The following is a 57,671-nucleotide window of genomic DNA, read 5'->3' on the forward strand; positions in this document are numbered from 1 at the left end:
GTCCGGGGGTGGCGGGTGCTGGGTTTTGGCCAGGGGTTTCCGGGAGGGTGGCGGCGCGTACGGACAGGCGTGCGGCCGCCGCGTCTATGGCTGCCTGGGTGTAGGGCGGGCGGTGCAGACGGGCCCGGGCGAGCAGGTCGTCAATGGGCGATGTCATCGGCTTTCCCTTCCTCGGCCTTTCCTTCCTCGGCGTGCCCTTCCTCGGCCGTACGGGGTTTTGTGAGGTTCTTCTTCACGCCGTACGCGTGCTGGAGGCGCCGTTTGGCGTGGCGGACGGTGGAGCGCACGCCGGCCGGGGTGATGCCGAGGGCGGCCGCTATCTCGACCGCGCTGTAGCCGAGCCCGAAGTGCAGGAAGGCGACATCCATCTGACGCGGCGGCAGTTGTCCGATCTCCGCGTAGAGGTTGAGGCTTTCCTCGAGCTGGCTGATGGGGTCCACGGCCTGGGTCAGCGCCAGGGTCTCGAAGGCCTCGCCTATGAGTGCCGGGAGGCGGTCGCGGGTCCGGGAGTGGTCGATGGTGCTGTTTCTGATGACCCGCCAGGCGTACGCGGTGGGGTTCTCCTTGGTCAGGACGGTGCTCCATGCCTTCAGCAGGTGCTCGAAGGCGGCGTCCACCGCTTCCTCGGCGTCGTGCCAGTTGCCCAGGCGGGACTTGGCCCAGTTGACGTACAACGGCCGGTACATCTGGTGGAAGGCCTCGAAGTCCGGCGGCAGCTTCTTCATGCGCGGGGCGCGGGAGGCTTGGCTCGGCAGGTCCTGACTCACGCCTGCCCCTCGTGGTGTGCGTCCTTGGCGCCCTCGCCGAGGTCGCGCCGCATCTCGCTGATGCCCGCCCGTACGCCGGCCGCGGCGAGCCGGCGCAGCAGTACGACCGCGTCGCGGCCGAACACCCGTAGGGCGAGCGCCGCCAGGATCACCTCACCGGCAATGTCCATCGTCACTGTGCTGTTGTGCCTTCCTGATGTCAGGCGAGGCCTGTCAGCACCCCCGGTGGCCTCGGGACGGCGTGTGTTTACGCCCTCCGCCCACGATGACGTTTGCAACGGCCTGTGCGTGCAAGTCCCGCACAGACTTTCTTAACGGAACGCATCCTTCTGATTACCCGGCTGCGTTCACGCCAGCTCACACAAGGCCTCAGTACCGGAGCGCGCCACCCTGGCGCCACGTCGGCCACCTGCGTAACCGCTCCGCGGGCCGCACCCGCCTCACTGGTTTGCGCAAACTTCCGCAACGACACCACCACCCGTCACGTGATGCACGTCACTCGGGAAGGGGTCTGTCGGAGCACGCGGAAATGCAAAACCGGCCAGCGCCACGAGGGCGTCTGACCGGTCCGAGGTGTGGAGCCTAGGGGAGTCGAACCCCTGACATCTGCCATGCAAAGACAGCGCTCTACCAACTGAGCTAAGGCCCCGGAAGGGGAGCGTCCAGCCGGAAGAACCACGTACCGGCGGGCGCCGCAGACCAGAGTACCGGGTCGCCCCCCGTATCTCGCAAAAAGATTGGGGGTCCCGATGAACGACCACTCTCCGTAAGATGCTCGGCGTGGTTCGCTACAGCGAACCACGGTTTTTGGGGAAGCGATGGGGAGACGCAATGGACGCCGCACAGCAGGAAGCGACCGCGAGAGCGCGGGAACTGCAGCGGAACTGGTACGGGGAGCCGCTGGGGGCGCTCTTCCGTAAGCTCATCGACGATCTTGGTCTCAACCAGGCTCGTCTCGCGGGGGTGCTGGGACTGTCCGCACCGATGCTGTCGCAGCTGATGAGCGGCCAGCGGGCGAAGATCGGCAATCCGGCCGTGGTCCAGCGGGTGCAGCTGCTGCAGGACCTGGCGGGGCAGGTCGCTGACGGCAGCGTGAGCGCGGCCGAGGCCACCGACCGCATGGAGGAGATCAAGAAGTCGCAGGGGGGCTCGGTGCTCAGCAACACGACGCAGACGACGAGCAGTTCGGGGGCGCCCACGGTCAAGCGGGTGGTCCGCGAGATCCAGTCGCTGCTGCGCTCGGTGGCCGCCGCGGGAGACATCATCGAAGCCGCGGACACCCTCGCCCCCACCCACCCGGAACTGGCAGAGTTCCTCCGGGTGTACGGCGCCGGCCGCACCTCCGACGCGGTCACGCACTACCAGTCCCACCAGAACTGACCTAGGGGCCCGGTCGCCGAAGGGGGTTCGGCAGCCGGGCCGACGGCCAGGTCCTGGGCGGCCCTGAGCAGGCCGTGCGGTTCACCGGCGCGGCCACGCGGGGGTCTGGCCGCTCACGGTGGGATCCCGACGGGGGCGTGTCTCTCACCGGGGAAGGGCGCGAGGGGCGAGGGGCAGCCAGCAACCGGGGGGCAGCCCGCGAAGGGTTCACGGAGGGGCGACGGGGAGTCCGCAAAGGGAGGGGAAGGCGAGGGGAGTCGTATCGCTCGTCGAGGGGGAAGCAAGGGGGGTAACCGAAGGGGGAGGAGCGACGCACAACCATGGGTGAGGTCTTCGCCGGCCGGTACGAACTGGTCGACCCGATCGGACGCGGAGGCGTCGGCGCCGTCTGGCGCGCCTGGGACCACCGCCGCCGCCGGTATGTGGCTGCCAAGGTCCTGCAGCAGAGCGACGCGCACTCGCTGCTGCGGTTCGTCCGCGAACAGGCCCTCCGGATCGATCACCCCCATGTGCTCGCGCCCGCCAGCTGGGCTGCCGACGACGACAAGGTTCTGTTCACCATGGACCTGGTGGCCGGCGGTTCGCTGGTCCATCTCGTCGGGGACTACGGCCCCTTGCCGCCTTTCTTCGTCTGCACGCTCCTCGACCAACTCCTCGCGGGGCTGGCCGCCGTGCACGCGGAGGGCGTCGTCCACCGCGACATCAAGCCCGCCAACCTGCTCCTCGAGGCCACCGGCACCGCCCGCCCGCGTCTGCGCCTGTCCGACTTCGGCATCGCCATGCGGCTGGGCGAACCCCGCTTGACCGAGACCAACCTCGTGGTGGGAACGCCCGGTTACCTCGCGCCCGAGCAACTCATGGGCGCGGAGCCGGACTTCCCCGCCGACTTGTTCGCCGTAGGACTGGTCGCCCTGTATCTGCTGGAGGGCGCCAAGCCGGACACCAAGGCGCTCATCCAGTACTTCGCCGCGCACGGAACACCGGGTGCGCCCAAGGGAATTCCCGAACCGCTGTGGCAGGTTGTCGCCTCGCTGGTGCAGCCGGATCCGCAAGCGCGGTTCCGCACGGCCACGGGTGCCCGCAAGGCCCTCGCCTCGGCCGCCGAGCTCCTGCCGGAACCGGGTCCCGATGACGAGCTGATCGAGATCTTCGACCAACTCGGGCCGCTGCCGCCGGGGTTCGAGGCGGGCGGACCGCTCAAACCGGCGCCAGGAGTCGACAGGGGCAGGGGTGGCTCCCGGCAGTTCGGCACGGGCACCGCGGGTGCGGGTGTCACCGGCTCGGTACCGACGGGCACCGGATCCGTGGCGACCGGCACCGGTTCCGCACGACATGGCACCGGGGCCGGGACCGCCGACGGCACCGGCGCGGGCTCCGTACCGAGCGATCCACGCCAGGGCGTGGCCGGGCCGGTCCCGGCCTCGGATGTCCCGGCGTCCCTTTCCGCGCCCGCCCCGCACACGCCCCGGCCCGGCTCCCGGCCGCCCGCCGCCCAGGAGCCGTCCGTCCCTTCGCAGCCCGGCGACCAGGACGGCCCCCGCGCCATGTCGGACACCGGCAGCTTCCACCTGCCACCGCCTCAGGACACGGGCTCCTCCCCTCGGACTCGAACGCCCCCACCACAGCCGTACCCGGCACAGGCACCAGCCCAGGCACGGGCACAGGACCAGGAGCAGGACCAGAGACAGTCGGGACAGGCGCACCAGGGCGCGCAGCATCACTTGGCTCACATCTCCCCCTACGACAACACGCACGTCCTGTCCTCCCCTCACCCGCACACACCTCAGTACCCGGCTCAGCCTCCGACGCCGACGCAGCACCAGCGCGTCGATGCCTCTACTGCTTCGTACACCGCTCAGAGCCCGCAGGTTCCACCCCTGGCGCCCCCAATTCGACAGCCGCACCGCCGTGGCGGCCACCGCGCCACCCGTCGCGCCTCCCGCGGCCTCGCACGACGGCCCGGCCCGCCCGCCAAGGTGACAGTCCCGCTCCTGCTGCTGGCGCTGGCCTGCTACGCCGTGGGTTTCTGGGCCCTGACCCGCATCTGAGCCAGCTGCCGTCGGCCAGGGCCTCGAGCTTGGAAATGGCGCTGCGGGGCTCTGGGCACCCAAGCCCGCGTTCCGAGCCCGGCTCTACCAGGCCCCAAGCCTCCGCCGAGCCACCACGGACCACACCCCCAGCACCACCAGCACCAAGGTCCCCGCACCGATCCCGCTCACCGCGAGCACGGTCATCGCAGCGTCACCGCCGCCCCCGGCCGCCCCGCTGCCCTCAGCCGCCCACCGATCGCCTTCCGTGACCTGGAAGACGTCGCCGGGCTCCGGCTCCCCCGCATAACCGGGCCCGGCCGCCGCCGCACCCCCCACCCGCACGCGCAATGTCAGCTGGAGCGGCCCGTCGCCGTACCTCTCGGCCATGTCGGCCGCGAGGTGCACGACGAGGTAGTAGGAACCGGCGAACCGCATGCCTTTGAACCGTTGGGGAATGGCGTACCGGTTCTCGTACGCGACCGGCGGCAGTGGACCGACTTCGGTGGCCTCCTGTCTGCCGTTGTAGCTGGTGCTCGCGTCGTCGACCAAACCGCGCACAGGGTTGTAGAGCGAGAGGTTCAGGGCGCCGTCGACATAGCCGGCACGGCCGTTCGCGCTGCCCAGTTCGGCGGTGGCGTACAACTGCCGGCCCCAGTCGAGCGGCACCTTGTAGAAGAGCGTCCGGCCGGGCTCGATGTCGGAGTTCCAGACGCCGTGTCCGACGGATGCCGCCGAGGCGAATCCGGAGCCGCCGTCGCGGCGCACTTCCTCGCCGGTGAGGGGCTCTGGGGAGGCGGAGTCCCAGTCCTCGGGGGCGCTCGTCGCACCGGTCTGCTCCAGGGGCGGCTCCGAGGTGGCGAAGAGCTCCAGGTCCCAGGTGTCCGGGGCGGCCTCCGCCGTACCGACGCGCTCGACGATCACGTAGTAGGTGCCCGCGCTCTCGCAGCGAGGTCGGTTGGCAGAGGCCTGGCGTGCGGCCCACGCCGCGATCGGGCGGGGAGTGTGGACGATGCCGAAGGTCTCACTGCCGAAGGAGCAGTTGCTGCCGTCGGCGTCCTGCACGGTCACCTTGATGCCGTCGCTCGCGGAGAGGGTGGTGCCGGGGGCGGGGATGGCCGTCGCGGAGACGTACACGTCGGAGGTGGCGTCGAGGCCGAGGCGGTAGTAGCTCTTTGTGCCACTGGGCAGGGAGCTCTTGTACGTCGTGCCGGGCGTGAGGGGTGCGGCGTCCGCGGTGCCGGGCGCGCCGGCGACGGGCCGGGCGTCCGGGGCGAAGGCGTAAGGGCTCGGCGTTCCGGCGGCGAGCGCGGACCGGCCCGGCAGGGCAGCCGTCGTACACAGCAGCAGTGCGGCTACGACGGCTGCACGCGCGCGTGCCGAGCGATGTCCGCGCCTCTCCCTCGCGTGACGCCACCGCGCCGTACGCCGCCGCCCCATTACGCGCCACCCCTCGTCGTCACCGGACCATCGACCGTCGCCCATCCTGCCCAGCCGTGCCGCTCGTCACCCGCGCAATCCGTACGACCGCCCGAAACGCCCGGTTCTAAGACCTCCGGGCCGCTCCCGCAACTCGAAGCCGCGTCACTCCGCGCCACGACGAGGACACGGCCGGCTCACGGCGAGCACAAAAAACCCCGACCGCGAGGGCGGCCGGGGTCTGCTCAGATTCCGATGTGGTGACTCACGAACCCGTGGGCACGGAGTCAGTCGCCTCCGTCCACAGATCCTGCTCGGCGCGATCCGCCTGGATCTGGCGGTACACGAGGAGCCCGCCGATGGCGGCCAGTGCGACCAGGAGAAGCTTCTTCACCGCGCGACCTCGTCTTTCCTTGACGTAGGGGACCTCTGGCGCCCGACTATACACACCGACCGATATCGATCGGTGACCTGCGTCGGGGCTCAACTGCCCTCCGGTGGACCGCAGTAGAAGCGGACGGCGACGCTCCGATCAGGGAGTGATGACACCTCTACAGATGGTGAGATTGCTCCCTTCCTTCACCTTCCGGCACTTTTCAGGCCTGATGCGCCCATCCGAGTGGTGTTCATCTGAAGATCGAGGCGCCATGGGCGTCGGTACATGACTTCTCGACCCCCATACACATCATGAGGAAAGTACGCAAATCGCCCAACCCGAAAGTGAGGGGCCATGGCCCGGAACAAGGTCATGAACCTGTGGACCACCATCGTCACCGCCTTCCTCGCGCTGTGCACGGCGCTCGGATTCGTCACGACGAACGCTGCCGCGGCCGCATCGCACAACGAGGCGGCGCGCAAGAGCGACAGCGACCGCGACACCAGCACACAGCTGACAGTGCCGGCGATGCCCCAGTGGGCGTGGTCCTACGCCAGAGCACTGCCCCCCACGATGAAGCAGCGCATCCGCGCCGAGGCGCACGGCAAGACTCCCAGCTGCCGCCACCGTCCGCTCACGGACACCGAAGCGGCGTCCACCTCGGCCGTCGGCGCCTGCGACTCCGCCGCGCCCCCGGCCCAGCCCCTGGTCCCGCACCAGCGCTGAACCCCAGGGTTCGCCCCCAGACGTAACTGCTCAAACCCCCAGTTGTCCCAGACAGCACCGTCACAGCGCGCTTGCGTACACAGCAGCACCGCTCCATACACAGCACGGCTCATACACAGCACAGCTCATACAGAGCACCACTCAGGACGCCGACCCCGTACGACGTACCTCATCCCGCTTCGACGATGTGCCGGAGATAGGCCCCAGGGTCGTTGAGGTAACGCCGCCAGTGGTCGACGAGTTCCAGATCCCGCCAGTCGGCGGGACGCATTCCGTGGTCGCCCACCTCGATGATCTCGGCGCCGGGCAGCGCCGTCAGCACGGGTGAGTGCGTGGCGCAGATGATCTGCGCGCCGGAACGCCCCAGTTCATGCAGCAGCCCGACGAGTTGAAGACAGGAAGCGAAGGACAGCGCGGCCTCGGGCTCGTCCATGACGTACAGCCCTGGCTCCTGAAACCGCTCCCGGAAGGCCATCAGAAAGCCTTCTCCGTGGCTCATCTCGTCCGCGGCCCCGGACAGCCGCCCCGTCTCCTGCTCCCGGCCCAGCGCGTCCAGCGCGGTCTCCGCCCGCAGAAAGAACCCTCTGCGGCGCGTCCGAGGCCCGCGCAGCATACGGCGGCCGGCCGCCGTCGCCTCGAACCGTATCCGCCCGCCCAACGCCGACGGCTCACGCCGACTTGCGTACTTGTAGCCGGCGGATCCGCCCCAGGAGTCCAGACCGAACCCCTCCGCCAGCGCCTCGACGAGGGTCGACTTGCCCGAGCCGTTCTCCCCCACCAGGAACGTGACCGGCGCGGTGAACTTCAGGCCGTCTTCCAGCAGCTGCCGCACGCACGGCACCGACCACGGCCACTGGTTCTCCTCGCCCAGCTCGCCCTCGGCAACATGCGCGTAGGCCCGTTCGACGATCATGCCGCCAGGCTCTCATCCGGCACTGACAATCGTGCATGCGAAAGACCCCCGGTCCGTGTGGACTGGGGGTCTTTTCGCTGGTGGGGCTAACAGGATTTGAACCTGTGGCCTCATCCTTATCAGGGATGCGCTCTAACCAACTGAGCTATAGCCCCGCCGCGCTCTGCGGTATGTGTCCCGCGCGCTGACTCCTGAAGATTAGCGCACGACACGGGCAGTCCCAAAATCGGTTGTCGGGGGACCGCCAGGTGAGGTTTGAAACCGTCTCCGGGCGGCAACCGTCATCCGGCCTCGGTCACCCTCACTCGTCCTCCGCGAGGGTCAGCTCGACGCCGCCCACGAAGCCGGCGGAGAGGTTGTAGATGAACGCGCCGAGCGTCGCCAGCGCCGTCGCGAGGACGACGTCGATGACCGCGATGATCGACGTGAACATCAGGACGTGCGGGAGGGACAGGAAGGACTGCAGGTCAAAGCCGTTCGACTCGTTCGAGCCGGTTGCCTCGGAGATCGTGCCGCCGACTGTCGAGAAGACGCCCATCGCGTCCATGACCATCCAGAGCACCGCGGACGCGACGATCGTGCAGATGCCCAGCGCGATGGAGAGCAGGAAGCTGACCTTCATCACCGACCACGGGTCGGCCTTGGCCACGCGCAGGCGCGCCTTGCGGGTGCGGGGCGTCGTACTCGCTCCCGTGCGCGGCCGGCGTACCGTCGTGCTCGCCGGAGCGGGCGTCTGGTAGGCCTGCGGCGGGTGGTAGGGCCCGGAGGGCTGCTGCGCCTGCCGTTCCCCGGGCAGCGGCGAAGTCGGCGGCGCGGAGGCCGCCTGGTGCGCGCCTGTGGGCGCGGGCTGCGGCTGTGGCTGCGGCTGGGCGCCCGGAGCAGCCGAGCCCGCGCCGGCCGCGTACTGCTGGGGCTGCGAGCCTCGGGTGTCCGTCACGGTTCCCCCCTGGGATCCAGGTGCGTCTGGCGAGGGTGAGTCCTTCGCTGGCGACTTGATCGCTTTCAGCTGGGTCGTGTGCGTGTCTGTCGCACGCGCGGCGGAGCCACGGCCGCCGCCGTCCGTGTCCTTACCGGCAGTAGAACCGGTCGAGGTACCGGACGATCCGGCGCCCGTGGCTCCGCTCACGATGACTCTCTCCTCGTGCTACTCGGCCGAGGGTGCCTCACCCTCGTCCGTGCCGATGGTCGCGGCGGCATCCTCGGCGGTCTCGTCGACGGCCACGTCGCCGTCGACTTCCTCCGCCTCGCGTCCCGCCTCGGCGTTACGAGCGATACCGACCACGGCATCGCGCTTGCCCAGGTTGATCAGTTGGACGCCCATGGTGTCACGGCCCGTCTCCCTGACCTCGTTGACTCGCGTACGAATCACACCGCCGCCAAGCGTGATGGCGAGGATCTCGTCGGTCTCCTCGACCACCAGCGCGCCGACGAGCGAGCCACGGTCCTCCACGATCTTGGCGGCCTTGATGCCGAGGCCGCCGCGACCCTGGACGCGGTACTCGTCGACCGGGGTCCGCTTCGCGTACCCGCCGTCGGTGGCAGTGAACACGAACGTACCGGTTCGAACAACATTCATCGAGAGCAGCTCGTCTCCCTCGCGGAAGCTCATGCCCTTGACACCGGAGGTGGCACGGCCCATGGGGCGCAGCGACTCGTCCGTGGCCGTGAACCTGATCGACTGTGCTTTCTTGCTGATCAGAAGCAGATCGTCGTCGGCAGAGACGAGCTCGGCACCGATCAGTTCGTCGTCGGAACCGTCCTCGCGCTCACGCAAGTTGATCGCGATCACGCCGCCGGAGCGGGGCGAATCGTAATCCTTCAGCGGCGTCTTCTTCACAAGTCCGGCCTTCGTGGCGAGCACCAGGTACGGCGCCGCCTCGTAGTCGCGGATCGCGAGGATCTCGGCGATCGCCTCGTCCGGCTGGAAGGCCAGCAGGTTCGCGACGTGCTGGCCGCGCGCCTCACGTCCGGCGTCCGGCAGCTCGTACGCCTTCGCCCGGTAGACGCGGCCCTTGTTGGTGAAGAACAGCAGCCAGTGGTGCGTGGTCGACACGAAGAAGTGGTCGACGATGTCGTCTTCCTTCAGCTTCGTGCCGCGTACGCCCTTACCGCCGCGCTTCTGCGCGCGATAGTCGACGGTCTTGGTGCGCTTGACGTAACCGCCGCGCGAGACCGTGACGACGATGTCCTCCTCGGCGATCAGGTCCTCGATGGACATGTCGCCGTCGTAGGGCACCAGCATGGTCTTGCGGTCGTCGCCGTACTTCTCGACGATCGCGGCGAGTTCCGCGCTGACGATGCCGCGCTGGCGGACCGGCGAGGCGAGGATCTCGTTGTACTCGGTGATCTTCGCCTGGAGTTCGTCGTGCTCCTGGACGATCTTCTGGCGCTCCAGGGCGGCCAGTCGGCGCAGCTGCATCTCGAGGATGGCGTTGGCCTGGATCTCGTCGATCTCCAGGAGGTCCATCAGGCCCGTGCGCGCGATGTCGACGGTGTCGCTGCGCCGGATCAGCGCGATGACCTCGTCGATGGCGTCCAGGGCCTTCAGCAGGCCGCGCAGGATGTGCGCCCGCTCCTCGGCCTTGCGCAGGCGGAACTTCGTACGGCGGACGATGACCTCGATCTGGTGCGTCACCCAGTGGCGGATGAACGCGTCCAGGGAGAGGGTGCGCGGGACGCCGTCGACGAGCGCCAGCATGTTGGCGCCGAAGTTCGTCTGCAGGTCCGTGTGCTTGTAGAGGTTGTTCAGGACGACCTTGGCGACCCCGTCGCGCTTCAGCACGATGACCAGGCGCTGGCCGGTGCGCGACGACGTCTCGTCACGGACGTCCGCGATGCCGCCGATCTTGCCGTCCTTCACCAGGTCGGCGATCTTCTGCGCGAGGTTGTCGGGGTTGACCTGGTAGGGCAGCTCCGTGACCACCAGGCACTGGCGGTTCTGGATCTCCTCGACCTCGACGACCGCGCGCATGGTGATCGAGCCGCGGCCGGTCCGGTACGCCTCTTCGATGCCCTTGCGGCCCACCACCAGGGCACCGGTCGGGAAGTCGGGGCCCTTGATGCGCTCCATGAGCGCGTCCAGCAGCTCCTCGTGCGAGACGTCCGGGTTCTCCAGGTACCACTGGGCGCCGGCCGCGACCTCGCGCAGGTTGTGCGGCGGGATGTTGGTCGCCATGCCGACCGCGATACCGGCCGAGCCGTTGATCAGCAGGTTCGGGAAGCGGGCCGGCAGGACGGTCGGCTCCTGGGAGCGGCCGTCGTAGTTGTCCGTGAAGTCGACGGTCTCCTCGTCGATGTCACGGACCATCTCCATCGACAGCGGCGCCATCTTGCACTCGGTGTAGCGCATCGCCGCCGCCGGGTCGTTGCCCGGAGAGCCGAAGTTGCCGTTGGAGTCCACCAGCGGCATCCGCATCGACCACGGCTGCGCGAGGCGGACCAGCGCGTCGTAGATCGAACTGTCGCCGTGCGGGTGGTAGTTGCCCATGACGTCGCCGACCACGCGCGCGCACTTGTAGAAGCCGCGCTCGGGGCGGTAGCCGCCGTCGTACATGGCGTACAGCACGCGGCGGTGGACGGGCTTGAGGCCGTCCCGGACGTCCGGCAGGGCACGCGAGACGATGACGGACATCGCGTAGTCGAGGTACGAGCGCTGCATCTCCGTCTCGAGCCCGACGGGCTCGACACGCAGGGTCTGTCCCTCGTCAGGAGTGACGGGAGTGTTCTCGTCGGTCATTGCTGGTGAAGGTCCTTCCTGGTGCGGTCAGCTGAGACCGACTCAGATGTCGAGGAAGCGGACGTCCTTGGCGTTGCGCTGGATGAACTGGCGGCGGGCCTCGACGTCCTCGCCCATCAGGACCGAGAACAGGTCGTCGGCCTGGGCGGCGTCGTCGAGGGTGACCTGGCCGAGGACGCGGTGCTCCTGGTCCATGGTGGTCACGCGCAGCTCCTCGGCGTTCATCTCGCCGAGACCCTTGAAGCGCTGGATCGAGTCCTCGCGGACGCGCTTGCCGCGCTGACGCCCCATCTCGAGCAGCGCGTCACGCTCACGGTCCGAGTACGCGTACTCGACGTCGTCCCGGCCCCACTTGATCTTGTACAGCGGGGGGCGGGAGAGGTACACGTGCCCGGCCTCGACCAGCGGCCGCATGAAGCGGAACAGGAAGGTCAGCAGCAGGGTGGAGATGTGCTGGCCGTCGACGTCGGCGTCCGCCATCAGGATGATCTTGTGATAGCGGAGCTTCTCGATGTCGAAGTCCTCGTGCACGCCCGTACCGAAGGCGGAGATCAGCGCCTGGATCTCCTGGTTCTGCAGGATCTTGTCGATCCGCGCCTTCTCGACGTTGAGGATCTTTCCTCGGATCGGGAGGATCGCCTGGTACTCCGGGTTACGGCCGGACTTGGCCGAGCCGCCGGCGGAGTCACCCTCGACGATGAAGATCTCGCACTTGGTGGGGTCGTTCGACTGGCAGTCGGAGAGCTTGCCCGGCAGGGACGCCGTCTCCAGCAGGCCCTTACGACGCGTCAGGTCACGGGCCTTGCGGGCCGCCACGCGCGCGGTGGCCGCCTGGATTCCCTTGCGGACGATGTCCGCGGCCTCGACCGGGTTGCGGTCCAGCCAGTCGTTGAGGTGCTCGTAGACCGCTTTCTGCACGAAGGTCTTGGCCTCCGTGTTGCCCAGCTTGGTCTTCGTCTGTCCCTCGAACTGCGGCTCGCTCAGCTTCACCGAGATGATCGCGGTCAGACCCTCGCGGATGTCGTCACCCGTGAGGTTGTCGTCCTTCTCACGCAGCAGCTTCTTGTCGCGCGCGTACTTGTTGATGAGGTTCGTCAGCGCCGCGCGGAAGCCCTCTTCGTGCGTGCCGCCCTCGTGCGTGTGGATGATGTTGGCGAAGGAGTACACGCCCTCGCTGTAACCGCTGTTCCACTGCATCGCGACTTCGAGGGAGAGGCTCTTCTCCTTGTCCTCCGCCTCGAGGTCGATGACCGTCGGGTGCACCGCGTCGCCCTTGCGGGAGTTGAGGTACTTCACGAAGTCGACGATGCCGCCTTCGTAGTGGTACGTGACGGTCTTGACCTCGGCTGTCTCGTCCGCACCCGCCTCGTCCGCCCCGGAGGTGGCCTTCGCCGACTCGCGCTCGTCAGTGAGTTTGATCGTCAAACCCTTGTTGAGGAACGCCATCTCCTGGAAGCGCCGCGAGAGCGTCTCGAAGGAGTAGTCGGTGGTCTCGAAGATGTCGGCGTCGGCCCAGAAGGTGACCGACGTGCCGGTCTCCTCGATGGCTTCGTGCTTGGCGAGCGGCGCCGTGGGGACGCCCATCTTGTAGTCCTGCGTCCAGCGGTGGCCGTCGGTCTTCACCTCGACGGCGACCTTCGAGGACAGCGCGTTCACCACGGAGACACCGACGCCGTGCAGACCACCGGAGACCGCGTAGCCGCCGCCGCCGAACTTGCCGCCCGCGTGCAGCACGGTCAGCACGACCTCGACGGCCGGCTTGTTCTCGGAGGGGACGATGCCGACCGGGATGCCTCGGCCGTTGTCGATGACACGGACGCCGCCGTCGGCGAGGATCGTCACGTCGATGGTGTCCGCGTGGCCGGCCAGCGCCTCGTCGACGGAGTTGTCGACCACCTCGTACACGAGGTGGTGCAGCCCTCGCTCACCGGTCGAGCCGATGTACATGCCGGGTCGCTTGCGGACCGCGTCCAGACCCTCGAGGACGGTGATGGCGCTGGCGTCGTACGCCGTGGCCACTGTTGAGGCCTCGGCGACTTCGGCCGGGGCCTCGGTGGACGGGATGTTCTCGTTGGGGTTGCCGGAATCGGCCACGAAGCGCCCTTTCTGGCACAGCACGAGCCGGGCTCGTCGGCGGGTTGCCGGAGCGGCTGCGGCATGTTGCGTTGGTAAGCCTTGATCAGCGTTGCTCAGCTTTTCCCGGACGGTCCCCACGATTGGGGCGGGATTGGCTTCCAGTCTACCGGTTGCGCCGACAGTGATGGGGGTTTGCCGGTACCTGAGTCCTCATGTGCCGCCCTGAACCCGGCTCGGCCGACTCCCGATATACGGATGGGGGCTCCAAGAGGCTCAGAGAGGCACTCAGCGCTTCCAGCCGTCAACCCTTTGCTACTTAGGAGTCAGGTCGAGATTCACAACCGCGTGCGGGTGTTCGAAGAGGAGGTCGCCGACCGTGCGTCGCGACCGCCGACGGCAGCTGATGTGATGTCTGTCACCTGTGGACAACGGGGCTGTCGGGACTGCTGTGACGGCACTCCGCAGCTGCGGCTCACGGCGACTCGGACGCCGCTGCTCGCCCCTCGGGGAACGCCGGACACGCGCGGAGCCGGACGATCGGATCAGCCGTACGTGTCGCCGGGCCCCGTGCTGCCGGGCGCGCGCAGAGGGCCGTAACGGCGAGGGGGGCCGCCGGGGCCCTGCACCTTGATCTGCCGCACCGCACCATGCCCGAGGTCCTCGTTGAGGCGGGCGACCAGCGTCGGGGCGAGCAGCCGCAGGTTCGTCGCCCACGCCGTCGAGTCGCAGCGCACGACCAGGACCCGCTCGTCCTCGTCGTACTTCTCCGGCACACAGTGCTTGGCGACGTCCTCGCCGACGATCTGCGGCCAACGGCCCATCACGCCGCCCACCGCAGCCGGAGTCTCCCAGCCCCGCTCGGTGATCAAGCGGTTAATGGCAGCGCCGAGCGCCAGGGGGTCGCGGCCGTCGGCACGCGCGCCGGAGCGCAGCCCCCCGCGCCGCGCCTGCTTCTTCTGCTGCGCCGCATCCCCACGCGCGCGTGCCTGCTCCTTTGCCGCCCGCAGCGCCACGCGGGCGAGGTCGACGCCGGAGGGTTCGGGCGCCTTCTTGGGGGCGTTCTCGGACGGCTTGTCGCTCATACGCGCTCCACCGTCCCCTCGGACACGGCATACCGCGCCCCCGCCAGCACATGCGGTACGTCGTCGTCGACCGCGGCGGTCACCAGGACCTGCTCACCGGGCGCGACCAACTCGGCCAGACGCTCACGGCGTCGGCTGTCCAGCTCGGCGAAGACGTCGTCGAGGACCAGCACCGGTTCGTTTCCTTCGGCCCTGAGCAGGTCGTACGAGGCCAGGCGGAGCGCCAGCGCATAGGACCAGGACTCGCCGTGCGAGGCGTAGCCCTTGGCGGGCAGCTGACCGAGTTTGAGAAGCAGATCGTCCCGATGGGGGCCTACGAGGGTGACGCCGCGCTCGATCTCCTGCTTGCGGGCATCGGCGAGCGCCGCCATCAGCTGCTCGAAGAGGTCCTCACGCGTATGCGCCTCACCGGGAGCCGACGGCTTGTAGTCCAGGGCGACGGGGCCGCCGCCGGGGGCCAGTTGCTCGTACGCCTTGTCGGCCAGCGGGTGGATCGCCGCGATCAGGTCGAGGCGCTGAGCGAGCAACTCGGCGCCCGCGCGCGCGAGGTGCTGGTCCCAGACGTCGAGGGTGGACAGATCCATCGTGCGGCCGCCGTGGCGGCGGGCCAGCGCGGCCGTCTTGAGGAGGGTGTTGCGCTGCTTGAGGACCCGCTCGTAGTCGGAGCGGACACCGGCCATGCGCGGGGAGCGGGCGGTGATCAGCTCGTCGAGGAAACGGCGCCGCTCGCCGGGGTCGCCCTTGACCAGGGCGAGGTCCTCCGGGGCGAACAGGACGGTCCGCACGATGCCGAGCACGTCACGGGGTCTGACCTGCGAGGATCTGTTGATGCGGGCCCGGTTGGCCTTGCCGGGGTTCAGCTCCAGCTCGACCAGCTGCTGCCGGTCGCCCTGCTTGACCTGGGCCCGGATGATCGCCCGGTCGGCGCCCATGCGCACGAGAGGGGCGTCCGAGGCGACGCGATGGCTACCGAGGGTGGCGAGATAACCGACGGCCTCGACGAGGTTGGTCTTCCCCTGGCCGTTGGGTCCGACGAAGGCGGTGACGCCCGGGTCGAGCGGGACTTCGACCCGGGCGTACGAGCGGAAGTCGGCCAGCGACAGATGCGTGACGTGCATGGTCGTTCGCCGACCTCCCCCAACGTGTGGTTCAGCTTTCCCCAGCTGTGGACAACCGGGTCACTCCTGAGGGTGCCAGGGTGCCATCCCCAGGGTGTGGATTACTTGTTCTCGTTTCCGCCGGCGTTCCCGACGGTCGTTCCCGCCGGTTACTTCGTCTCGACCGCGTGGCCGCCGAACTGGTTCCGCAGCGCCGCGATCATCTTCATCTGCGGGGAGTCGTCCTGACGGGACGCGAACCGCGCGAACAGCGACGCGGTGATCGCCGGGAGCGGCACCGCATGGTCGATGGCGGCTTCCACAGTCCAGCGTCCCTCGCCGGAGTCCTGTGCATAACCCCTGAGCTTGTCCAGGTGCTCGTCCTCGTCGAGGGCGTTCACCGCCAGGTCCAGCAGCCAGGACCGGATGACCGTGCCCTCCTGCCAGGAGCGGAAGACCTCCCGGACGTCGGTCACGGAGTCGACCTTCTCCAGCAGCTCCCAGCCCTCGGCGTAGGCCTGCATCATCGCGTACTCGATGCCGTTGTGGACCATCTTCGCGAAGTGCCCCGCGCCCACCTTGCCGGCGTGCACCGAGCCGAAGTCACCCTCGGGCTTGAGGGCGTCGAAGATCGGCTGCACCTTGGCGACGTTCTCCGGGGCGCCGCCGTACATCAGCGCATAGCCGTTCTCCAGGCCCCAGACTCCGCCGGAGACGCCGCAGTCGACGAAGCCGATGCCCTTGGCCGCCAGCTCCTCGGCGTGCCGCTCGTCGTCCGTCCAGCGGGAGTTCCCGCCGTCCACCACGACGTCACCGGGCTCCAGCAGCTCGGCGAGCTCGTCGATGGTCGACTGGGTCGGGGCACCGGCCGGGACCATCACCCAGATCACGCGCGGCCCGAGGAGCTTGCCCACAAGCTCTTCCAGGCTGTGGACATCCGCGAGGTCCGGGTTGCGGTCGTATCCGACAACGGTGTGGCCCGCGCGGCGTATCCGCTCGCGCATGTTGCCGCCCATCTTGCCGAGGCCGACGAGACCGAGCTCCATCAGTTGTTCCTTAGGTTGCTGTGGCGTGTGGGGCACCTGCGTGCCCACGTCCGAGCCTAAACCCGGACGCACGCGCACATCCGTGGGCATACGCGCTCATACGTACGCTCTCACCTGCGGCTTCACCGAACGGGGCCGATCACCCACAGGACCTGCGGGACTGTGGACGGCGGCTGACGCCAAGGCCCAGCGGCTCACGCCGAGGCCCGAGGTCCGAACCGAGGGCCCGGAAATCCACCGGCCCCCCAGCCTCTGTGGACAACGTCAGCCGCTCAGGCGCACCGGCATGATCAGGTACTTGTAGGCCTCGTCCGCCTCGGCGTCCAGCGCCGGCTTGCCGCTGAGCAGCGCGGGCTTCGTGGACGTCGTGAAGGAAAGCTGGGCGACCGGGGAGTCGATGGCGCTCAGGCCGTCCAGCAGGAACGTCGGGTTGAAGGCGATCGAGATGTCGTCGCCCTCCAGCTGGGCGTCGACCCTTTCCACAGCCTGTGCGTCGTCGCTGGAACCGGCCTCCAGGATGAGCACACCCTGCTCGAAGCTCAGCCGCACCGGAGTGTTGCGCTCGGCGACCAGGGCCACACGCTTGACGGCCTCCACGAAGGGGGCGGTCTCGATCACCGCGACGGAGTTGAACTCCGTCGGGAACAGCGTGCGGTACTTCGGGAGGTCGCCCTCCAGGAGACGGGTCGTCGTACGGCGGCCCGCGCCCTCGAAACCGATCAGACCTTCGCCCGCACCCGAGCCGGACAGCGCCAGGGTGACGCTGTCGCCGCTGGTCAGCGCCTTGGCGGTGTCCAGGAGCGTCTTGGCGGGGACCAGGGCGACCGCCGAGGCCTCCGGGTTCTCCGGCTTCCACAGGAACTCGCGGACCGCGAAGCGGTAGCGGTCGGTGGAGGCCAGCGTCACCGTGTCGCCCTCGATCTCGATGCGCACACCGGTGAGGACGGGCAGCGTGTCGTCACGGCCGGCGGCGATCGCGACCTGGGCGGCCGCGGACGCGAAGACCTCGCCGGGGACGGTGCCCGTGGCGTTCGGCATCTGCGGCAGCGCCGGGTACTCCTCCACAGGCAGGGTGTGGAGTGTGAACCGCGAGGAGCCGCAGACCACGGTCGCCCGTACACCGTCTGTGGAAATCTCCACCGGCCGGTTGGGAAGAGCCCGGCAGATGTCGGCGAGCAGCCGGCCGGAGACCAGGACCGTACCCTCCTCCTCGACCTCGGTCTCCACGGACACGCGCGCGGAGACCTCGTAGTCGAAGCTGGACAGGCTCAGCTGGCCGTCCTCGGCCTTGAGGAGGAGGCCGGCGAGGACCGGCGCCGGCGGACGGGCCGGGAGGCTGCGCGCCGCCCAGGCCACTGCCTCCGCGAGTACGTCGCGTTCCACCCGGATCTTCACTGTTGCCGCCTCCTGCTGTTGCCGGCGCTTCTCGGCCTGCCTGGCTTCGTCGTCTGTGTCGGTGTCGTCGGCCCCAGTGAGGGGAAGGACACCGGGAACAGTCTGACGCACCCCACTGACAGTAGGTGCCTCTCGGGGTCAAGTCGTGACGAGGGGCAGCCGGGGGCCGGACAGCGAGTTGTGCACAGGGCCCTCTTCGAAACGGATTCCCAGCTCTCTCTAGTTGGGAGTAGTAGTAGGGCCTGTGGAAACCGTGGATAACCCTGTTTTCGCAGGTCAGGCAGGAAATTTTGTCCACGGGCCCTGTGGGCGGAGGCGGTGGACAACCGGGCGTCTCTGTGGAGAACGGAAAGTTCTGCACACGCCGTGCACAGCCTCGGGCGACTTCTCCCCAGTACCGTCCCCAGCTTTACCCACCTTTCCCACAGCCCAACCCGGCAGCTTCGTGTGACGCCTTTCACTCGACCCGGTGAGGAGGCGCGTCGCGTTGCCGAACAGTGGACAGCCATGTGGAGAAGCTGGGGATCACTGGGGACAACCGTCCTCAGCCTGTGGGTTGCCGGTGGACAACTTCATGCACAGCTTGTGGATCACCGCGCTGTCCACAGTCTGTGGAGATCCTTCGTCCACCAATCCACAAGCAGCTGACCTGGCTTGATCGTCTCTCAACAGAGGAGGCTGTGGACACGATCTGGACAACTTCCCGGTCCCCAGGATGTGGACGGGAAAAAGTCACCGGATCTGTGGAGAGAGGCCGTAACGCGGCACGTAATCGAACAGCGGGTGGCCACGGGACGAAGAAGGGCGCCCCCGGGAACTCGTCCCGGGGGCGCCCTCGGCGTCGTGGCTCTGTCTCTGTCAGCCGTTCTTGATGCGGTTGGTCAGCTCGGTGACCTGGTTGTAGATGGAGCGTCGCTCGGCCATGAGATTGCGGATCTTGCGGTCGGCGTGCATGACCGTGGTGTGGTCGCGGCCGCCGAACAGTGCGCCGATCTTCGGCAGGGACAGGTCCGTCAGCTCGCGGCACAGGTACATGGCGATCTGGCGGGCCGTGACGAGCGCGCGGCCGCGCGAGGTGCCGCACAGGTCCTCGACCGTGAGGCCGAAGTAGTCGGCGGTCGCGCCCATGATGGCCGTCGAGGTGATCTCCGGCGCGGAGTCCTCGCCCCCGGGGATCAGGTCCTTCAGGACGATCTCCGTCAGGCCCAGGTCCACCGGCTGCCGGTTGAGCGACGCGAACGCCGTCACCCGGATCAGCGCCCCCTCCAGCTCGCGGATGTTGCGCGAGATGCGGGAGGCGATGAACTCCAGTACCTCCGGCGGGGCGTTGAGCTGCTCCTGCACCGCCTTCTTGCGGAGGATCGCGATACGCGTCTCCAGCTCCGGCGGCTGGACGTCGGTGATCAGACCCCACTCGAAACGGTTCCGCAGCCGGTCCTCCAGCGTGACCAGCTGCTTCGGCGGCCGGTCGCTGGACAGAACGATCTGCTTGTTCGCGTTGTGGAGCGTGTTGAAGGTGTGGAAGAACTCCTCCTGCGTCGACTCCTTGTCCGCGAGGAACTGGATGTCGTCGACGAGCAGGATGTCCATCTCCCGGTACCGCTTGCGGAAGCTGTCGCCCTTGCCGTCGCGGATGGAGTTGATGAACTCGTTGGTGAACTCCTCCGAGCTCACGTACCGCACGCGCGTGCCCGGGTACAGGCTGCGCGCGTAGTGCCCGATCGCGTGCAGCAGGTGGGTCTTGCCGAGGCCCGACTCCCCGTAGATGAAGAGGGGGTTGTAGGCCTTCGCGGGCGCCTCGGCGACGGCCACCGCGGCCGCGTGCGCAAAGCGGTTGGAGGCGCCGATGACGAACGTGTCGAAGAGGTACTTCGGGTTCAGGCGTGCGGTCGGTTCGCCGGGCCCGGGCGCCGGCGCGGGCTGTGCGGCCAGCGGGCCGGGGGCGCCGGTGGTGGGCAGGTTCGTGCCGACGGGGCCGCCGCGGTGCACATGGCCGGAGCCGGGGGGCGGCTCGGGCATGTCGCGGCGGGTGTCGCGGTCGTAGTCGCCGCGTGGCTGCTCGTAGTCGTTGCGCGGTTGGTCGTACTCGGGCCGCTGCTGCTCGTAGTCGGAGCGGCGTCCGTCGTACGACGGACGGTCCATCGGCTGCGGGCGGTAGTCCTGGGAGGGCGGGCCGTAGGAGTCCTGTGCGTAGGAGCCCTGCGACGGCGATGCGTACGGGTCGCGCTCCGGGAAGCCGAGCCGTTGCTGCTGCCAGCCGTAGTCGTCCTGCGTCGGGCGCGGCCAGCCGCCGGGGCTGGGCTCGGGGCGCTGGTACTCGTTCGGGTAGGCCGGACGGGCGGTGGGCAGCGGGTCGTTGGAGGCGCCGGGCAGGTGGTCGTCGGCGCGGTGGCGGCCGTAGCCCTCGTACGAGGGGATCTCTGGTTCCTCGTAGCGCGGCTGGGGCGGGGCAGGGGGCGCCGGTGGGGCCAGGGGTTCGCCGGCGGAGTCGTCGACGGTGATCGCGATGCGGATGGGGCGGCCGCACTCGCGGCTCAGGGTCTCGCTGACGATCGGGGCCAGTCGGCCCTCCAGTACGCCCTTCGCGAACTCGTTCGGTACGGCCAGCAGGGCGGTGTCGGCGACCAACGCGAGCGGCTGGCAGCGCCGGATCCAGTGCTCGTCCTTCGACTCGACACCCTGTCCGCGGCCCTCACCGAGGAGCTGCTCCAGTACTCGTGGCCACACTGCGGCAAGATCGGCAGGTACGTCAGCCACAGGGCACGCTCTCTCACGGGTCCCACGAACGTGTGATGGTGGGACGGGTCGGGTTTCAAATCGGGTGGAGCCAGAGTCAAGGGGACAAGGAGTTCAGCCACGGTAGTCAGGGCGGCGGGTGCGGTTCAAGTTGTTGTCCCCAGGCTGTGGATAGTGTCTCCCTGCGACCGCCGGTTTGACCGGATGGCGCAGCCGCGCGTACCGTAACCAGGTCGAGTTGTCGATGGCTGCTGCCGCCTGCCTCCGATGGGCACAGATCGCGTAAAGGTGATCGGTAAGCGGTGCACTCGGGCGTTAACGCGAGCTACTCGTGGGCGCACGGTGACAGCCAGGACGGCACCCGCAACCACCGATTTATTTCTGGAGCCCCCGAGTGAGCAAGCGCACCTTCCAGCCGAACAACCGTCGTCGCGCGAAGACCCACGGCTTCCGGCTGCGTATGCGCACCCGTGCCGGCCGCGCGATTCTCGCGTCCCGCCGTAGCAAGGGTCGCGCCCGTCTGTCCGCCTGATCCCGGTCAGGTCATGACGTCGTGCTGCCCACCGAGAACCGGCTGAGGCGGCGCGAGGACTTCGCGACCGCGGTACGACGAGGACGCAGGGCAGGACGCCAGCACCTCGTCGTCCATCTTCGTAGCGGTGCCACGGACCCGCACGCGCCTGGGGAGAGCGCTCCCCCGACGCGTGCGGGTTTCGTCGTGAGCAAGGCAGTGGGCGGCGCGGTCGTGCGGAACAAGGTGAAGCGCAGGCTTCGTCATCTGATGCGCGACCGAGTCGACCAGCTGCCCCCCGGTAGCCTGGTAGTCGTACGAGCGCTGCCCGGTGCGGGCGACGCCGACCATGCACAGCTGGCCCAAGACCTGGATGCCGCTCTGCAGCGGCTGCTGGGAGGGGGCGCGCGATGAAGTACCCACTGCTGGCTCTGATCAAGCTGTACCAGTGGACGATCAGTCCGCTGCTCGGGCCGGTGTGCAAGTACTACCCGTCGTGCTCCCACTACGGCTATACCGCCATCGACCGGCACGGTGCGATCAAGGGCACGGCACTCACCGCCTGGCGCATCCTGCGGTGCAATCCGTGGTCGCTGGGCGGCGTGGACCATGTCCCGCCGCGCAAGCGTCCGCGGTGGCACGAGATGCTGCGGGGCGCTTGGCGCGCACGCAAGGGCGGGCACTCCGCCGCCGAAACGGCCATCGAAGGGAAAGTTCCTCCGAGCCCGGCCGCAGAGACCCCGTCCCATGTCCAAGGAGCATGATTAGTGGACACGATTGCCAGCCTCTTCAGCTTCATCACGACACCCGTTTCCTGGGTCATCGTCCAGTTCCACACGGTGTACGGCGCCCTCTTCGGCGATGACTCCGGGTGGGCCTGGGGCCTGTCCATCGTGTCCCTGGTGATTCTGATCCGTATCTGCCTGATCCCGCTCTTCGTGAAGCAGATCAAGGCGACCCGGGCCATGCAGACGCTCCAGCCCGAGATGAAGAAGATCCAGGAGCGCTACAAGAACGACAAGCAGCGTCAGTCCGAAGAGATGATGAAGCTGTACAAGGAGACGGGCACCAACCCGCTCTCCTCGTGCCTGCCCATCCTGGCGCAGTCGCCGTTCTTCTTCGCGCTGTACCACGTGCTCAACAGCATCGCGAACAACGACACCGTCGGTGTCATCAACGACAGCCTGCTGAAGAGCGCGCAGAAGGCGCACATCTTCGGGGCCCCGCTGGCCGCGAAGTTCACCGACAGCTCCGCGGACGTCGCGGAACTCGACGCTTCGTTGACCACGGTCCGCATCGTCACCGCGGTGATGATCGTCCTGATGTCGGCGTCGCAGTTCTACACGCAGCGCCAGCTGATGACGAAGAACGTCGACACGACGGTGAAGACGCCGTTCATGCAGCAGCAGAAGATGCTGATGTACGTCTTCCCCATCATGTTCGCCGTCTTCGGCATCAACTTCCCCGTCGGTGTTCTCGTCTACTGGCTGACCACCAACGTCTGGACCATGGGCCAGCAGATGTACGTCATCCGCAACAACCCGACCCCGGGTTCGAAGGCCCAGGCCGCGTACCTGGAGCGCCTGACCAAGCACGTCACGAGCCACGGCAAGACCCGCGGCCGTGGCGAGCGCGCCATCGTCAAGGCCATCGTCGCCAAGGGCCGCGACCGCAACGAGCACGAGCGCAAGTTCATCAACGGCCTGAGCAAGGCCGGTCTCGCGGCGCAGGCCGACGGCACCGTGGTGAAGAGCGAGGGCGCCGTCGTCACCGTGGCCGAGGACGGTACGCCGACCACCGCCGGCGCGGCCCCCAGGCGCCAGCAGCCGAAGCGGCAGAGCAAGGCCCAGCGTCAGTCCGGTGCGAAGCAGGCCGGTGAGCCGACGTCGTTGGAGAAGTCCGACGAGCCCGAGGACGCCAAGCCTGGCGCCGCAAAGAAGGCTGAGCCCAAGCCCGGCAGCGGCGCCCGCAGCAAGGCCCAGTCAGGGCAGCGCAAGGGCGGTCCGCAGCGCCCCAAGTCCCCGTCCAAGAAGTAAGAAGGAGCCCATCCCGTGACGGAAGGCACCACCTCCGCTGCTGCCGAGGGTGCAGACACCCTGACCCGCCTGGAGCAGGAGGGTGAGATCGCGGCGGACTACCTCGAGGGTCTGCTCGACATCGCCGATCTCGACGGCGACATCGACATGGACGTCGAGGCCGATCGCGCCGCTGTCTCGATCATCAGCGACGCGGGCGGCCGAGACCTGCAGAAGCTGGTCGGGCGTGACGGCGAGGTGCTGGAGGCGCTGCAGGAGCTCACGCGCCTGGCCGTGCACCGGGAGACCGGGGACCGCAGCCGGCTCATGCTGGACATCGCGGGCTACCGCGCCAAGAAGCGTGCCGAGCTCTCCGAGCTGGGCGCCAAGGCCGCCGCCGAGGTCAAGAGCTCCGGTGAGCCCGTGAAGCTGAAGCCGATGACGCCGTTCGAGCGCAAGGTTGTGCACGACGCGGTCAAGGCCGCTGGTCTGCGCAGCGAGTCCGAGGGCGAGGAACCGCAGCGGTTCGTCGTCGTGCTTCCCGCCTGATCGGCCCGTACGTTCCCCCGGCCCCGTCTGCCCACAGGCGGGGCCGAACTTTGTCAGCCTGATAGTTCTGGTGGTTCTGATGTCGGCGCCACGTCGGCACGGTACGGAAGGACGGTCCCCCGTGACGGAGGCAGCGGAGCTCCCCCCTGCGCCTGAGCAGGCACGTGAGGTGTTCGGCGATCGCTTCGCTGATGCGGTCCGCTACGCCGAACTGCTCGCCGAGGCGGGTGTGCAGCGCGGCCTGATCGGCCCGCGAGAGGTGCCCCGCCTGTGGGAGCGGCATCTGCTGAACTGCGCGGTGCTCTCCGAGGTCGTCCCCGAGGGCGTGACGGTGTGCGATGTCGGCTCAGGCGCCGGACTGCCCGGCATTCCCCTGGCGCTTGTCCGGGAGGACCTGAAGATCACGCTGCTGGAGCCCCTGCTGCGGCGTACGAACTTCCTGACGGAGGTTGTGGAGCTGCTGGGGCTGGACCATGTGACGGTCGTCCGTGGTCGTGCCGAAGAGGTCATGGGGAAGCTGACGCCGGTGCATGTCGTGACCGCGCGCGCGGTGGCACCGCTGGACCGGCTGGCCACCTGGGGCATCCCGCTGCTGCGCCCCTACGGCGAGATGCTCGCCCTCAAGGGCGATACGGCGGAAGAGGAGCTGAAGAGCGCGGCGACGGCCCTCAGCAAGCTGGGCGCGGTTCAGACGTCGATCCTCCATGTCGGGGAGGGTGTGGTGGACCCGACATCCACGGTCGTGCGTGTCGAGGTCGGGGAGAGCCCGGGTGGTGTGCGCTTCGCTGCGAAGAGGGCGAAGGCGGCCAGGACGGGTCGCACTCGTCGCCGTCGCTGATCCGTCCTGACGACGAGACGTACTCCACACAAGCTGGCAAACCGACGCACGCCGGAGTGTCGCGACAGTTCGGCCAGGGCTGCTGTGCATCGTGTTTCACGTGAAACGTCGCTCACTGCTGCACGGCATCATCAGTCGCGGCCGCGCTGCGGCCGAACCCCGCGACCGAAAGCCTCTCGGATCCCTCGGAGAAGGTGCCTCTGATGACGCTCCGTCCCCCTTGGGGGGCACGGAGTTGTCCACAGAGGTGGATTTCTCCACAGAACACCAGGCCTCACTGGTTCACGACCCCGAAGACATGGGAGGCTCTGTTCATTGCGAGCCTGAAGTCGAGGAGAGTGAATCCTTGCGGTCCGACGCCAACATCGCGGGACCGATGACCGATCCGGTCCCCGGTCCCCGTACCGAGTCGATGGGGGAGGATGTTTCACGTGAAACACCGCCCCCGATGGACGACACTCCCATCGGTCGTGCTGCCCAACTGGCGGTGGAGGCTCTAGGCCGCGCCGGCGAGGGCCTGCCACGGCCCGAGCAGACCCGCGTCATGGTGGTCGCCAACCAGAAGGGGGGCGTGGGCAAGACGACGACGACCGTCAATCTTGCCGCGTCGCTGGCTCTGCATGGCAGCCGTGTGCTGGTCATCGACCTCGACCCGCAGGGCAACGCGTCCACGGCCCTGGGAATTGACCATCACGCCGAGGTGCCTTCCATCTACGACGTGTTGGTCGAGAGCAGGCCGCTCTCGGAAGTCGTCCAGCCGGTCCCCGATGTCGAGGGACTCTTCTGTGCCCCTGCCACGATCGATCTCGCCGGTGCGGAGATCGAGCTGGTGTCCCTGGTGGCACGTGAGAGCCGACTGCAGCGGGCGATTCAGGCCTACGAGCAGCCGCTGGACTACATCCTCATCGACTGCCCGCCCTCGCTCGGCCTGTTGACGGTCAATGCGCTGGTGGCCGGTCAGGAGGTCCTGATCCCGATCCAGTGCGAGTACTACGCGCTGGAGGGCCTCGGCCAGCTGCTGCGCAACGTCGACCTGGTGCGGGGGCACCTCAACCCCGCCCTGCATGTCTCGACGATCCTGCTGACCATGTACGACGGCCGGACGCGGCTCGCGTCCCAGGTCGCGGACGAGGTGCGCAATCACTTCGGCGACGAGGTGCTGCGGACGAGCATTCCCCGCTCGGTTCGTATCTCCGAGGCGCCGAGCTATGGACAGACGGTGCTGACCTACGATCCAGGATCGAGTGGTGCCCTGTCCTATCTTGAGGCGGCACGAGAAATCGCGCTGAGGGGTGTCGGGGTCAGTTACGACCCGACGCACGCCCACATCGGCGCCCAGAGCAATCCGAGCATGGTGGAGGGGATCCAGTGAGCGAGCGACGAAGGGGTTTGGGTCGTGGTCTCGGCGCACTGATCCCTGCAGCACCGACGGAGAAGACGGTGGCCCAGGCCGCGATGGGGAGCGCTGCTTCCACATCCCCGGCCGCTGTCCCGGTACTGACCGAACGCGGGGTGGCCGCGGCGAAGGTGGCCACGCTGCCGCCTGTTTCACATGAAACCGAGGAGCCGTCGCCGAACGGCGCCCTTGAGACGCCCGCGTCTCCCATGGGCGCCCACTTCGCGGAGATCCCCCTCGATGCGATCACGCCGAACCCGCGGCAGCCGCGTGAGGTCTTCGACGAGGACGCCCTGCAGGAACTCGTCACCTCCATCCAGGAAGTCGGTCTTCTCCAGCCGATCGTCGTGCGGCAGATCGGCCCCGCACGGTACGAGCTCATCATGGGCGAGCGTCGCTGGCGGGCCTGTCGTGAGGCCGGCCTGGACGCGATCCCGGCGATTGTGCGGGCCACGGACGACGAGAAGCTCCTGCTGGATGCGCTCCTGGAGAACCTGCACCGCGCTCAGCTGAACCCGATCGAGGAGGCGGCTGCCTACGATCAGCTGCTGAAGGACTTCAACTGCACGCACGACCAGCTGGCGGACCGCATCGGCCGTTCCCGCCCGCAGGTCTCCAACACCCTGCGCCTGCTGAAGCTCTCGCCCAAGGTGCAGAACCGGGTCGCCGCCGGGGTGCTCTCCGCCGGGCATGCGAGGGCGCTCCTCTCCGTCGAGGACCCGGAGGAGCAAGAGCGGCTCGCGTACCGGGTGGTGGCCGAAGGGCTGTCGGTCCGGTCCGTCGAGGAGATCGTGACCCTGATGGGCTCCCGCCCGCAGAAGGCCCAGCGCTCCAGGGGGCCGCGAGCCGGCTCTGTTCCGTCCCCTGCTCTGTCCGATCTCGCGACCCGGCTCTCGGATCGCTTCGAGACTCGGGTGAAGGTCGAACTGGGCCAGAAGAAGGGCAAGATCACTGTCGAGTTCGCCTCTCCGGAGGACCTCGAGAGGATCCTCAGCACGTTCGCTCCGGGCGAGAAGCTGGCTCTGCAGAAGAGCCTCCTGGACGATGACGCGGAGGAGACCGAGGCCTGAGGCCGAGAGGCCAGGTTCGCTTCCCGGCCCACCCAGACGGGCCGTGTCCGGTGTGTACCGGAACACGGCCCGCTCTTTGCTTTCTGGCGGTATCGATGGAATCACATCGTGGATACGATGCGTTCGGGTATGGCGCATCCACCTGGCAGACCTCTTAGGGGAGGCGGGGTCCATGCGAATGGTGAGCCGCACCGGACTGGTGAGCGCGGGCCTTGGGCTGGGCGCGGTCGGCGGGTTCGTCGGCAGCCTGCTCAGGGAACGGAGCGCCCTGACAGCCGCTCGCGACGCCGCGGGCGAAGGAAGCGAGGAACAGCCTTCATGGGGCGTCGGCTCGTACCGCTCACGCTGGACAACCTCCAGGACCTTCCCAAGCGCTGCCGCGCGTGTGTCTTCTGGGAGTTGGACCCGGTCAGCGGTGAAGCCGCGGTAAAAGCCGGAACCCCCGCCCTGGAGAAGGAAGCCTGGATCTCCGCCGTCCTGCTGGACTGGGGTTCCTGCGGTCGGGTCGTCTACGTCGACGAGGTACCGGTGGGCTTCGTGCTGTACGCGCCTCCGGCTTACGTCCCCCGCTCGACGGCCTTCCCCACGAGCCCCGTCTCACCGGATGCGGTGCAGCTGATGACCGCGTTCATCATGCCGGGCTACCAGGGCCAGGGACTGGGCCGCGTGATGGTCCAGACGGTCGCCAAGGATCTGCTGCGGCGGGGCTTCAAGGCGATCGAGGCCTTCGGAGACGCGCGCTGGAAAGAGCCTGCGTGTGTTCTGCCCGCGGACCATCTCCTGGCCGTGGGCTTCAAGACGGTTCGCCCTCACCCGACCTCTCCGCGCTTGCGGTTGGAGCTGCGGACGACGCTGTCCTGGAAGGAAGACGTGGAGATGGCGATCGACCGGCTTCTGGGAGCAGTACAGAAGGAACCGGCGCTGAGGCCTCTCTAGAAGCAAGCCGCCTCTCTAAAGCGAATGGGCCAACCCTTCCGGGTTGGCCCATTCGTGTTTCACGTGAAACGTCACTCGGCGATGAAGTCCTCGAGGTCGCGGACGATCGCGGCCTTCGGCTTGGCACCGACGATGGTCTTGGCGACCTCGCCGTTGTGGTAGACGTTCAGCGTCGGGATGGACATGACGCCGTACTTGGCGGCCGTACCCGGGTTCTCGTCGATGTTCAGCTTGACGATCTCGATCTTGTCGCCGTACTCGGCGGCGATCGCCTCGAGGGACGGCGCGATCTGGCGGCACGGTCCGCACCAGGCGGCCCAGAAGTCCACCAGGACGGGCTTGTCGCTTTTGAGGACGTCCTGCTCGAAGGAGTCGTCGGTCACGTTCTTCAGGGTGCCGGCCACGGCGGGCTCCTTAACTTGGTGCGTGGTGGGGTGGGTGGGGGTCAGACAGAGGTCTTTTCGGGCTCGGCCTTCTCCTCGTCCGCGAGGGCGGCGAGGAAGCGCTCGGCGTCGAGGGCGGCGGAGCAGCCGGTGCCGGCCGCGGTGATCGCCTGGCGGTAGGTGTGGTCCACCACGTCGCCTGCGCCGAAGACACCGGTCAGGTTGGTGCGCGTGGAGGGGGCGTCGACCTTGAGGTAGCCCTCCTCGTCCAGCTCCAGCTGGCCCTTGAACAGCTCGGTCCGCGGGTCGTGGCCGATCGCGATGAACAGGCCGGTGACCGCCAGGTCCGAGAGCTCGCCGGTCTTGACGTTGCGCAGCTTCAGGCCGGAGAGCTTCTGGTCGCCCTGGACTTCGGCCACCTCGCTGTCCCAGACGAACTTGATCTTCGGGTCGGCGAACGCGCGGTCCTGCATCGCCTTGGAGGCGCGCAGGGTGTCACGGCGGTGGACGATGGTCACGGACTTGGCGAAGCGGGAGAGGAAGGTGGCCTCCTCCATCGCGGTGTCGCCGCCGCCGATCACGGCGATGTCCTGGTCCTTGAAGAAGAAGCCGTCGCAGGTGGCGCACCAGGAGACACCGCGGCCGGAGAGGGCGTCCTCGTTCGGCAGGCCGAGCTTGCGGTGCTGCGAGCCGGTGGCGACGATGACGGCCTTCGCCCGGTGAACCGTGCCCGCGGTGTCGGTGACGGTCTTGATCTCACCGCTCAGGTCGACGTTGACGATGTCGTCCGGGATGAGCTCGGCCCCGAAGCGCTCGGCCTGGCCGCGCATGTTGTCCATGAGCTCGGGGCCCATGATGCCGTCCTGGAAGCCGGGGAAGTTCTCCACCTCGGTCGTGTTCATGAGCGCACCGCCGGCGGTGACGGCGCCCTCGAACACAAGCGGCTTCAGCGACGCGCGCGCGGTGTAGAGCGCAGCCGTGTAGCCGGCGGGCCCGGAGCCGATGATGATCACGTTACGGACGTCGCTCACGGCAGGATTCCTCGTCTCTGGACTGCGTCGTCGGACCGGGGGGAGCCCCTTTCAGAACTCTCACCCCACCCAACGGATCCTAAGGGGCGCGCATTCCCACTGTGTCCGGGCACACGGTGACGCCACACCGGAGGGATTGTCCCGCCTGAGGGAGACGAAGCGTCAGGCTCTCAGGAGCGCGCGTAGGAGTCCTTGAGGAGAACCTTGGCCGTGGTCAACGACTGCTGCTTCACACACGTCGCGTCCATGACGTAGGCGGTGACCCGGGTGATGTCAGAGGCATCGCGCAGCACGACGAGCAGAGCATCCTTCCCCTCGTAGACGCCTTCCTTAGCGGCGAGTGCCGCGTCATCGCGGCCGATGCCCTTCCTGACGCACTCGGGCACCGTGATCTCGCGCAGGATCTGAGGGCTCTTGGTATCGGGCCCGCCTTCCATGCCCAGGCTGCGTTCCGGCTTGTGTGTGCTGCCTTTGGAGCTCTGGTTCTTGGCGAGGAGATCGGCGACCTGCTTCTCGAGCTTGGCTGCGGAGAAGGTGTCGGCGCCGGTCTGGCCCCCGTCAGCCGACGGTCCCGAACCTGCGCCACCCATGAGTGAGGTCAGCAGTACGGAGCCCAGCCCCAGGGCGGCGGCCGTGAAGGCGGCGCTGAGGACGGCGACCTTGCGTCGCCCCGCCTTCTTGCGGTCCTTGCGGCCGGGGCCGGTCGTCGAGGAGCGGGGGCGGCCTGCCGGACGGTCTGGCGTTGCCGATGTTTCACGTGAAACATGCGCGCCGTCGTCCGCATCGGATACCGAGCTGGCCGCGCTGGCGGATGTGGGCGGCACAGCGTCTTCGGACGCCGTGGCGTTGAGCAGAGCCTCTGCGGCGAGGGCGGCGTCGATGCGTTCCGCGACGTCGGTGGGCATACGCGACGGCCCCGGTAGCGTGCCGAGCAGCCCCCGGATCTCCTCCAGCGAGGCGTGGACGTCCGCGCACAGCTCGCACTGTTCCAGATGCCGCCTTATGTCGGCGCTCCTGGACGGGGGGAGAAGGCCCTCGGTGAGGTCGGAGATCTCGGCGACGTCCGGGTGCCCGGTCGTGTCTGTCGTGGATGTCACGCTCGCCCACCTCCGCCCTTCACTGCAGCTGAATCACTAGGCCCGGGATCGCGCGGATCCTTGTTGTGCCCCGTGGCAGGTGGACCCGCTGCCGGTGGGACGGATGTCCTGTGCGTCCGGTTCCGCCTCTGGTCGGCCTCCTTGCCTTCTCCGGCGCTTTCCGGCCGTAGATGCGTGAGCAGAGGCTGAAGTCTGGCTCTGCCGCGTGCACATCGGCTCTTCACCGTGCCGGTCGGTACATCGAGGACCCGGGCGGCCTCCGCGACCGGGTATCCCTGCATGTCCACCAGGACGAGCGCCGCTCGTTGGTCGGCAGGAAGGGTGCCGAGAGCTTCCAGCAGCTCGCGGTGCAGGTCGTTGCGCTCCGCGGGCGCCGAGGCGGACTCGTGCGGCTCCAGCAACTGCTCAAGGCGTTCGGTGTCGTCGACCGGGGAGGTCTTCCGGGAAGCAGCCTTGCGGGCGCGGTCCAGACAGGCGTTCACCGTGATGCGGTGCAGCCACGTCGTGACGGCCGACTGGCCCCGGAAGGTGTGGGCAGCCCGGTAGGCGGAGACCAGGGCGTCCTGGACAGCGTCAGCGGCCTCCTCGCGGTCCCCCAGCGTCCGCAGAGCCACCGCCCACAGCCGGTCCCGGTGCCGCCGCACGAGCTCACCGAAGGCGTCGGTGTCGCCTTCTACGTGGCGGGCGAGGAGGTCCTGATCGCTCGCGTCGCTGTGTGCGGTGCCATCTGCCATCGGACCCCCTCCCCTCGTCAGCGGTGAGTTGTCAGCCGGTGAACTTCACGTCGGTGATGGCCTGCTTGTAGCCGGTGCCGCTGTAGTTGGCGGAATCCTCTCCGGAATACGGCATCGCGGTCAGCCAGACCAGTACGTAGCGGCTCTTCACCGGCTTGTCGACTGTCACCTTCGCCAAGGTGCCGCTTGTCGTCACCTTGCCCAGCTCTGTCATCGAGCTCAGCGGCGTGGACGAATCCGGTGTGTCGGTCGCGTACAGCTTGACGGTGGTGTGAGGGCCGCCGTACCGCAGTGCGATCGTCGCGGTCGACACCTTCTGGGTGGATCCGAGGTCGTAGACGATGCCGACGCCGGGCTTGATCACTATCTCCGGACCGTCCTTGTAGCTGTTGGTCCGCCATCCCGTCGAGGTGCTGCCGTCGTACGTCAGGTCCACGTCGCCGGGGTGCTGGGCGTCGCCCTCGGCGACATACTCCTGGGCGCCCTGGATTTTGATCGGCTTGACCGGCTTGGTCTTGTCGCCGTTCTTGTCGTTGTCGTCCGTCGTCTGCGTCTGGTTGGTGTCGTCGGACTGCTTGCCCTGGTCCATGAGCGCGTCCGCCAGCTGCCAGCTGCCGAGGCCCAGGGCGGCGATGAGGAGGGCCGAGACCGCCCACTTGAGCGCCCTGCCGGTACGGCTCTGCAGTGGGGACGGCGGGGTCGGCACCGGCTGGGTGGCTCCCGGATGCGGCGCCTGGCGGCCGTAGGTGCCCTGCTGGTACGTAGTGCGCTGGTACTCCGGCGGCGCCGTGAACGCGGGCTCCGGCGGGCGGATGCGGGGCATCTCGCCGATCGCCTTCACCAGCTCCTCCGGCGTCGTGCACGCGGACTCGTGGCGGGAGGCGGTCGCGCCGTCGTTGACCAGTGCGCGCATGGTGAGCTCGGACAGTCCGCGGTGGACGCCGGCACGCACCTGGTCGGGGGCGATCAGGCCGACGTCCTTGGGCAGCCCGGACAGGCCGTAGGCGTCGCTCTCGTACGGCCAGCGCTGGGTGAGCGCGGCGTACAGCAGCGCGCCGATGGCCTCCGTATCCGTGCGCTGCGGCGTGTCGGAGCTGATGCCGCGCAGCGCGGCGTTCACCGCGAGGCCGCGGATGCGCCACTGGCCGGTCGACGAGCGCAGCACGGCGTTCGGGTTGAGGCGGAGGTGGGCCAGGCCCTCGCGATGGGCAGCGGCCATGGCGGCGGACACCTGGGTGACCATCTGGTAGGCGTCGTACACCTCCAGCGGGCCGGAAGCGAGCAGCGTGGTCAGCTCGGTCGCGTCAGGGAGCCACTCGTGGACGACGTAGACGAGGTCATTTTCCTCGACGGCGTCGAGGACCTGGACGAAACGGGGGTCCCCGAGCAGCGCGGAGGAGCGGGCCGCGGCCAGCACGGAACGGGCTCGCGCATGGTCCGCGGGCAGGATGTGGACGCCGACGGCGCGACGAAGTTTCTCGTCGACCGCACGCCAACTGCTGAAACCGTCCAGACGGGTGACGCACTCCTCGAGGCGATAGCGTCTGGCAAGCTTGTGGCCGCTGTGCAGCTCGGGTGGTGAGGCCTTTCCGGGACCCTCGGTCCCGCCACTCCCCTGTGCCTCGTCGGTGTCCGTGTCCCGCTCCCGATTCTTGGCCACCCCGTCGGCCGTGGACTGGTCCGCCTGTGCGGTCAGCGGCTCGTCGCCGCTGTTGTCTGCCACGTCGACGGCAGCCGTGCTCCGTTCCGCCACCGTCGTTCCTGCCTCCCCATCCATTGCGCGCCGTACGACTCCGTGCGCGCCGTCCGACGCCGAACCAATTGTGCCCACAGTCCGCCGCTATGCACGACACACGGTGGCGGACGATGGTTGTGCGCGTACCCCAGGTTCAGCGACCCAGGCGCCCGCGGACCATGCCGACCAGTGAGTTCAGCTCCTCGATGCGCATCCGGCGGGCCGCGACGAAGAAGACCCCGAGCAGCACGGCTCCACCGGCCAGCAGGGCGGCGAAGGAGCCGAGGACCCCCTGACCGAGGGTCTTGGAGACCCCGTAGCAGGCCCCACCGCTCAGCAGTGCCGCGGGCACCGAGGCGATGCCGAGTCTGGCGTACGTCCGCATCACCCGGGTGCCGTCCAGGTCGCCGCCCAGCTTCTTGCGCAGCCGGTTCCAGGCGACGCCGACGCCGATCGCGTAGGCCAGGCCGTACGAGGCGGCCATGCCGACCACGGCCCAGCGGGGCGGAAGGACGACGTAACAGACGGCAGAAGCGATGGCGTTGCCGGCCGCCACGATGACCGTGTTGTAGAAGGGGGTGCGGGTGTCCTCGTAGGCGTAGAAGGCACGCAGGACGACGTACTGCACGGAGTACGGGATCAGGCCGAGCCCGAAGGCCATCAGCATGAAGCCCATGTTTGTGGCCTCGCTGGTGCCCGAGGAGCCGAACATCAACGTGCACATCGGGACGCCGAGCGCGACGAATCCGAAGGCGAGCGGCACGATCGCGACCGCTGTGGTGCGCAGGCCTTGGGAGATGTCGTCGCGTACCGCGCCGGCGTCGTCCTCGGCGGCCGAGCGGGAGATACGCGGCAGCAGGGCGGCCATCAGAGAGACGGTGATGATGGCCTGTGGCAGGCCCCAGATGAGCTGGGCGTTGGCGTAGGCACTGAAACCGGTGCCGGGGACGCCGGAGTCCGTGATCGCAGCGGTGGCCAGCTGGGTGACGACGAGGGCCCCCGCCTGGTTGGCGAGGACGAAGAGGATCGTCCACTTGGCGAGCATCGCGGCTTTACCGAGGCCGTGGCCCTTCCAGTCGAAGCGCAGCCGCGGCTTGAAACCGGTCTCGCGCAGGTACGGGATCATCGCGAGGGCCTGAACGACGAGGCCGAGGAGGACCCCGACGCCGAGGAGCTGGACGCCCTCCGGCGGGATGTTGGTGACCTTCATGCCGGAGTGCTCGGCGGTGCCGTACACCCACAGGAAGGCGCCCAAGGTCACGATGATGACAATGTTGTTCAGGACCGGCGTCCACATCATCGCGCCGAAGCGGCCGCGGGCGTTGAGGATCTGTCCCATCACCACGTGGATGCCCATGAAGAAGATGGAGGGCAGGAAGTACCGGGTGAAGGTCACGGCCGTTTCATTGGCTGCGGGATTGTTGGCCAGGGGCGTCGACAGTGCCCGGACCAGGAGCGGAGCGGCGAACATGGCGAGCGTGGTGAGGACACCGAGGATCACCATGACGAGGGTCAGCAGCCGGTTGGCGTACGCCTCACCGCCGTCTTCGTCTTCCTTCATGGAGCGGACGAGCTGAGGCACGAATACGGAGTTGAGTCCGCCGCCGACGGTCAGGATGTAGATCATCGTCGGCAGCTGGTAGGCCACCTGGAAGGATTCGCCGAGCAGCCCGAGGCCCAGCGCCGAGACGATCATCGCGGACCGGACGAACCCGGTGAGGCGGGACACCATCGTGCCTGCCGCCATCACAGCGCTCGACTTCAACAGCCCGCCGGCTCGGCCGCCCTTCTTCGCGGCAGGCGCCGGGGCAGGAGCGGGCGAGGGCGAGGGCGTGGTCGCCTCGGCCGCGGCAGGCGGCGTGGGACCCTCGTACGGACCTGCGGCCGGTGCCGGGGAGGGTCCCGGGACCGTGGGCGGCTGGTACTGGTACTGCGGATGCCCGCCGCCCTGCTGCTGGTCGCGGAAGAGGTGCGCGAAGGCGTCGTGCCCCTGGCGCTCCTCGGTGGAGTGCGTGACGAGGTCGTCGACGCCCACGTACTGGGTCCTGCGGGGATCGTCGCCGTACGGCAGGTACTGGCTCGGGCCCTCCGGCTCGGGCGCCGGGGTCTGGGCCCACACGTGCGGGTCGGGGGCGTACGGCGACTGGGGCGGCTGGCCGTACAGCGGTTGCTGCGGCTGGTACGTGCCCGGCGGGGGCGGCGGGGGGGCGGCGCGGTCGTACAGCGCCTCGGCGACCGGGTCCTGGGCGGTGGGGTCCTGGGTTCGGTAGGGGTCCTGGTCGTAGGCGTCCTGGAGGTACATGTCCGCGGGGTGCTGCGGCGGTACCTGGCCGTGCTCGGGCGGCGGGCCCTCGGGGTGCCCCGAGCTGCCCGCGGCCTGGCCGCGGTCACCGTCGTACGGCGCGTTCATGGTTACCCCACCTCATCGTCCCGGGCCCACCGGCCACGACATCGCTCAACGGTCCACTCTCTCACCCGTGCCGGACGGGTCGGCGCTTTCCGTTGCGGTGTCCGGTGTCAGGTCACTCGGCTGCTCCGGGGCGTCTGCCCGGCTACCGGTGCCGGATTCCTCCTTGGGGAGGTTCTCGGGCGTGAGACGGTCCTCGGGGTCTTCCTGGTTCTCCGGGCCGCCGTCGGTATCGCTCGTCTCCTCGTGGCCGCTCTCGTCGGCCTCACGGGCGGCCGCGCGCTTGCGCTGCGTGTACATCCGGAATCCAGCAAGGACGAGCAGAAGGAAGCCGCCGCCGATGACCAGCATCACGGTGGCCGTGAACTCGGTGACCTTCACGTCGAAGGTGACCGGTGTGCCGTACGGCTGGCCGTCCTCCGTGTACAGCTGGGCGACCACCGTGGCCTGGCCGTTGGCCTGAGCCGACGTGGTGAACTTCACCGTCTGGCTGTGCCCGCCGGACACCGCGACGTCCTGCTCGTAGTAGCGCTCGCCACCGATCTCAAGGCGCCTCGGGCTCTTAGAGGTGAGCCGGAGCACCAGGTGCTCCACGCCCTGCACCAGGTTGTTCTGCACCGTCACGGGGATCATGGCGCTGCGCCCGGAGAGCTTGGTCTCCGACTTGTCGATCAGCGTGACCTGGCCGGCCAGGGAGTCGATGTACGCCTCCACGCCGTTGCGATAGTCCGCCGCCTCCGCGGAGCGGCCGCGCCACGACGTGGACATCTCGCGGTTCATGGCCCGCCCGAAGGGCGTCACCACGCGGGACTCCTTGCTGAGGATCACCTTGAACTTGTCGAGCTTGTCCTGCGTGGTCGCGATCTGCTCGTAAGCCGATCGCGGAAGCTCCTGCTTGCGCAGTGAGGAGGGGTACTGGGACGCCGCCGGCACCTTCGTGGTGGCGCCGGAGTCGGGCTTGGCCGTGGCCGCTGCGGTGAGCTCCTGGGACTGGGACCACGTGCCGGCCTGGAGCGCCGTCACCGCCTCGGCCAACGCCTGGGCCTGGCTCGCCGTCGGCATCCGCTGCGGGGCGACGACGATGCTGCGCTGCTTGCCCGTCTGGAGGTTGAGGGCCAGGCTCTGGGCCAGGAACCTCTGCACGGCGAGCGTCGAGCTCGACGCCCTCGTGAGGTTGCCCTGGAAGAGGGGCGACATCCGTGCGTCCGCGACGACCGCCGTCGTGCCGCCGCCGATGGGGCGGGCCGCGGAGGGCGTGTAGGGCAGGCCGCGCGTCTCCACCAGGCTGTCGCTGCGGGTGATCACCTTGTCCGCACCGGCGGAGGTGGCGACCTTGACGATGGACGGGTCGACGGCGCCGTTCACGGGCCAGGCGAAGTCGGTGGTCGGCTCCACGTGGAGGATCGAGTCGACCGTGTCGGCGGCGACGTCGGCGGCCTCCTTGAGGTGGTTCAGCGAGCCGGTGACGTTCGTGCCGTTGTGCGCCAGCGAGGCCAGGTCGGGGTCGGCGAAGGGCAGGGCGACGACCTCCTTGTCCTGCACCGCCTCCTGCAGCTCGGCCAGCCACTGGTTGGCGACCGCCTGATGGGTGCCCGCCGTGGTCGTGTCGCCCTCACCCTGCACGCGGTAGTTGTCCGTCATCGCGTCCACGGAGGCCAGCAGTTCGGGGTCGATCACCCAGGTGACGTCGAGCTCCTTGCCCAGCGACACGAGCTGCTGCAGACGGCCGCCGGGGGAGATCTCCTTGGCGAGGTCGTCGTCCCGGAAGACCGGTGTCTGCGACTCGTTCGACCCCGTCTGCGCCGTCATGTGCGAGGTGGAGATGAGCGGCCACAGCACCGTCGTCCGGGTCTTGGTGTCGGCCCCGTCGGGCTGCCACGGCAGGAACGTCCGCTGGATGCCGAGCACCCGGTCCCACGGCTGCGCGGAAGTCTCGCCGGACAGGGAGACGGCGAACGGGTAGACCCCGTCCTGTCCGAGGTCCAGCTTGTCGACCGGCACCGAGATGCTGAAGCGCTGGGAGACCCCGGGGGTGAGCTTGGCGAACTCCTTGACGTACTTCCCGCCCACCGGAGCCCCGTCGAGGTACTCCTGGTAGTCGGCGCGCCCGGCGACCGTGTCGATGTCCGAGCGAGTGTTCAGGGCGGGACCCAGGCGCAGATCCACCTGTGCGTCGGTGACCTCCTGCTTGCCCTCGTTGGTCACCGTGCCGGACACGGTCAGTGTGTCGCCGTCACCGGGGACGGCGGGGGTGAGCGAGTCCACAGCGACGGCCACCGTGCCCGAGCCGGAGGCGGCCTTGAGGGAGTCCTGCCCGGCGGCGTGCGAGGGCACGGCAGCGGGCAGCTGGAGCAGGCCGGCCAGCAGAGGCGCTCCGGCGAGCAGTGCTCCGGTGCGCCGCAGCCACCGGCGGGCAGGTGAGGGACTCATCCCCTGGAAGTCTGCCGCCTCGGCCACGCGCTCGCCCGTCCCTCGTCGTCAGTGGTCGTCGGAATGTGCGTCCACGCATGGTAACGATGCGCGCTGAGGGGAAGTGCCGCGGTGTGCTCCACAAGATCGGGCTGCACGGCCGACCTGTCCCATATATGCAGGAATAAGAGGAGCGCTTCTGTACGTCACAAGGAAGCCTTCGTGCACCTTTTGATGCAGGTATCCGTGCCTGCGGTGTGCACGTTTAATGGAGGCGCCCGTGGTCGCCCGGGCCACGTACCCTCTTTTGTTGTGCCGAACGCCAACGAAGACAAGCCCAATGTCCTGAGCCAGGTGCAGCACCGCGCGGTGAGTGAACTGCTGCGGGTCGCGCCTGTCGCCGACGACCTCGCCCGCCGTTTCCAGGAGGCCGGGTTCTCACTCGCCCTGGTCGGCGGATCGGTCCGGGACGCGCTGCTCGGCCGGCTCGGCAACGACCTGGACTTCACGACCGACGCCCGCCCCGAAGACGTACTGAAGATCGTGCGCCCCTGGGCCGACGCCGTGTGGGAGGTCGGGATCGCCTTCGGCACCGTGGGGGCGCAGAAGAGCGGCTACCAGATCGAGGTGACGACCTACCGGTCGGAGGCTTACGACCGGACCTCGCGCAAGCCCGAGGTGTCGTACGGCGACTCCATCGAGGAGGACCTCGTCCGGCGCGACTTCACGGTGAACGCGATGGCCGTCGCGCTGCCGGAGAAGGAGTTCATCGATCCGCACGGCGGGCTGGAGGACCTCGCGGCGCGGGTGCTGCGGACCCCGGGTACGCCGGAGGCGTCCTTCTCGGACGACCCGCTGCGCATGATGCGGGCGGCGCGCTTCGCGGCCCAGCTCGACTTCGAAGTGGCTCCCGAGGTGGTGACGGCCATGAAGGAGATGGCCGGTCGCATCGAGATCGTCTCCGCGGAGCGGGTGCGGGACGAGCTCAACAAGCTGATCGTGTCTGCGTACCCTCGCAAGGGGCTGACCCTGGTGGTCGACACCGGGCTCGCGGATCATGTGCTGCCCGAGCTTCCGGCGCTCCGGCTGGAGAGTGACGAGCACCATCGGCACAAGGACGTCTACGAGCACACGCTGATCGTCCTGGAGCAGGCGATGGCACTGGAGGAGAACGGCCCCGACCTGACCCTCCGACTGGCCGCACTGCTGCACGACATCGGCAAGCCGCGCACGCGCCGCTTCGAGAAGGACGGTCGGGTCTCGTTCCACCACCATGAGGTGGTCGGCGCGAAGATGACGAAGAAGCGCATGCTGGCGCTCAAGTACTCCAACGAGCTGGTGAAGGACGTCTCACGTCTGGTCGAACTCCACCTGCGCTTTCACGGATACGGCACCGGAGAGTGGACGGACTCCGCTGTCCGTCGCTACGTCCGTGACGCCGGTCCGCTCCTGGACCGCCTCCACAAGCTGACCCGCTCCGACTGCACTACGCGGAACAAGCGCAAGGCGGCTGCGCTGTCCCGCGCGTACGACGGCCTGGAGGAGCGGATCGCTCAGCTGCAGGACCAGGAGGAGCTGGACGCCATCCGACCCGACCTCGACGGCAACCAGATCATGGAGATCCTCGGTGTCGGGCCCGGGCCGGTCATTGGCCGCGCTTACCAGCACATGCTGGAGTTGCGGCTGGAGAACGGGCCCATGGCGCACGACGAGGCGGTGGCGGCGCTCAAGGAATGGTGGGCCCAGCAAGGCTGAAGCTGTGAAACGGGGTCATGTTTCACGTGAAACATGACCCCGAGGATGCCGGAGGGGCGCTGTTTCACGTGAAACACCGTCCCTCTTGGCGTCTGCCCTACTTCTTGTACTCCTTCAGGCAGAGCAGGAAGTCGCTGCTCTTGCTGCTCTGCGAGTACGTGTACTCGAAGTCCTTGGCCTCGCTCTCGCACTTGCTGCTGGCCGCGAGTTCGGTGGTGTACGACCCCTCGATCTTGGCCAGCACCACGTACTGGGCCTCCGAAGAGCTGCAGTCGACGACTTCAAGGTCCGGGCGGGTGGAACTGGTGCTGCCGCGGTGCATGCAGTCACCGACCGCCGCCGTCTCCGCGTCATCCCGGCTGGCCATGTAGCCGCCCGCCGCGAAGAGAAGGCCGACGACGATGAGGCCTATGCGCAGGTACTGCTTGATTCCGCGCTTCGGCTGCTGCGGCGGAACCGGTGCGTAAGGCGCCGCCCCTTGCTGGGGGAACCCGGGCTGACCCGGCTGCTGCGGGTAGCCGCCCTGGGGCGGGTACGGTGCCTGGCCCTGGGGCTGGCCGTAGGGCTGCTGACCCTGGGCGTACGGGTTCTGGCCCTGGGCGAACGGGTTGCCCTGGGGCGGCGGAGTTGTCACTTGGGGGTCCCCCTAGAACTTGGGTGCGTGGCGCGAACTAAGCGCGGAAATAAGACGCACGTAAGCTACCGGGCTCCACTGACACCCGAGTGGCCGGGAGTGGCTCTGTGTCATTGATGTGACACAGGCCGGCGTTCAAAGCGGGCCATAGCCATAGCAACTGCCGCGTAAATAACGGCGACTGCGACCACGAGCGGTGCCGAGCGGCCGTCCGGCGGCAGTATCAGGGCGGCGACGCCGGCGGCGCCGACGAAGGCGACGTTGAACAGCACGTCGTAGACCGAGAAGATCCGGCCGCGGAATCCGTCCTCGACCGAGGCCTGCACGATCGTGTCCGTCGCGATCTTCGCCCCCTGCGTCGTCAGGCCAAGGACGAATGCCGCCACCAGCATAGGAGTTGTGGCGAACGGAAGTCCGAGGGCGGGCACCAGGACCGCGGCGGTTCCCGCGCACACGGCGATCCAGATGCCGGAGCCCAGACGTCCCGCAGCCCAGGGGGTCGCCACGGCCGCTGCGAAGAATCCGGCGGCAGAGATCGCCAACGCCAGCCCCAGCAGGGCGAGTCCGTCATCGGCGTTCGAGGAGAAGGCGTACCGGCAGAGCATCAGCAGCGTGACCAGCAGGGCGCCGTAGCAGAACCGCATCAGGGTCATCGTGAGCAGTGCCCAGACCGCCTCCCTCCGGGGCGGCGTGGCGAGATGGCGTACCCCTGCCGCCAGGTCGCGCGCGGTGCCGGAGATCGCCGCCGTGAGGCGTGGCTGCACCAACTCTCGGTCCGGGCCCAGCAGTTCCCGTGACATGCGCAGTGACGCCAGCCCCGCGCACAGATACAGGGCAGCTGCCAGGAGCACCACGGCGGCATCGGAGTCCCAGGCCACCAGCCGTACGACGAAGGCCAGGCCGGCGCCCACGCTCGCGGCGAGTGTTCCGGCGGTCGGGGAAAGGGAGTTGGCGATCACAAGACGCTCGTGGTCGACCACGCGTGGCAGCGCGGCGGACAGGCCGGACAGGACGAAGCGGTTGACGGCGGTGACGCACAGGGCGGAGACGTAGAAGAGCCAGTCCGGGACTTGGGTCAGGATCAGGACGGCCGTCACCGAGGCCAGTACGGTGCGCAGCAGGCTGCCGTACAGAAGAACCTGGCGGCGGCGCCAACGGTCCAGCAGGGCGCCGGAGAAAGGGCCCACGAGGGAGTACGGCAGGAGCAGTACCGCCATCGCGGAGGCGATCGCGGCGGCCGAGGTCTGTTTCTCCGGGGAGAAGACGACGTACGTGGCGAGCGCGGTCTGGTAGACGCCGTCGGCGCCCTGTGAGAGCAGGCGTACGACGAGCAGGCGCCGGAAGTTCCCAAAGCGCAGCAGGACCCGCAGGTCGCGTACGACGGACATGGCGCACAGCCTCACATATGGGGAGGGCCCCCGGGCGGTGCAACCCGGGGGCCCTCGGCAGCTCTGGCAGGAGCGTATTAGTGCGGCGCCGACTGCTTAGCGCTCGACTTCACCCTTGATGAACTTCTCGACGTTCTCGCGGGCCTCGTCGTCGAAGTACTGGACCGGCGGGGACTTCATGAAGTAGCTCGACGCCGACAGGATCGGGCCGCCGATGCCGCGGTCCTTGGCGATCTTCGCGGCGCGCAGGGCGTCGATGATGACGCCGGCGGAGTTCGGGGAGTCCCAGACCTCGAGCTTGTACTCCAGGTTCAGCGGGACGTCACCGAAGGCGCGGCCCTCGAGGCGGACGTAGGCCCACTTGCGGTCGTCGAGCCAGGCGACGTAGTCCGACGGGCCGATGTGGACGTTCTTCTCGCCGAGCTCCCGGTCGGGGATCTGGGAGGTGACGGCCTGCGTCTTGGAGATCTTCTTGGACTCGAGGCGGTCACGCTCGAGCATGTTCTTGAAGTCCATGTTGCCGCCGACGTTCAGCTGCATCGTGCGGTCCAGGACGACGCCGCGGTCCTCGAACAGCTTCGCCATGACGCGGTGCGTGATGGTGGCGCCGACCTGCGACTTGATGTCGTCGCCGACGATCGGGACGCCCGCCGCGGTGAACTTGTCCGCCCACTCCTTCGTACCGGCAATGAAGACCGGCAGGGCGTTGACGAAGGCGACCTTGGCGTCGATGGCGCACTGGGCGTAGAACTTCGCCGCGTCCTCGGAGCCCACGGGCAGGTAGCAGACGAGGACGTCGACCTGCTTGTCCTTGAGGACCTGGACGACGTCGACCGGGGCCTCGGCGGACTCCTCGATGGTCTCGCGGTAGTACTTGCCGAGGCCGTCGAGGGTGTGGCCGCGCTGCACGGTCACGCCGGTGCGGGGCACGTCGCAGATCTTGATGGTGTTGTTCTCGCTGGCGCCGATGGCGTCCGCGAGGTCCAGGCCGACCTTCTTCGCGTCGACATCGAAGGCGGCGACGAACTCGACGTCACGGACGTGGTACTCACCGAACTGCACGTGCATCAGGCCGGGGACCTTGGACGCCGGGTCGGCGTCCTTGTAGTACTCGACTCCCTGAACCAGCGACGCGGCGCAGTTGCCCACGCCGACGACGGCTACGCGAACCGAACCCATTCCGGTTGCTCCCTGTGTGTACGAGTGAGGCCCTCACTGGGCTCTCACGTGGCGGTGTCGCCGGGCGAATCCGTCCCGGGGGTACTCCCGGGACGGGGCAGATCGCCCGGCTCTCCAGATGTGGTGTCCTGCTGAGCGGACCCCCCGGAAGCGGAACCCTTCAGGTCCCGCCCGGCCCGCTCGCTCTCGATGAGCTCGTTCAGCCAGCGCACTTCGCGCTCCACGGACTCCATCCCGTGGCGCTGGAGCTCAAGCGTGTAGTCGTCGAGGCGCTCCCGGGTGCGTGCCAGGGAGGCGCGCATCTTCTCCAGGCGCTCCTCCAGCCGGCTGCGGCGGCCCTCCAGCACGCGCATGCGCACGTCCTGTGGTGTGCGTCCGAAGAAGGCAAATCGGGCAGCGAAGTGCTCGTCCTCGTACGCGTCGGGGCCGGTCTGTGAGAGCAGTTCCTCGAAGTGCTCCTTACCTTCTGCCGTCAACCGGTAGACGATCTTGGCGCGACGCCCCGTGAGTGGTGCGGTGAGGGCGTCCTCGGGGGTGTTCCCCGGTTCCTCGATCAACCAGCCGTTGGCGACCAGCGTCTTGAGGCAGGGGTAGAGCGTGCCGTAGCTGAACGCACGGAACACGCCCAGTGACGTATTGAGTCGTTTGCGCAGCTCATAGCCGTGCATCGGGGATTCGCGGAGCAGTCCGAGTACGGCGAACTCGAGGATCCCGGAACGTCGGCTCATCCCCTCGCCTCCTCGTCATATCTCGCGCTGATGTATCGACTCGATACATCACGACGATAGAACGGCCTTCCGGGCGCGACAAGTGGGGGAACGGTGAACGGGATCACATCAACGATTCATGTGGAGCGAGTTGCCCGATTTGGGGTGAAGTTCGGGGCTAGGTGGGCTTTGACGGTGCGTAGTCTGTGCGCCATGCACACCACCGGGAACCGAGTGACACCTGAGGGCGTCGTCGTCCTTGGTGCAGTACGGGTGAATGCGGAACCGACCGCATCCGTACTTCGGGGGGACCGGAAAACAGCCGCCGTTGCCAGGCGCCCAGGGGTGCGCCTGCCCGAGGAGTAGTCGTTCGATGAGCGAGCACCGTCGCAAACCGCCGCAGCCGCAGGGAGGCGGACGTGCCGCGGCCCGACGCGGCCAGTCCGGCTCGTCTCCCGGCCGCCGAGCGGCACCGCGAGGCGCCACCGGATCTCCTTCCGACTCGTACGGGTCGGGTTTCAGCGGTTCGGAAGGCGAGGAACGTCCGTACGGCGGTCGTGCCGAAGCACGACGCGCGGCCCAGAGAAGCGGAGGTGGCCGCCGCAGAGCGGCCGACCCGGGCCGGGGTGGCCGCCGTGCCGCCCCCGGCGGGCCGAACGGCCCTGGGCGTGGCCGAGGGCGCGCGGTTCCGCCCGGCCGGAAGCGGTTCATCGACTATCCGCGCGCGGGCAAGTACGGCGTGGCGCGCTGGGTGCCGTCGTGGCGGCTCGTCACCGGCCTGTTCATCGGCTTCTTCGGCAGTCTCGTGGCCATCACGGGCATCGGGTACGCGATGGTCGGTATCCCCAAGGAGGACGCGGCGGCCAAGTCTGAGAACAACGTCTACTACTGGAAAGACGGCTCTCAGATGGTCGCCACGGGCAGTGGCCAGAACCGTCAGAACGTCACGATCGACAAGATCCCGAAGGCCATGCGGTTCGCGGTGATCTCGGCCGAGAACAAGACCTTCTACGAGGACTCGGGCATCGACCCCGCGGGCATCGCCCGAGCGCTGGCCAACATGGCCCGGGGTGGTGACACGCAAGGCGGTTCGACGATCACTCAGCAGTTCGTCAAGAACACCTACCTGAGCCAGGAGCAGACGCTCTCCCGGAAATTCAAGGAGCTGTTCATCTCCATAAAGGTGGGGGGCGAACTCACGAAGGACGAGATTCTCCAGGGGTATCTGAACACCTCGTACTACGGTCGTGGCGCCTACGGCATCCAGGCAGCCGCCCAGACCTACTACGGCAAGGACGCGGTCAAGCTCACGCCCAGCGAGTGCGCCTTCCTCGCTGCCCTGCTGAAGGGCCCGACCTACTACGATCCTGCGGGCAACGAGAACCTCGACAAGTCGGCGACTCCTCAGGCGAACCGCAAGCGTTCCGAGGAGCGCTGGAGCTGGATCCTCGGCGAGATGCGCAAGGACGACCGTCTCACGGAGGCGGAGTACCAGGAGGCCATCAAGGAGTACCCCAAGCCCCAGGGCCTCAAGGCGACCAAGGGCATGACCGGCCAGATCAGCTACCTGGTCGACACGGCCAAGAAGTACGTCCTGAACCACTCGGAGATCTCGCAGACGGAGTTCGACAAGGGCGGCTACCAGATCTACACGACCTTCGAGAAGGACAAGGTCGACGCCCTCGCCAAGGCCGTCAAGAAGATCGAGAAGGAGCGCCTCGACCCGAAGCGCGAGTTGGACAAGTACGTCCAGTTCGGTGCGGCGTCAGTGAAGCCCAATGACGGTGCGATCGTCGCTATCTACGGCGGTGCGGGCTACGAGAACGACCACTTCACGAACAATGCGGACACGTCGGGTGTCCCCGTCGGTTCGACGTGGAAGCCGTTTGTGCTCGCTGCGGCCATGCAGTACGGCAGGTACGACACCGACGGCGTGGGCCTGTCGCCGATGAGCAAGTACAACGGCAACGACAAGCTCAAGGTCAGGAACCAGGACGGCAGCTATGTCCTGGACAAGGATGACAATGTCTTCCTCCAGCGCAACGAGAGCAAGCGTGCCTGGGGTTACATCACCCTGCGCAAGGCGATGGAGCAGTCCATCAACACACCGTTCGTGCAGCTCGGCTGGGATGTCGGAATGTCGAAGGTACGGGACGTCGCGCAGAAGTCGGGCATCCTGGAAGACAGCTTTGCCACGCTCAACCCGTCTTTCGCGCTCGGCACGTCAACCCCCAGCGCGATCCGCATGGCCGACGCCTACGCGACCTTCGCTGCATCCGGCAAGCACACCAATCCGTACTCGGTCGTCGAGGTCAAGAAGGACGGCCAGCCGGAACCCGGTTTCACCAAGCCGAAGGTCACCCAGGCGATGCTCCCGAACGTGGCGAACAACGTCACGGACACCCTCGAGAACGTCATCGAGAACGGTACGGGTCAGAACGCCAAGGCCCTCGGCCGTACGGCGGCCGGTAAGACTGGTACCACCGACGAGAACAAGTCGGCCTGGTTCGTCGGCTACACCCAGCAGCTCTCGACCGCGGTCGCGATGTTCCGGGAGAACCCGAAGGACCACCGCCTGCTCTCCATGAATGGCACGGCCGGCGAGGACTCCATCCACGGTGGTGACGTCCCCACGGAAGTGTGGACCGAGTACATGAAGGTCGCGCTCGAGGGCAAGAGAGACCTCGGCTTCCCGGACGCCGAGGAGATCGGTGAGATCCAGGACGCCGTGGGCGCGCCGTCGCCGACCCCGTCCTTCACGCCGGAGCCGAGCGAGTCGGCGACCCCGACGCCGAGCGCGACGCCCAGTGAGACCGCCGTCTCTCCGACGCCCACGGCGAGTGAGTCCTGCCAGTTCGGCTTCCAGTGCGAGGACAGCAGCGGTGGACAGAACGGTGGCTCGGACGGGGGCGTGACATCGTCGCCTACGCCCACGACGACGGAGACGGACAACTCCGGAGGCAATGCCAACGGCAACGGAGGCATCTTCGGCGGTCCATCAGGCTGACGACGGTCTCACCTGACGCGAGAAGGCCGGTGGCCGGCACCCATGAAGCCCAGGGTGCCGGCCACCGGCCTGTTTCACGTGAAACGTCGGTTTCACGTGAAACACTCGGCCGTCGCACCCGGTCGTGCTCGCACCGTTCTCAGACAGGTACGGCAGGATGTGCCCCATGCCCAGTGCAGAGACGACGCCCACGAGCGTGCACGAGCCGGACCTGGTGCGGCCGACAAAGGCGGACGAGGTCGCCGCGAGCGGGAGTGAGCTGATCGGTGGCCCCATCGGACGGCGCGCCCTGCTCGGGACGTCCTGGTGGACTCCCGTACGGATCGTCACGCTCGTGGCGATCGGCATGTTCGCCCTCGGTCTGATCCAGAAGGCACCCTGCTACAACGGTGCCTGGTTCTTCGGGGCCAGCTCGCAGTACACGCATGCCTGCTACTCGGACATCCCCCACCTCTACCAGGGGCGCGGCTTCGCCGACGGGCTGGTGCCGTACTTCGACAAGCTCCCCGGCGACATGGAGTACCTCGAATACCCGGTGCTGACCGGTGTCTTCATGGAGGCCGCCTCCTGGCTCACGTCGGGCAGCGGCAGTATCCAGGACCAGGAGCAGTGGTACTGGATGGTCAACGCCGGGATGCTGATGGTGTGCGCGGCCGTCATCGCCGTCTGCGTGACCCGCACCCACGGCCGACGCCCCTGGGACGGCCTGCTGGTCGCCCTCGCGCCCGCCTTCGCGCTGACCGCGACCATTAACTGGGATCTGCTGGCCGTCGCCCTGACGGCCGCCGCGATGCTGATGTGGTCGCGCGGCCGCTCCCTCGCCTTCGGCATCCTCCTGGGGCTTGCTACGGCCGCCAAGCTCTACCCCGTCTTCCTGCTCGGCGCCTTGCTCGTCCTGTGCTGGCGTGCGGGCAAGTGGCGGGACTTCGGGAAGGCGCTGGTCGGCACTGTCTTCGCCTGGCTCGTCGTGAACCTTCCGGTGATGCTGCTCGCCTGGGAGGGATGGTCGCAGTTCTACCGGTTCAGCCAGGAGCGGGGCGTCGACTTCGGCTCCTTCTGGCTGATCATGGCCCAGAACTCCACCGACCCGTTCAGCACAGAGACCGTCAACACGCTCGCCACGCTGCTGATGCTGCTGTGCTGCGTCGGCATCGCCGCGCTCGCGCTCACCGCGCCGCGGCGTCCGCGCTTCGCCCAGTTGGCCTTCCTGATCGTCGCGGCGTTCATCCTCACCAACAAGGTCTACTCGCCGCAGTACGTCCTGTGGCTGGTCCCCCTGGCCGTGCTTGCCCGGCCGAGGTGGCGGGACTTCCTCATCTGGCAGGCGTGCGAGGTGGCGTACTTCCTCGGGATCTGGATGTACCTCGCGTACACGACCAGCGGGGACGCCCACAAGGGCCTACCGCCCGACGGCTACCACTGGGCCATCGGCGTGCATCTGCTGGGGACGCTGTACCTGTGCGCCGTCGTCGTACGGGACATCCTCATGCCGGAGCGGGATCCGGTGCGCCGGGCTGGTGAGGACGATCCCTCGGGCGGGGTGCTCGACGGGGCGGAGGACATGTTCGTGCTCGGGGTTGCGGCCCATCCGCCGCGGCACGCGGCGCACGCTGTGGAGGGCGCGTACGTCAACTGGGGCGGACAATCCAGCGGAACGGGTCAGCCCACCACCAATGAGTGAAGTGGTGCAAAGTTCGCACTGTTGAGCCTCCGTCGATCTTACGTTCTGCTACGGAGGTGATCGCTGTGAGCGAACAGTGCTGGTCGTCCACTGGGACGGCCGAAGAAGACCAGGCGGATCACGCGAGCGGGACGTGCCCGAAGGTCTTCGCGCAGTGGAAAGACAACAAGGAAGCCATCGAAGGCGTGCTCCTCGAATCCCCGACGCTGCGCAGCCGGATGGCGCAGCGGACAGAGGTCCTGGAGCGGGTTGGGAACTGCGGTTGCTGCCGGACGGGGTGCACGCGACCAGTGCGATGGTCGCGGAGTACTACGGGGTGGGTGAGACCGTCATTCGTGCCTTGGTCCTCGACCACCGTGACGAGCTCCAAGTCAACGGTTACCACACCGTGACAGGGGCGGAACTGAGTTACTTCAAGCAACTCTGTGGCGCAACTCAGTCGCGTGCCCGCTCCCTCGCCCTGTTCACACACCGCACCATCCTGAACACGGGGATGCTACTCCGCGACAGCCCCGTCGCACGTCAGGTGCGGTACGAACTCCTCAACGACGTCCAGGACGGTCGCCCACAACCTGTGGAAACCTACCCGCAGCACCAGGCAAGGAGGAGAGCCTGGACGCCCGCATCGTCCGCATCACCGAGCGCACCGTCTCCTCGATCCTGTCCCGGACCGTCATCCCGATGCAGAACGCGATGATCGAGACCTGCTCGGAACTGCGCCGCGACGTGAACCTGCTGCGCAAGGACGTCCACGCCATTAAGGCGACTCTGTACGAGGCAGCACCCGGTACGCCCCGTCCCGAACTGGCGAGCCTGATGCCCGCCGTCGACGTCATGAGCTGGAAGCAGTTCGAGCAGCACGTCGCCCAGCTGTGCCGTCGGGACGGCTGCACGGATGTCGTGGTCACCGGCGGCAAGGGCGACCTCGGCGCGGATGTCATCGCTCTGTTGCCGGACGGCAGGCGGCTGGTGATCCAGTGCAAGCGGCAGGCCGCTCACCGCGCGGTCACCACCGCCGACATGCAGCGGTTCATCGGAGCTGCACGGCCGGAGCACCACGCCGACATCGCGCTCTACGCGGTGACCTGCCGGTTCACCAAGAGCGCGCTGGCCCTCGCGGCCCGGCACGGGATCACCGTCATGCCGCGTGAACTCTTCGCGGCGTGGAACGCGGGCGCACGGCTGGAGACGCTGCTGCTCAACACCGCAGCTTGATCATCAGCGCAAGAGACGAGGAGGGGCTTGCCGCAAGGCGAATTTGCGGCAAGCCCCTCCGGCTTGATGAGACCGAGTTGTGTGCACAGGCGGGCAACAGAGTTGCTCGATCTCACTCTGTCATCGGGAACTGAGCTCCTTGAAGGAGCTCAGTCGGCCTATTTGTCCACAAGCCGATCGAACTGCGTAGTGGTGTGCCGCAGATGCGCGACCAACTCGTCGCCGACCTTCGGCTCGGGAGCGTCCGAGGGGACGAACAGGATCGAGACCTGCATGTGCGGCGGCTCCGCGAACCAGCGCTGCTTGCCGCCCCATACGAAGGGAGAAAGGTTCCGGTTGACCGTGGCGAGGCCGGCCCGGGCGACGCCCTTGGCGCGCGGCATGACGCCGTGCAGGGCCTTGGGGGCCTCCAGACCCACCCCGTGCGACGTGCCGCCCGCTACGACCACCAGGAAGCCGTCGGAGGCGGCCTTCTGCTGCCGGTAACCGAAACGGTCGCCCTTGGAGACGCGCGTGACGTCCAGGACCGCGCCGCGGTACTCGGTGGCCTCGTGGTCCCCCAGCCACAGCCGCGTACCGATACGGGCGCGGAAGCGGGTCTGCGGGAACTGCTGCTGCAGGCGCGTGAGTTCCTCGGCCTTGAGGTGGCTGACGAACATCGTGTGCAGCGGCAGCCGGGCGGCACGCAGGCGGTCCATCCAGCCGATGACCTCCTCGACGGCGTCCGAGCCGTCGGTACGGTCCAACGGCAGGTGGATGGCGAAACCCTCGAGCCGGACGTTCTCTATGGCGGCGTGCAACTGCGGCAGTTCGCGTTCGCTCACGCCGTGCCGCTTCATCGAGGACATCACCTCGATGACGACGCGGGCCCCGACGAGGCCGTACACGCCGTCCACCGAAGACACCGAGCGGATGACCCGGTCGGGCAGCGGCACCGGCTCCTCACCGCGCCGATACGGCGTCAGCACCAGCAGATCACCGCCGAACCAGTCCTTGATGCGCGCGGCCTCGTACGTCGTGCCGACCGCGAGGACATCGGAGCCCAGGCGCGTGGCCTCCTCCGCCAGCCGCTCGTGCCCGAACCCGTAGCCGTTGCCCTTGCAGACCGGGACCAGGCCCGGAAACTGCTCCTGCACGTGCTTGTGGTGCGCCCGCCAGCGCGCGGTGTCGACGTAGAGCGTGAGCGCCATGGCCGGACCTGGAACCTTTCTCGTGGCTGCGGTGTATCAGAGGTATGGAAGCTATCGACGGTGCAGCTGTTGACGGTATCGAAGCAGAGAACGCAAGGTCAGCGACGCGACATGTAGATGTCGAGCGCCTTGTGGAGCAACTTGTTCAGCGGGAAGTCCCACTCCCCGAGGTACTCGGCGGCCTGTCCGCCCGTGCCCACCTTGAACTGGATCAGGCCGAAGAGGTGGTCGGTCTCGTCCAGCGAGTCGGAGATGCCGCGCAGGTCGTAGACGGTCGCGCCGAGCGCGTAGGCGTCACGCAGCATCCGCCACTGCATCGCGTTCGAGGGCCGGACCTCACGGCCGATGTTGTCGGAGGCGCCGTAGGAGTACCAGACGTGTCCGCCGACGATCAGCATCGTCGCCGCCGACAGGTTCACACCGTTGTGGCGGGCGAAGTACAGCCGCATGCGGTTGGGGTCCTCAGTGTTGAGAGCCGTCCACATGCGCTGGAAGTACGACAGCGGACGCGGCCGGAAGTGGTCGCGCACGGCCGTGATCTCGTACAGCCGCTGCCATTCCTCGAGGTCCTGGTAGCCACCCTGGACGACCTCGACGCCGGCCTTCTCGGCCTTCTTGATGTTGCGGCGCCACAGCTGGTTGAAGTTCTTGTGGACCTCTTCCAGGGAGCGGTTCGCCAGCGGCACCTGGTAGACGTAGCGGGGCTGTACGTCGCCGAAGCCGGCGCCCCCGTCCTCACCCTGCTGCCAGCCCATGCGGCGCAGCTTGTCGGCGACCTCGAAGGCCCGCGGCTCGATGAAGTCGGCCTCGATGTCCCGCAGCCGCTTCACGTCCGGGTTCTGGATGCCGGCCTTGATGGAGGTGGCCTCCCAGCGTCGGATGATCACCGGCGGGCCCATCTTCACGGAGAAGGCACCCTGGTTCTTGAGATGCGCGAGCATCGGTTCCAGCCAGTCGGTCAGATTCGGCGCGAACCAGTTGATGACCGGGCCCTCGGGCAGATAGGCGAGATAGCGCTTGATCTTGGGCAGCTGCCGGTAGAGGACGAGACCCGCGCCCACGAGTTCGCCGCTCTTGTCGAACCAGCCGAGGCTCTCCGAGCGCCACTCCGCCTTGACGTCCGCCCAGGCCGGAACCTGCATGTGGCTCGCCGACGGCAGGCTCTGGATGTATGCCAGATGCTGCTCGCGACTGATCGTCCTCAGGGTCAGGCTCATTCGGGGCGCTCCTCGGGCTGGTGTGTCCCCATGGGTACAGGGGCTCCGGCTCTCGCGCCGAAGCCTACTGCGCCTTGGGAGCGCCCCGACTGGGCGTATGGAACCTTCGCCCCGGCCCTGTGGGCTGCCGAGGCGTTCGGTGGTGTTCTATGCGCTGTTCTACCGGTGTTCGGAGGGCAGTCTCCGAGGCCGGTGCTTGGGAGGACGGTGCCCTGGCGTCAGAAGACCCCGCCGAAAAGGCCGCCGTGCGCCATGCCGAGGAAGAAGCCGACCGCCGAGGCGCCGAGGCCGATGATCAGCCCGAAGCGCTCGCGGGTCGTCTCCGAGATCCACTGCCCGTACGCGCCGGTGAGGATCCCCACCAGACCGGTCCAGGAGCTGAGCAGGTGCAGGTTGTGGAACATCGCCGTGACGAAGGCCGTGATGCCCAGCACCAGGGTCACCGCGAGCAGGGTGTCCTGGAGGGGGTGGGGCTTTCCGTCCGTGGCGAAGAGGCCTCCGACGGTATTGGGTCGCATTGCTTGTGCCATAGGGCACCTCCTGCGGAAGGCGGCGCACGTAGCGCCATACACACCCGATGTGTACAGATTGTCGGTGACGGCGGCCGGATTTCAACCGGACGCCGGTGTGCGGGTACTGTGTACCGTCTGCACCGGTGTCTGCCCGGGCCAGCTCGGGGAGACCGCGAGGTCACCCCCGATTGTCAGTGGCGGCCGATACCGTTGCGTACGCATCACAACCCTCCTGCCACGGAACGACCGTGGCCGCTGAGTCCAAAGGAGGTGGGTTCCACATGCGTCACTACGAGGTGATGGTCATCCTCGACCCCGATCTGGAGGAGCGCGCTGTCGCCCCCCTGATCGAGAACTTCCTCTCCGTCGTCCGTGAGGGCAACGGCAAGGTCGAGAAGGTCGACACCTGGGGCCGTCGTCGTCTCTCGTACGAGATCAAGAAGAAGCCCGAGGGCATCTACTCGGTCATCGACCTGCAGGCCGAGCCTGCGGTCGTCAAGGAGCTCGACCGCCAGATGAACCTGAACGAGTCGGTCCTCCGGACCAAGGTCCTCCGCCCCGAGACCCACTGAGCTCTCCCGCTCAGCTGATCTCGGGATTTCGAGTAGCAGCACTAGCAGCCAGCAGCAAACCCGCCGAGAGGTTCCCCCATGGCAGGCGAGACCGTCATCACGGTCGTCGGCAATCTTGTCGATGACCCCGAGCTGCGCTTCACCCCCTCCGGTGCGGCGGTCGCGAAGTTCCGTGTCGCGTCCACTCCCCGCACCTTCGACCGCCAGACGAACGAGTGGAAGGACGGCGAGAGCCTCTTCCTCACCTGCTCGGTCTGGCGTCAGGCGGCGGAGAACGTCGCCGAGTCGCTCCAGCGAGGCATGCGCGTCATCGTGCAGGGCCGGCTGAAGCAGCGGTCCTACGAGGACCGTGAGGGCGTCAAGCGCACGGTCTACGAGCTGGACGTCGAGGAAGTCGGCGCCAGCCTGCGGAACGCCACGGCCAAGGTCACCAAGACCGCCGGTGGCGCTCGCGGTGGCCAGGGTGGTTACGGCGGCGGTGGCGGCGGCGGCGGCCAGGGTGGCGGCGGCTGGGGCGGTGGCTCCGGCGGCGGTCAGCAGGGCGGCGGCGCTCCCGCCGACGACCCGTGGGCGACCGGCGCTCCTGCCGGTGGCCAGCAGGGCGGCGGCGGTGGCGGCGGCTGGGGTGGAAGCTCCGGCGGTGGCGCCGGCGGCGGCTACTCGGACGAACCCCCCTTCTAGGCCTTGGGCCGGAGGGCGGGTCGTACCCAAACTTCTTGATCACACAGGAGAAACACCATGGCGAAGCCGCCTGTGCGCAAGCCTAAGAAGAAGGTCTGCGCTTTCTGCAAGGACAAGGTCACGTACGTGGACTACAAGGACACGAACATGCTGCGGAAGTTCATTTCCGACCGCGGCAAGATCCGTGCCCGCCGCGTGACCGGCAACTGCACGCAGCACCAGCGTGACGTCGCCACGGCCGTCAAGAACAGCCGTGAGATGGCGCTGCTGCCCTACACCTCCACCGCGCGATAAGGGAAGGGTGACCGACACATGAAGATCATCCTCACCCACGAGGTCTCCGGCCTCGGTGCCGCGGGCGACGTCGTCGACGTCAAGGACGGTTACGCTCGCAACTACCTGATCCCGCGGAACTTCGCGATCCGTTGGACCAAGGGCGGCGAGAAGGACGTCGAGCAGATTCGTCGCGCTCGCAAGATTCACGAGATCCAGACCATCGAGCAGGCCAACCAGATCAAGGGCCAGCTCGAGGCTGTCAAGGTCCGTCTGGCTGTCCGCTCGGGCGACGCCGGTCGTCTCTTCGGTTCCGTCACCCCGGCCGACATCGCTTCCGCGATCAAGGCTTCCGGTGGCCCCGAGGTCGACAAGCGCCGCATCGAGCTTGGTGCGCCGATCAAGACCCTGGGCGCCCACGAGACGTCCGTGCGTCTGCACCCCGAGGTTGCCGCCAAGGTCAACATCGAGGTCGTCGCGGCCTGATCGCTGCGTTCGGCTGCAACAGCTGAATGAGGGGCCGTACCCGGTGGGGTACGGCCCTTCGCTGTACAGAGAGCGGATCCGGTCCGTTTCACGTGAAACAGCGTGTTTCACGTGAAACATTCAACGCGTCGCGCCGGTGACGATCCAGCGGCCCGAGCGGGTACGCGCCCAGAGCGTCAGCATGCGCACCGTCATCATCAGCGTCATGGCCGCCCAGACTGCGGTCAGGCCGCCGCCGAAAGCGGGGACGAGCAGCGCCACCGGGGTGAACACCGCCAGGGTGAGCACCATGGCCCAGGCGAGGTAGGGGCCGTCACCCGCCCCCATCAGGACGCCGTCCAGGATGAAGACGACGCCGCAGATCGGCTGGGAGAGCGCCACCATGAGCAGGGCGGGCAGCGCTGTTTCCTTGACGACCGTGTCACTGGTGAACAGTGGCAGGAAGAGCGGTCGGGCGATCACCACGAGCAGACCGAGTACGACACCGGCTGCGATGCCCCACTCCACCATGCGGCGGCAGGCGGCCCGGGCGCCCTCGGCGTCGCCGGCACCGAGATACCGCCCGATGATGGCCTGGCCGGCGATGGCAATGGCGTCCAGCGCGAAAGCGAGCAGGCTCCACAGCGACAGGATGATCTGGTGCGCTGCGATGTCGGAGTCCCCGAGGCGGGCCGCGACGGCCGTGGCGATCATCAGAATCGCCCGCAGCGAGAGGGTGCGGACCAGCAGGGGAACTCCGGCCTGTGCAGAGGCCTTTATCCCGGCCGCGTTGGGGCGCAGGGAGGCACCGTGCTTGCGGGCCCCGCGGACGACGACCACGAGATAGGCCGCGGCCATGCCGCACTGGGCGATGACGGTGCCCCAGGCAGAGCCCGCGATGCCGAGGTCGGCACCGTAGACGAGGCCCGCGTTCAGGGCAGCGTTGGCGACGAAGCCTGCGATGGCGACGTAGAGCGGCGTCTTGGTGTCCTGCAGCCCGCGTAGAACGCCTGTGGCGGCGAGAACGACGAGCATGGCCGGTATGCCGAGTGCCGAGATCCGCAGATAGGTGGTCGCGTGGGGAGCTGCTGTGTCCGAGGCGCCGAAAAGTTCCACGAGGTACGGTGCGGTCGGCAGGACGCCTGCAATGACGGCGGCACCGAGGAGGAGGGCCAGCCAGATGCCGTCCATGCCCTGGCGGATGGCGGCTTGGAGGTCTCCCGCGCCGAGGCGTCGGGCAACGGCCGCCGTGGTGGCGTAGGCGAGGAAGACGAAGACACTGACGCCTGTCATGAGGAGAGCCGAGGCGACCCCGAGTCCGGCCAGCTGTGCGGTGCCGAGATGGCCGATGATCGCGCTGTCGGCCATGACGAAGAGGGGCTCGGCGACCAGTGCGCCGAAGGCCGGGACGGCGAGTGCGACGATCTCTCGGTCGTGCTGTCGCCGGGTGGCCGTAGGAGTCGCGGGAGCCTGTGTCATGGCCACCAATCTAATCGTCCACAGGTAAGAGATGCAATCAGTTAGTGACCCTTACGGGCTGTCTCGCGGCGTGTGCTTCTGTGTACCGTTCGAAGCGATCTTGGTCCGACTGGGGAAGTTTTTCTTCTGCACAGCCGGTGGACGGTAAATGTGCAGGTCAGCACCGGTGCCCGGAATTCTGCGAGGGCTTGTTCACAGGGCTGTCCACCGTGTCGTGCACAGGTTTTGTGGAGTTCTCCACAGCATCCGGGCCGTCGTCCACATGGCCTGTGGATAACCAGATTGGCTGACGGTGCCCGCGGGCCTACCGTGGTCCGGCGCCCGCTCCGTCCGCCGACTGTGAAATCCTCACAAAACCGGCGAGCCAGAACCGGAGTTGGGCCTCTTATTTGTCAGTGGCGTGCCGTAGAACTAAGGGGCACGGCGAGGTCCGCTCGGCGGACGGGAGGAGGTGGCTCGGTTGAGCATTTCCGAGCCCTTGGACGACCCGTGGGCCGACAGGCGTCCAAGTGATCGTCTGCCTGCCTCCCGCCGACGCGGCGACGGTGGCCGGGGACGCGACGAGCAGCATGATCGCGGCCGGGAGAGCGGCGAGTGGGACGGCGGTGGTTCGGCCTTCGAGCGGGTGCCGCCGCAGGACCTCGACGCCGAGCAGTCCGTCCTCGGCGGCATGCTCCTGTCGAAGGACGCCATCGCCGATGTCGTCGAGGTCATCAAGGGCCACGACTTCTACAAGCCCGCGCACGAGACGATCTTCCAGGCGATCCTCGACGTCTATGCCAAGGGCGAGCCGGCCGACCCCATCACCATCGCCGCTGAACTCACCAAGCGCGGTGAGATCAACAAGGTCGGCGGTGCGTCGTATCTCCACACGCTCGTCCAGACGGTGCCGACGGCGGCGAACGCGGAGTACTACGCGGAGATCGTCCATGAGCGTGCCGTACTGCGCCGCCTGGTCGAGGCCGGCACCCGCATCACGCAGATGGGATACGCGGCCGACGACGACGTCGACGAGATCGTCAACCGCGCTCAGGCCGAGATCTACGCGGTCACCGAGCAGCGCACCAGCGAGGACTATCTGCCGCTCGGCGACATCATGGAGGGCGCGCTCGACGAGATCGAGGCGATCGGCTCGCGCACCGGTGAGATGACCGGCGTGCCCACGGGGTTCACCGACCTCGACTCGCTCACCAATGGCTTGCACCCGGGCCAGATGATCGTCATCGCGGCACGTCCCGCCATGGGTAAGTCCACGCTTGCGCTGGACTTCGCACGGGCGGCGTCGATCAAGCACAACCTGGCGAGCGTCATCTTCTCCCTGGAAATGGGGCGTAACGAGATCGCGATGCGTCTGCTCTCGGCCGAGGCGCGCGTGGCCCTGCACCACATGCGTTCCGGCACCATGACGGACGAGGACTGGACACGCCTGGCGCGGCGAATGCCCGAGGTTTCGGCGGCGCCGCTGTACATCGACGACTCACCGAACCTGTCGATGATGGAGATCCGTGCGAAGTGCCGTCGGCTGAAGCAGCGCAACGACATCAAGCTCGTGATCATCGACTATCTGCAGCTGATGCAGTCCGGTGGTTCGAAGCGTTCCGAGAGCCGTCAGCAGGAGGTCTCGGACATGTCCCGTAACCTCAAGCTTTTGGCCAAGGAGCTGGAGGTCCCGGTGATCGCGCTCTCGCAGCTCAACCGTGGACCCGAACAGCGCACGGACAAGAAGCCGATGGTGTCCGACCTGCGTGAGTCCGGCTCCATCGAGCAGGACGCCGACATGGTGATCCTGCTGCACCGTGAGGACGCCTACGAGAAGGAGTCGCCCCGCG

Annotated in this window: 49 protein-coding genes and 2 tRNA genes (1 of these 51 running past the window's edge); 21 read left to right on the top strand and 30 right to left on the bottom strand. The window is 68.0% G+C overall.

Translation table 11 applies throughout. The features are described 5' to 3' along the window. Positions 1-140 precede the first annotated feature (140 nt). The 3 genes from ADL12_RS31085 to ADL12_RS31095 all read right to left on the bottom strand — a co-directional run bounded on the left by ADL12_RS31085 (position 141) and on the right by ADL12_RS31095 (position 1,416). Positions 141-767, bottom strand: a complete 627-nt coding sequence (locus ADL12_RS31085) for a sigma-70 family RNA polymerase sigma factor (protein ID WP_063806760.1) — start codon at positions 765-767, stop codon at positions 141-143. After that, positions 764-943: a hypothetical protein gene (locus ADL12_RS54345; protein WP_062707804.1), complete on the bottom strand. Its 180-nt coding sequence runs from the start codon at positions 941-943 to the stop codon at positions 764-766. The genes ADL12_RS31085 and ADL12_RS54345 overlap by 4 nt, the downstream gene beginning before the upstream one ends. Positions 944-1,343: 400 nt before the next feature. Then, positions 1,344-1,416: transfer RNA gene (locus tag ADL12_RS31095), tRNA-Ala, on the bottom strand. Between the two features lie 182 nt (positions 1,417-1,598). Between ADL12_RS31095 and ADL12_RS31100 the strand changes: the two genes are divergently transcribed. Both ADL12_RS31100 and ADL12_RS31105 read left to right on the top strand, forming a co-directional pair. Then, positions 1,599-2,147, top strand: coding sequence for a helix-turn-helix domain-containing protein (locus tag ADL12_RS31100; RefSeq protein WP_062707807.1), 549 nt, complete (start codon positions 1,599-1,601; stop codon positions 2,145-2,147). 320 nt (positions 2,148-2,467) lie between these two features. Beyond that, positions 2,468-4,195 (top strand): serine/threonine-protein kinase, encoded by a 1,728-nt coding sequence (locus tag ADL12_RS31105; protein ID WP_062707810.1) that lies wholly within the window; start codon positions 2,468-2,470, stop codon positions 4,193-4,195. Positions 4,196-4,279: 84 nt separating this feature from the next. On the opposite strand, the gene ADL12_RS31110 is transcribed toward ADL12_RS31105, so the two are convergent. Continuing rightward, a complete protein-coding gene (locus ADL12_RS31110; protein WP_167364446.1) occupies positions 4,280-5,659 on the bottom strand; it encodes a hypothetical protein in 1,380 nt (459 codons plus the stop codon). Between the two features lie 199 nt (positions 5,660-5,858). Continuing rightward, positions 5,859-5,987, bottom strand: coding sequence for a DLW-39 family protein (locus ADL12_RS56990; RefSeq protein WP_003999697.1), 129 nt, complete (start codon positions 5,985-5,987; stop codon positions 5,859-5,861). Between the two features lie 336 nt (positions 5,988-6,323). Here ADL12_RS56990 and ADL12_RS31115 point away from each other — a divergent pair, with 336 nt between their 5' ends. Then, positions 6,324-6,695, top strand: a complete 372-nt coding sequence (locus ADL12_RS31115; RefSeq protein WP_062707816.1) for a DUF6344 domain-containing protein — start codon at positions 6,324-6,326, stop codon at positions 6,693-6,695. 169 nt (positions 6,696-6,864) lie between these two features. On the opposite strand, the gene ADL12_RS31120 is transcribed toward ADL12_RS31115, so the two are convergent. From ADL12_RS31120 to dnaA, 10 genes are all read right to left on the bottom strand, one after another. Next, positions 6,865-7,608, bottom strand: a complete 744-nt coding sequence (locus ADL12_RS31120) for an AAA family ATPase (protein ID WP_062707819.1) — start codon at positions 7,606-7,608, stop codon at positions 6,865-6,867. Positions 7,609-7,686: 78 nt separating this feature from the next. Further along, a tRNA-Ile gene (locus ADL12_RS31125) sits at positions 7,687-7,763 on the bottom strand. Between the two features lie 146 nt (positions 7,764-7,909). Continuing rightward, positions 7,910-8,734: a DUF3566 domain-containing protein gene (locus tag ADL12_RS31130; protein WP_062707822.1), complete on the bottom strand. Its 825-nt coding sequence runs from the start codon at positions 8,732-8,734 to the stop codon at positions 7,910-7,912. Positions 8,735-8,752: 18 nt separating this feature from the next. Next, a complete protein-coding gene (gene gyrA, locus ADL12_RS31135; protein WP_062707825.1) occupies positions 8,753-11,344 on the bottom strand; it encodes a DNA gyrase subunit A in 2,592 nt (863 codons plus the stop codon). Positions 11,345-11,386: 42 nt separating this feature from the next. Then, complete coding sequence (gyrB, locus tag ADL12_RS31140) at positions 11,387-13,462, bottom strand: DNA topoisomerase (ATP-hydrolyzing) subunit B (RefSeq protein WP_062707829.1); 2,076 nt, start codon at positions 13,460-13,462, stop codon at positions 11,387-11,389. A gap of 500 nt (positions 13,463-13,962) precedes the next feature. Then, positions 13,963-14,502 (bottom strand): DciA family protein, encoded by a 540-nt coding sequence (locus ADL12_RS31145; RefSeq protein ID WP_062707831.1) that lies wholly within the window; start codon positions 14,500-14,502, stop codon positions 13,963-13,965. After that, positions 14,499-15,620 (bottom strand): DNA replication/repair protein RecF, encoded by a 1,122-nt coding sequence (recF, locus tag ADL12_RS31150; RefSeq protein ID WP_062707834.1) that lies wholly within the window; start codon positions 15,618-15,620, stop codon positions 14,499-14,501. Before recF ends, ADL12_RS31145 begins: the two co-directional genes overlap by 4 nt. 149 nt (positions 15,621-15,769) lie before the next feature. Beyond that, the gene (gene gnd / locus ADL12_RS31155) at positions 15,770-16,645 is read right to left on the bottom strand and encodes a phosphogluconate dehydrogenase (NAD(+)-dependent, decarboxylating) (protein WP_062707839.1); all 876 of its coding nucleotides are present in this window, start codon (positions 16,643-16,645) and stop codon (positions 15,770-15,772) included. 264 nt (positions 16,646-16,909) lie between these two features. After that, positions 16,910-18,040, bottom strand: coding sequence for a DNA polymerase III subunit beta (dnaN, locus tag ADL12_RS31160; protein ID WP_062707841.1), 1,131 nt, complete (start codon positions 18,038-18,040; stop codon positions 16,910-16,912). A gap of 858 nt (positions 18,041-18,898) precedes the next feature. Then, the gene (gene dnaA / locus ADL12_RS31165; protein ID WP_062707844.1) at positions 18,899-20,797 is read right to left on the bottom strand and encodes a chromosomal replication initiator protein DnaA; all 1,899 of its coding nucleotides are present in this window, start codon (positions 20,795-20,797) and stop codon (positions 18,899-18,901) included. A gap of 373 nt (positions 20,798-21,170) precedes the next feature. Between dnaA and rpmH the strand changes: the two genes are divergently transcribed. The 9 genes from rpmH to ADL12_RS31210 all read left to right on the top strand — a co-directional run bounded on the left by rpmH (position 21,171) and on the right by ADL12_RS31210 (position 28,091). Next, positions 21,171-21,308, top strand: coding sequence for a 50S ribosomal protein L34 (gene rpmH / locus ADL12_RS31170; protein WP_003956500.1), 138 nt, complete (start codon positions 21,171-21,173; stop codon positions 21,306-21,308). 21 nt (positions 21,309-21,329) lie between these two features. After that, a complete protein-coding gene (rnpA, locus tag ADL12_RS51230) occupies positions 21,330-21,701 on the top strand; it encodes a ribonuclease P protein component (protein ID WP_079052375.1) in 372 nt (123 codons plus the stop codon). Beyond that, positions 21,698-22,051, top strand: a complete 354-nt coding sequence (gene yidD, locus ADL12_RS31180) for a membrane protein insertion efficiency factor YidD (RefSeq protein ID WP_062707850.1) — start codon at positions 21,698-21,700, stop codon at positions 22,049-22,051. The genes rnpA and yidD overlap by 4 nt, the downstream gene beginning before the upstream one ends. A 3-nt stretch (positions 22,052-22,054) precedes the next feature. After that, positions 22,055-23,323, top strand: coding sequence for a membrane protein insertase YidC (gene yidC / locus ADL12_RS31185; protein WP_062707853.1), 1,269 nt, complete (start codon positions 22,055-22,057; stop codon positions 23,321-23,323). 15 nt (positions 23,324-23,338) lie between these two features. Continuing rightward, positions 23,339-23,851 (top strand): Jag family protein, encoded by a 513-nt coding sequence (locus ADL12_RS31190; RefSeq protein ID WP_059194365.1) that lies wholly within the window; start codon positions 23,339-23,341, stop codon positions 23,849-23,851. A 121-nt stretch (positions 23,852-23,972) separates the two neighbouring features. Next, on the top strand, positions 23,973-24,689 hold the full coding sequence (gene rsmG / locus ADL12_RS31195; protein WP_062707855.1) for a 16S rRNA (guanine(527)-N(7))-methyltransferase RsmG: 717 nt from the start codon (positions 23,973-23,975) through the stop codon (positions 24,687-24,689). A 298-nt stretch (positions 24,690-24,987) separates the two neighbouring features. Continuing rightward, positions 24,988-26,061 (top strand): ParA family protein, encoded by a 1,074-nt coding sequence (locus ADL12_RS31200; protein ID WP_079052376.1) that lies wholly within the window; start codon positions 24,988-24,990, stop codon positions 26,059-26,061. Next, entirely contained in the window at positions 26,058-27,155 is a 1,098-nt protein-coding gene (locus tag ADL12_RS31205; protein ID WP_062707859.1) for a ParB/RepB/Spo0J family partition protein, read from the top strand. Before ADL12_RS31200 ends, ADL12_RS31205 begins: the two co-directional genes overlap by 4 nt. Positions 27,156-27,473: 318 nt before the next feature. Further along, a complete protein-coding gene (locus ADL12_RS31210; protein WP_062707862.1) occupies positions 27,474-28,091 on the top strand; it encodes a GNAT family N-acetyltransferase in 618 nt (205 codons plus the stop codon). 71 nt (positions 28,092-28,162) lie between these two features. On the opposite strand, the gene trxA is transcribed toward ADL12_RS31210, so the two are convergent. From trxA to ADL12_RS31245, 7 genes are all read right to left on the bottom strand, one after another. Continuing rightward, the gene (gene trxA / locus ADL12_RS31215; protein ID WP_062707865.1) at positions 28,163-28,495 is read right to left on the bottom strand and encodes a thioredoxin; all 333 of its coding nucleotides are present in this window, start codon (positions 28,493-28,495) and stop codon (positions 28,163-28,165) included. A 41-nt stretch (positions 28,496-28,536) separates the two neighbouring features. After that, the gene (gene trxB / locus ADL12_RS31220; RefSeq protein ID WP_062707868.1) at positions 28,537-29,505 is read right to left on the bottom strand and encodes a thioredoxin-disulfide reductase; all 969 of its coding nucleotides are present in this window, start codon (positions 29,503-29,505) and stop codon (positions 28,537-28,539) included. A gap of 170 nt (positions 29,506-29,675) precedes the next feature. Beyond that, positions 29,676-30,602: an anti-sigma factor family protein gene (locus ADL12_RS31225; RefSeq protein ID WP_062707870.1), complete on the bottom strand. Its 927-nt coding sequence runs from the start codon at positions 30,600-30,602 to the stop codon at positions 29,676-29,678. After that, a complete protein-coding gene (gene sigM / locus ADL12_RS31230) occupies positions 30,599-31,336 on the bottom strand; it encodes an RNA polymerase sigma factor SigM (RefSeq protein WP_062707873.1) in 738 nt (245 codons plus the stop codon). Before sigM ends, ADL12_RS31225 begins: the two co-directional genes overlap by 4 nt. 31 nt (positions 31,337-31,367) lie before the next feature. Continuing rightward, positions 31,368-33,089: a protein kinase family protein gene (locus ADL12_RS31235; RefSeq protein WP_062707876.1), complete on the bottom strand. Its 1,722-nt coding sequence runs from the start codon at positions 33,087-33,089 to the stop codon at positions 31,368-31,370. A gap of 136 nt (positions 33,090-33,225) precedes the next feature. Beyond that, positions 33,226-35,481, bottom strand: coding sequence for a murein biosynthesis integral membrane protein MurJ (gene murJ / locus ADL12_RS31240; RefSeq protein WP_062707877.1), 2,256 nt, complete (start codon positions 35,479-35,481; stop codon positions 33,226-33,228). A 45-nt stretch (positions 35,482-35,526) separates the two neighbouring features. Further along, complete coding sequence (locus tag ADL12_RS31245) at positions 35,527-37,935, bottom strand: DUF6049 family protein (protein ID WP_062707880.1); 2,409 nt, start codon at positions 37,933-37,935, stop codon at positions 35,527-35,529. Positions 37,936-38,199: 264 nt separating this feature from the next. Between ADL12_RS31245 and ADL12_RS31250 the strand changes: the two genes are divergently transcribed. Then, positions 38,200-39,642: a CCA tRNA nucleotidyltransferase gene (locus ADL12_RS31250; RefSeq protein WP_062707883.1), complete on the top strand. Its 1,443-nt coding sequence runs from the start codon at positions 38,200-38,202 to the stop codon at positions 39,640-39,642. A gap of 97 nt (positions 39,643-39,739) precedes the next feature. Here ADL12_RS31250 and ADL12_RS31255 read toward each other — a convergent pair whose 3' ends face one another. From ADL12_RS31255 to ADL12_RS31270, 4 genes are all read right to left on the bottom strand, one after another. Beyond that, positions 39,740-40,276, bottom strand: coding sequence for an LppU/SCO3897 family protein (locus ADL12_RS31255; protein WP_062707886.1), 537 nt, complete (start codon positions 40,274-40,276; stop codon positions 39,740-39,742). A 110-nt stretch (positions 40,277-40,386) separates the two neighbouring features. Then, positions 40,387-41,664 (bottom strand): MFS transporter, encoded by a 1,278-nt coding sequence (locus ADL12_RS31260; protein WP_062707888.1) that lies wholly within the window; start codon positions 41,662-41,664, stop codon positions 40,387-40,389. A gap of 96 nt (positions 41,665-41,760) precedes the next feature. Then, entirely contained in the window at positions 41,761-42,843 is a 1,083-nt protein-coding gene (locus ADL12_RS31265; RefSeq protein WP_062707891.1) for an inositol-3-phosphate synthase, read from the bottom strand. Positions 42,844-42,887: 44 nt separating this feature from the next. Next, on the bottom strand, positions 42,888-43,571 hold the full coding sequence (locus tag ADL12_RS31270; protein WP_062707894.1) for a PadR family transcriptional regulator: 684 nt from the start codon (positions 43,569-43,571) through the stop codon (positions 42,888-42,890). 352 nt (positions 43,572-43,923) lie between these two features. Here ADL12_RS31270 and ADL12_RS31275 point away from each other — a divergent pair, with 352 nt between their 5' ends. The 3 genes from ADL12_RS31275 (at position 43,924) to ADL12_RS55700 (ending at position 49,453) form a co-directional block, all read left to right on the top strand. After that, on the top strand, positions 43,924-46,557 hold the full coding sequence (locus ADL12_RS31275; RefSeq protein ID WP_244188122.1) for a transglycosylase domain-containing protein: 2,634 nt from the start codon (positions 43,924-43,926) through the stop codon (positions 46,555-46,557). Positions 46,558-46,723: 166 nt separating this feature from the next. Further along, positions 46,724-48,238: a glycosyltransferase family 87 protein gene (locus ADL12_RS31280; RefSeq protein WP_062707896.1), complete on the top strand. Its 1,515-nt coding sequence runs from the start codon at positions 46,724-46,726 to the stop codon at positions 48,236-48,238. 681 nt (positions 48,239-48,919) lie between these two features. Then, on the top strand, positions 48,920-49,453 hold the full coding sequence (locus tag ADL12_RS55700) for a restriction endonuclease (RefSeq protein ID WP_062707902.1): 534 nt from the start codon (positions 48,920-48,922) through the stop codon (positions 49,451-49,453). Positions 49,454-49,611: 158 nt separating this feature from the next. Here the strand turns inward: ADL12_RS55700 and ADL12_RS31295 are convergent, their stop codons facing one another. The 3 genes from ADL12_RS31295 to ADL12_RS31305 form a co-directional block, all read right to left on the bottom strand. Next, on the bottom strand, positions 49,612-50,643 hold the full coding sequence (locus tag ADL12_RS31295; RefSeq protein ID WP_062707905.1) for an alanine racemase: 1,032 nt from the start codon (positions 50,641-50,643) through the stop codon (positions 49,612-49,614). 98 nt (positions 50,644-50,741) lie between these two features. Further along, positions 50,742-51,860: a peptidoglycan bridge formation glycyltransferase FemX gene (gene femX, locus ADL12_RS31300; RefSeq protein ID WP_062707908.1), complete on the bottom strand. Its 1,119-nt coding sequence runs from the start codon at positions 51,858-51,860 to the stop codon at positions 50,742-50,744. A 218-nt stretch (positions 51,861-52,078) separates the two neighbouring features. Beyond that, positions 52,079-52,390 (bottom strand): hypothetical protein, encoded by a 312-nt coding sequence (locus tag ADL12_RS31305; protein ID WP_062707911.1) that lies wholly within the window; start codon positions 52,388-52,390, stop codon positions 52,079-52,081. A gap of 263 nt (positions 52,391-52,653) precedes the next feature. Between ADL12_RS31305 and rpsF the strand changes: the two genes are divergently transcribed. The 4 genes from rpsF (at position 52,654) to rplI (ending at position 54,384) form a co-directional block, all read left to right on the top strand. Next, positions 52,654-52,944 carry a 30S ribosomal protein S6 gene (gene rpsF, locus ADL12_RS31310; RefSeq protein ID WP_005482942.1) on the top strand — a complete coding sequence of 97 codons (291 nt, stop codon included), beginning with the start codon at positions 52,654-52,656 and terminating at the stop codon, positions 52,942-52,944. A gap of 78 nt (positions 52,945-53,022) precedes the next feature. Beyond that, positions 53,023-53,625, top strand: coding sequence for a single-stranded DNA-binding protein (locus ADL12_RS31315; protein WP_062707919.1), 603 nt, complete (start codon positions 53,023-53,025; stop codon positions 53,623-53,625). A 57-nt stretch (positions 53,626-53,682) separates the two neighbouring features. After that, positions 53,683-53,919, top strand: a complete 237-nt coding sequence (gene rpsR / locus ADL12_RS31320) for a 30S ribosomal protein S18 (protein WP_003949403.1) — start codon at positions 53,683-53,685, stop codon at positions 53,917-53,919. Positions 53,920-53,937: 18 nt separating this feature from the next. Then, entirely contained in the window at positions 53,938-54,384 is a 447-nt protein-coding gene (gene rplI, locus ADL12_RS31325; RefSeq protein WP_062707922.1) for a 50S ribosomal protein L9, read from the top strand. A gap of 120 nt (positions 54,385-54,504) precedes the next feature. Here the strand turns inward: rplI and ADL12_RS31330 are convergent, their stop codons facing one another. Further along, positions 54,505-55,842 carry an MATE family efflux transporter gene (locus ADL12_RS31330; RefSeq protein WP_062707942.1) on the bottom strand — a complete coding sequence of 446 codons (1,338 nt, stop codon included), beginning with the start codon at positions 55,840-55,842 and terminating at the stop codon, positions 54,505-54,507. Positions 55,843-56,302: 460 nt separating this feature from the next. On the opposite strand from ADL12_RS31330, the gene dnaB reads away from it, so the two are divergent. Beyond that, positions 56,303-57,671, top strand: the 5' portion of a protein-coding gene (gene dnaB / locus ADL12_RS31335; protein WP_062707925.1) for a replicative DNA helicase. It continues 110 nt past the right edge of the window; the window shows 1,369 of its 1,479 coding nt (coding positions 1-1,369); it begins with the start codon at positions 56,303-56,305; its stop codon lies beyond the right edge, outside the window.

This window comes from Streptomyces regalis, from assembly GCF_001509475.1.
Taxonomy (GTDB): domain Bacteria; phylum Actinomycetota; class Actinomycetes; order Streptomycetales; family Streptomycetaceae; genus Streptomyces; species Streptomyces regalis.

Excerpts from the sequence above, each read along its gene's own strand:
- ADL12_RS31100 (WP_062707807.1), top strand. The coding sequence starts at position 1,599 with ATGGACGCCGCACAGCAGGAAGCGACCGCGAGAGCGCGGGAACTGCAG.
- ADL12_RS31105 (WP_062707810.1), top strand. The coding sequence starts at position 2,468 with ATGGGTGAGGTCTTCGCCGGCCGGTACGAACTGGTCGACCCGATCGGA.
- ADL12_RS31110 (WP_167364446.1), bottom strand. The coding sequence starts at position 5,659 with ATGGGCGACGGTCGATGGTCCGGTGACGACGAGGGGTGGCGCGTAATG.
- ADL12_RS31115 (WP_062707816.1), top strand. The coding sequence starts at position 6,324 with ATGGCCCGGAACAAGGTCATGAACCTGTGGACCACCATCGTCACCGCC.
- ADL12_RS31120 (WP_062707819.1), bottom strand. The coding sequence starts at position 7,608 with ATGATCGTCGAACGGGCCTACGCGCATGTTGCCGAGGGCGAGCTGGGC.
- gyrA (WP_062707825.1), bottom strand. The coding sequence starts at position 11,344 with ATGACCGACGAGAACACTCCCGTCACTCCTGACGAGGGACAGACCCTG.
- ADL12_RS31145 (WP_062707831.1), bottom strand. The coding sequence starts at position 14,502 with ATGAGCGACAAGCCGTCCGAGAACGCCCCCAAGAAGGCGCCCGAACCC.
- recF (WP_062707834.1), bottom strand. The coding sequence starts at position 15,620 with ATGCACGTCACGCATCTGTCGCTGGCCGACTTCCGCTCGTACGCCCGG.
- gnd (WP_062707839.1), bottom strand. The coding sequence starts at position 16,645 with ATGGAGCTCGGTCTCGTCGGCCTCGGCAAGATGGGCGGCAACATGCGC.
- yidD (WP_062707850.1), top strand. The coding sequence starts at position 21,698 with ATGAAGTACCCACTGCTGGCTCTGATCAAGCTGTACCAGTGGACGATC.
- ADL12_RS31200 (WP_079052376.1), top strand. The coding sequence starts at position 24,988 with ATGGGAGGCTCTGTTCATTGCGAGCCTGAAGTCGAGGAGAGTGAATCC.
- ADL12_RS31210 (WP_062707862.1), top strand. The coding sequence starts at position 27,474 with ATGGGGCGTCGGCTCGTACCGCTCACGCTGGACAACCTCCAGGACCTT.
- sigM (WP_062707873.1), bottom strand. The coding sequence starts at position 31,336 with ATGGCAGATGGCACCGCACACAGCGACGCGAGCGATCAGGACCTCCTC.
- murJ (WP_062707877.1), bottom strand. The coding sequence starts at position 35,481 with ATGAACGCGCCGTACGACGGTGACCGCGGCCAGGCCGCGGGCAGCTCG.
- ADL12_RS31260 (WP_062707888.1), bottom strand. The coding sequence starts at position 41,664 with ATGTCCGTCGTACGCGACCTGCGGGTCCTGCTGCGCTTTGGGAACTTC.
- ADL12_RS31265 (WP_062707891.1), bottom strand. The coding sequence starts at position 42,843 with ATGGGTTCGGTTCGCGTAGCCGTCGTCGGCGTGGGCAACTGCGCCGCG.
- ADL12_RS31270 (WP_062707894.1), bottom strand. The coding sequence starts at position 43,571 with ATGAGCCGACGTTCCGGGATCCTCGAGTTCGCCGTACTCGGACTGCTC.
- ADL12_RS31275 (WP_244188122.1), top strand. The coding sequence starts at position 43,924 with ATGAGCGAGCACCGTCGCAAACCGCCGCAGCCGCAGGGAGGCGGACGT.
- ADL12_RS31280 (WP_062707896.1), top strand. The coding sequence starts at position 46,724 with ATGCCCAGTGCAGAGACGACGCCCACGAGCGTGCACGAGCCGGACCTG.
- ADL12_RS55700 (WP_062707902.1), top strand. The coding sequence starts at position 48,920 with ATGCAGAACGCGATGATCGAGACCTGCTCGGAACTGCGCCGCGACGTG.
- ADL12_RS31295 (WP_062707905.1), bottom strand. The coding sequence starts at position 50,643 with ATGGCGCTCACGCTCTACGTCGACACCGCGCGCTGGCGGGCGCACCAC.
- femX (WP_062707908.1), bottom strand. The coding sequence starts at position 51,860 with ATGAGCCTGACCCTGAGGACGATCAGTCGCGAGCAGCATCTGGCATAC.
- ADL12_RS31305 (WP_062707911.1), bottom strand. The coding sequence starts at position 52,390 with ATGGCACAAGCAATGCGACCCAATACCGTCGGAGGCCTCTTCGCCACG.
- rpsF (WP_005482942.1), top strand. The coding sequence starts at position 52,654 with ATGCGTCACTACGAGGTGATGGTCATCCTCGACCCCGATCTGGAGGAG.
- ADL12_RS31315 (WP_062707919.1), top strand. The coding sequence starts at position 53,023 with ATGGCAGGCGAGACCGTCATCACGGTCGTCGGCAATCTTGTCGATGAC.
- rpsR (WP_003949403.1), top strand. The coding sequence starts at position 53,683 with ATGGCGAAGCCGCCTGTGCGCAAGCCTAAGAAGAAGGTCTGCGCTTTC.
- rplI (WP_062707922.1), top strand. The coding sequence starts at position 53,938 with ATGAAGATCATCCTCACCCACGAGGTCTCCGGCCTCGGTGCCGCGGGC.
- ADL12_RS31330 (WP_062707942.1), bottom strand. The coding sequence starts at position 55,842 with ATGACACAGGCTCCCGCGACTCCTACGGCCACCCGGCGACAGCACGAC.